The sequence below is a fragment of the Actinomycetospora sp. 2LY8.5 genome (assembly GCF_057180585.1).
In genome coordinates, this window is the sequence record NZ_JBXUHE010000026.1 from 1 (window position 1) to 56,193 (window position 56,193).

At 74.5% G+C, this 56,193-nt stretch carries 58 protein-coding genes and 1 tRNA gene (1 of these 59 only partly in view); 25 read left to right on the forward strand and 34 right to left on the reverse strand.

Annotated features, from left to right (window positions below; all coding sequences use genetic code 11):
• On the forward strand, positions 1-212 hold a 212-nt coding region (locus AC2A1K_RS23435), incomplete at its 5' end, for an integrase core domain-containing protein (RefSeq protein ID WP_483898745.1).
• A 13-nt stretch (positions 213-225) separates the two neighbouring features.
• Here the strand turns inward: AC2A1K_RS23435 and AC2A1K_RS23440 are convergent.
• Positions 226-747, reverse strand: coding sequence for a hypothetical protein (locus AC2A1K_RS23440; protein WP_483898746.1), 522 nt, complete (start codon positions 745-747; stop codon positions 226-228).
• Between the two features lie 128 nt (positions 748-875).
• Here AC2A1K_RS23440 and AC2A1K_RS23445 point away from each other — a divergent pair, with 128 nt between their 5' ends.
• Positions 876-1,649, forward strand: a complete 774-nt coding sequence (locus AC2A1K_RS23445; protein WP_483898747.1) for an SIR2 family NAD-dependent protein deacylase — start codon at positions 876-878, stop codon at positions 1,647-1,649.
• A 13-nt stretch (positions 1,650-1,662) separates the two neighbouring features.
• Here the strand turns inward: AC2A1K_RS23445 and AC2A1K_RS23450 are convergent, their stop codons facing one another.
• Together AC2A1K_RS23450 and AC2A1K_RS23455 are read right to left on the reverse strand one after the other, a co-directional pair.
• Entirely contained in the window at positions 1,663-2,853 is a 1,191-nt protein-coding gene (locus AC2A1K_RS23450) for an FAD binding domain-containing protein (RefSeq protein WP_483898748.1), read from the reverse strand.
• Between the two features lie 13 nt (positions 2,854-2,866).
• Entirely contained in the window at positions 2,867-3,394 is a 528-nt protein-coding gene (locus AC2A1K_RS23455; RefSeq protein WP_483898749.1) for a pyridoxamine 5'-phosphate oxidase family protein, read from the reverse strand.
• A gap of 100 nt (positions 3,395-3,494) precedes the next feature.
• Between AC2A1K_RS23455 and AC2A1K_RS23460 the strand changes: the two genes are divergently transcribed.
• From AC2A1K_RS23460 to AC2A1K_RS23500, 9 genes are all read left to right on the forward strand, one after another.
• Positions 3,495-5,054 (forward strand): thiamine pyrophosphate-binding protein, encoded by a 1,560-nt coding sequence (locus tag AC2A1K_RS23460; protein ID WP_483898750.1) that lies wholly within the window; start codon positions 3,495-3,497, stop codon positions 5,052-5,054.
• Positions 5,055-5,259: 205 nt separating this feature from the next.
• Positions 5,260-5,781 carry a hypothetical protein gene (locus AC2A1K_RS23465; protein WP_483898751.1) on the forward strand — a complete coding sequence of 174 codons (522 nt, stop codon included), beginning with the start codon at positions 5,260-5,262 and terminating at the stop codon, positions 5,779-5,781.
• Positions 5,782-5,895: 114 nt separating this feature from the next.
• The gene (locus tag AC2A1K_RS23470) at positions 5,896-6,036 is read left to right on the forward strand and encodes a hypothetical protein (protein ID WP_483898752.1); all 141 of its coding nucleotides are present in this window, start codon (positions 5,896-5,898) and stop codon (positions 6,034-6,036) included.
• Between the two features lie 316 nt (positions 6,037-6,352).
• Positions 6,353-7,495 (forward strand): acetyl-CoA C-acetyltransferase, encoded by a 1,143-nt coding sequence (locus tag AC2A1K_RS23475; RefSeq protein WP_483898839.1) that lies wholly within the window; start codon positions 6,353-6,355, stop codon positions 7,493-7,495.
• A 14-nt stretch (positions 7,496-7,509) separates the two neighbouring features.
• Positions 7,510-8,295 carry an SDR family oxidoreductase gene (locus AC2A1K_RS23480; protein ID WP_483898753.1) on the forward strand — a complete coding sequence of 262 codons (786 nt, stop codon included), beginning with the start codon at positions 7,510-7,512 and terminating at the stop codon, positions 8,293-8,295.
• A gap of 95 nt (positions 8,296-8,390) precedes the next feature.
• A complete protein-coding gene (locus AC2A1K_RS23485) occupies positions 8,391-9,011 on the forward strand; it encodes a maleylpyruvate isomerase family mycothiol-dependent enzyme (protein WP_483898754.1) in 621 nt (206 codons plus the stop codon).
• Positions 9,012-9,176: 165 nt separating this feature from the next.
• Entirely contained in the window at positions 9,177-10,760 is a 1,584-nt protein-coding gene (locus AC2A1K_RS23490) for an NCS1 family nucleobase:cation symporter-1 (protein WP_483898755.1), read from the forward strand.
• 10 nt (positions 10,761-10,770) lie between these two features.
• Positions 10,771-11,490, forward strand: coding sequence for a mycothiol-dependent nitroreductase Rv2466c family protein (locus AC2A1K_RS23495; protein ID WP_483898756.1), 720 nt, complete (start codon positions 10,771-10,773; stop codon positions 11,488-11,490).
• A gap of 11 nt (positions 11,491-11,501) precedes the next feature.
• Complete coding sequence (locus AC2A1K_RS23500) at positions 11,502-12,194, forward strand: aspartate/glutamate racemase family protein (protein ID WP_483898757.1); 693 nt, start codon at positions 11,502-11,504, stop codon at positions 12,192-12,194.
• 35 nt (positions 12,195-12,229) lie between these two features.
• Here AC2A1K_RS23500 and AC2A1K_RS23505 read toward each other — a convergent pair whose 3' ends face one another.
• Positions 12,230-13,291, reverse strand: coding sequence for an NYN domain-containing protein (locus AC2A1K_RS23505; RefSeq protein WP_483898758.1), 1,062 nt, complete (start codon positions 13,289-13,291; stop codon positions 12,230-12,232).
• Positions 13,292-13,402: 111 nt separating this feature from the next.
• Here AC2A1K_RS23505 and AC2A1K_RS23510 point away from each other — a divergent pair, with 111 nt between their 5' ends.
• Together AC2A1K_RS23510 and AC2A1K_RS23515 are read left to right on the forward strand one after the other, a co-directional pair.
• Entirely contained in the window at positions 13,403-14,434 is a 1,032-nt protein-coding gene (locus tag AC2A1K_RS23510) for a 2,5-dihydroxypyridine 5,6-dioxygenase NicX family protein (protein ID WP_483898759.1), read from the forward strand.
• A complete protein-coding gene (locus tag AC2A1K_RS23515; RefSeq protein WP_483898760.1) occupies positions 14,431-15,213 on the forward strand; it encodes a maleate cis-trans isomerase family protein in 783 nt (260 codons plus the stop codon). The genes AC2A1K_RS23510 and AC2A1K_RS23515 overlap by 4 nt, the downstream gene beginning before the upstream one ends.
• A 146-nt stretch (positions 15,214-15,359) precedes the next feature.
• On the opposite strand, the gene AC2A1K_RS23520 is transcribed toward AC2A1K_RS23515, so the two are convergent.
• The 12 genes from AC2A1K_RS23520 to AC2A1K_RS23575 form a co-directional block, all read right to left on the reverse strand.
• Positions 15,360-16,217, reverse strand: coding sequence for an alpha/beta fold hydrolase (locus AC2A1K_RS23520; protein WP_483898761.1), 858 nt, complete (start codon positions 16,215-16,217; stop codon positions 15,360-15,362).
• A complete protein-coding gene (locus AC2A1K_RS23525) occupies positions 16,214-16,882 on the reverse strand; it encodes an isochorismatase family protein (protein ID WP_483898762.1) in 669 nt (222 codons plus the stop codon). Before AC2A1K_RS23525 ends, AC2A1K_RS23520 begins: the two co-directional genes overlap by 4 nt.
• The gene (locus AC2A1K_RS23530; RefSeq protein WP_483898763.1) at positions 16,872-17,561 is read right to left on the reverse strand and encodes an SRPBCC family protein; all 690 of its coding nucleotides are present in this window, start codon (positions 17,559-17,561) and stop codon (positions 16,872-16,874) included. The genes AC2A1K_RS23525 and AC2A1K_RS23530 overlap by 11 nt, the downstream gene beginning before the upstream one ends.
• Positions 17,558-18,049, reverse strand: coding sequence for a (2Fe-2S)-binding protein (locus AC2A1K_RS23535; RefSeq protein WP_483898764.1), 492 nt, complete (start codon positions 18,047-18,049; stop codon positions 17,558-17,560). Before AC2A1K_RS23535 ends, AC2A1K_RS23530 begins: the two co-directional genes overlap by 4 nt.
• Positions 18,046-20,427 (reverse strand): xanthine dehydrogenase family protein molybdopterin-binding subunit, encoded by a 2,382-nt coding sequence (locus AC2A1K_RS23540; protein ID WP_483898840.1) that lies wholly within the window; start codon positions 20,425-20,427, stop codon positions 18,046-18,048. The genes AC2A1K_RS23535 and AC2A1K_RS23540 overlap by 4 nt, the downstream gene beginning before the upstream one ends.
• Before the next feature lie 26 nt (positions 20,428-20,453).
• The gene (locus tag AC2A1K_RS23545) at positions 20,454-21,320 is read right to left on the reverse strand and encodes an FAD binding domain-containing protein (RefSeq protein WP_483898765.1); all 867 of its coding nucleotides are present in this window, start codon (positions 21,318-21,320) and stop codon (positions 20,454-20,456) included.
• 112 nt (positions 21,321-21,432) lie between these two features.
• Positions 21,433-22,833, reverse strand: coding sequence for an MFS transporter (locus AC2A1K_RS23550; protein ID WP_483898766.1), 1,401 nt, complete (start codon positions 22,831-22,833; stop codon positions 21,433-21,435).
• 47 nt (positions 22,834-22,880) lie between these two features.
• Positions 22,881-24,149: an FAD-dependent monooxygenase gene (locus AC2A1K_RS23555; protein ID WP_483898767.1), complete on the reverse strand. Its 1,269-nt coding sequence runs from the start codon at positions 24,147-24,149 to the stop codon at positions 22,881-22,883.
• Positions 24,150-24,343: 194 nt separating this feature from the next.
• Positions 24,344-24,796 (reverse strand): MarR family winged helix-turn-helix transcriptional regulator, encoded by a 453-nt coding sequence (locus AC2A1K_RS23560; RefSeq protein WP_483898841.1) that lies wholly within the window; start codon positions 24,794-24,796, stop codon positions 24,344-24,346.
• Between the two features lie 182 nt (positions 24,797-24,978).
• Positions 24,979-25,350, reverse strand: coding sequence for a VOC family protein (locus AC2A1K_RS23565; protein ID WP_483898768.1), 372 nt, complete (start codon positions 25,348-25,350; stop codon positions 24,979-24,981).
• Between the two features lie 167 nt (positions 25,351-25,517).
• Positions 25,518-26,111 carry a TIGR03086 family metal-binding protein gene (locus AC2A1K_RS23570; protein WP_483898769.1) on the reverse strand — a complete coding sequence of 198 codons (594 nt, stop codon included), beginning with the start codon at positions 26,109-26,111 and terminating at the stop codon, positions 25,518-25,520.
• A 15-nt stretch (positions 26,112-26,126) separates the two neighbouring features.
• Positions 26,127-26,798 (reverse strand): DNA-3-methyladenine glycosylase family protein, encoded by a 672-nt coding sequence (locus AC2A1K_RS23575; protein WP_483898770.1) that lies wholly within the window; start codon positions 26,796-26,798, stop codon positions 26,127-26,129.
• A 62-nt stretch (positions 26,799-26,860) separates the two neighbouring features.
• Here AC2A1K_RS23575 and AC2A1K_RS23580 point away from each other — a divergent pair, with 62 nt between their 5' ends.
• Positions 26,861-28,465 (forward strand): helix-turn-helix transcriptional regulator, encoded by a 1,605-nt coding sequence (locus AC2A1K_RS23580; RefSeq protein WP_483898771.1) that lies wholly within the window; start codon positions 26,861-26,863, stop codon positions 28,463-28,465.
• A 39-nt stretch (positions 28,466-28,504) separates the two neighbouring features.
• Here AC2A1K_RS23580 and AC2A1K_RS23585 read toward each other — a convergent pair whose 3' ends face one another.
• The gene (locus AC2A1K_RS23585) at positions 28,505-29,713 is read right to left on the reverse strand and encodes a L,D-transpeptidase (protein ID WP_483898772.1); all 1,209 of its coding nucleotides are present in this window, start codon (positions 29,711-29,713) and stop codon (positions 28,505-28,507) included.
• 223 nt (positions 29,714-29,936) lie between these two features.
• Between AC2A1K_RS23585 and AC2A1K_RS23590 the strand changes: the two genes are divergently transcribed.
• Positions 29,937-30,641, forward strand: a complete 705-nt coding sequence (locus AC2A1K_RS23590; protein WP_483898773.1) for a response regulator transcription factor — start codon at positions 29,937-29,939, stop codon at positions 30,639-30,641.
• A gap of 58 nt (positions 30,642-30,699) precedes the next feature.
• Here the strand turns inward: AC2A1K_RS23590 and AC2A1K_RS23595 are convergent, their stop codons facing one another.
• Positions 30,700-31,887: an LLM class flavin-dependent oxidoreductase gene (locus tag AC2A1K_RS23595; protein WP_483898774.1), complete on the reverse strand. Its 1,188-nt coding sequence runs from the start codon at positions 31,885-31,887 to the stop codon at positions 30,700-30,702.
• Between the two features lie 113 nt (positions 31,888-32,000).
• Positions 32,001-33,569 (reverse strand): HAMP domain-containing sensor histidine kinase, encoded by a 1,569-nt coding sequence (locus tag AC2A1K_RS23600; protein WP_483898775.1) that lies wholly within the window; start codon positions 33,567-33,569, stop codon positions 32,001-32,003.
• A gap of 85 nt (positions 33,570-33,654) precedes the next feature.
• Here AC2A1K_RS23600 and AC2A1K_RS23605 point away from each other — a divergent pair, with 85 nt between their 5' ends.
• Positions 33,655-35,325, forward strand: a complete 1,671-nt coding sequence (locus AC2A1K_RS23605; protein ID WP_483898776.1) for a S1C family serine protease — start codon at positions 33,655-33,657, stop codon at positions 35,323-35,325.
• A gap of 6 nt (positions 35,326-35,331) precedes the next feature.
• On the opposite strand, the gene AC2A1K_RS23610 is transcribed toward AC2A1K_RS23605, so the two are convergent.
• From AC2A1K_RS23610 to AC2A1K_RS23620, 3 genes are read right to left on the reverse strand one after another with little or no spacing between them, the layout of a single operon-like run.
• Positions 35,332-36,021 (reverse strand): class I SAM-dependent methyltransferase, encoded by a 690-nt coding sequence (locus tag AC2A1K_RS23610; protein WP_483898777.1) that lies wholly within the window; start codon positions 36,019-36,021, stop codon positions 35,332-35,334.
• Positions 36,018-36,812, reverse strand: coding sequence for a TIGR04282 family arsenosugar biosynthesis glycosyltransferase (locus AC2A1K_RS23615; RefSeq protein ID WP_483898778.1), 795 nt, complete (start codon positions 36,810-36,812; stop codon positions 36,018-36,020). The genes AC2A1K_RS23610 and AC2A1K_RS23615 overlap by 4 nt, the downstream gene beginning before the upstream one ends.
• Positions 36,813-36,859: 47 nt before the next feature.
• Entirely contained in the window at positions 36,860-37,564 is a 705-nt protein-coding gene (locus AC2A1K_RS23620; RefSeq protein WP_483898779.1) for a glycosyltransferase family 2 protein, read from the reverse strand.
• A 173-nt stretch (positions 37,565-37,737) separates the two neighbouring features.
• Between AC2A1K_RS23620 and AC2A1K_RS23625 the strand changes: the two genes are divergently transcribed.
• Positions 37,738-39,117, forward strand: coding sequence for a hypothetical protein (locus AC2A1K_RS23625; protein WP_483898780.1), 1,380 nt, complete (start codon positions 37,738-37,740; stop codon positions 39,115-39,117).
• A gap of 76 nt (positions 39,118-39,193) precedes the next feature.
• Here AC2A1K_RS23625 and AC2A1K_RS23630 read toward each other — a convergent pair whose 3' ends face one another.
• Complete coding sequence (locus AC2A1K_RS23630) at positions 39,194-40,252, reverse strand: NAD-dependent epimerase/dehydratase family protein (RefSeq protein ID WP_483898781.1); 1,059 nt, start codon at positions 40,250-40,252, stop codon at positions 39,194-39,196.
• A 97-nt stretch (positions 40,253-40,349) separates the two neighbouring features.
• On the opposite strand from AC2A1K_RS23630, the gene AC2A1K_RS23635 reads away from it, so the two are divergent.
• On the forward strand, positions 40,350-40,868 hold the full coding sequence (locus AC2A1K_RS23635; protein WP_337705244.1) for a MogA/MoaB family molybdenum cofactor biosynthesis protein: 519 nt from the start codon (positions 40,350-40,352) through the stop codon (positions 40,866-40,868).
• Between the two features lie 56 nt (positions 40,869-40,924).
• Positions 40,925-41,053: a hypothetical protein gene (locus AC2A1K_RS23640; protein ID WP_483898782.1), complete on the forward strand. Its 129-nt coding sequence runs from the start codon at positions 40,925-40,927 to the stop codon at positions 41,051-41,053.
• 45 nt (positions 41,054-41,098) lie between these two features.
• Here the strand turns inward: AC2A1K_RS23640 and AC2A1K_RS23645 are convergent, their stop codons facing one another.
• Positions 41,099-41,818 (reverse strand): SAF domain-containing protein, encoded by a 720-nt coding sequence (locus AC2A1K_RS23645; protein ID WP_483898783.1) that lies wholly within the window; start codon positions 41,816-41,818, stop codon positions 41,099-41,101.
• 202 nt (positions 41,819-42,020) lie between these two features.
• Between AC2A1K_RS23645 and AC2A1K_RS23650 the strand changes: the two genes are divergently transcribed.
• Positions 42,021-42,932, forward strand: coding sequence for a DMT family transporter (locus tag AC2A1K_RS23650; protein WP_483898784.1), 912 nt, complete (start codon positions 42,021-42,023; stop codon positions 42,930-42,932).
• Positions 42,933-43,170: 238 nt separating this feature from the next.
• Here AC2A1K_RS23650 and AC2A1K_RS23655 read toward each other — a convergent pair whose 3' ends face one another.
• The 3 genes from AC2A1K_RS23655 to AC2A1K_RS23665 form a co-directional block, all read right to left on the reverse strand.
• Positions 43,171-43,542 carry an FmdB family zinc ribbon protein gene (locus AC2A1K_RS23655; RefSeq protein WP_483898785.1) on the reverse strand — a complete coding sequence of 124 codons (372 nt, stop codon included), beginning with the start codon at positions 43,540-43,542 and terminating at the stop codon, positions 43,171-43,173.
• A gap of 161 nt (positions 43,543-43,703) precedes the next feature.
• Entirely contained in the window at positions 43,704-44,309 is a 606-nt protein-coding gene (locus AC2A1K_RS23660) for a 5-formyltetrahydrofolate cyclo-ligase (RefSeq protein ID WP_483898786.1), read from the reverse strand.
• Positions 44,306-45,664: a UTP--glucose-1-phosphate uridylyltransferase gene (locus tag AC2A1K_RS23665; RefSeq protein ID WP_483898787.1), complete on the reverse strand. Its 1,359-nt coding sequence runs from the start codon at positions 45,662-45,664 to the stop codon at positions 44,306-44,308. The genes AC2A1K_RS23660 and AC2A1K_RS23665 overlap by 4 nt, the downstream gene beginning before the upstream one ends.
• 124 nt (positions 45,665-45,788) lie before the next feature.
• On the opposite strand from AC2A1K_RS23665, the gene glp reads away from it, so the two are divergent.
• The 4 genes from glp (at position 45,789) to AC2A1K_RS23685 (ending at position 49,253) form a co-directional block, all read left to right on the forward strand.
• Positions 45,789-47,042, forward strand: coding sequence for a molybdotransferase-like divisome protein Glp (glp, locus tag AC2A1K_RS23670; RefSeq protein WP_483898788.1), 1,254 nt, complete (start codon positions 45,789-45,791; stop codon positions 47,040-47,042).
• Positions 47,043-47,055: 13 nt separating this feature from the next.
• Positions 47,056-47,727, forward strand: a complete 672-nt coding sequence (locus AC2A1K_RS23675) for a GNAT family N-acetyltransferase (protein WP_483898789.1) — start codon at positions 47,056-47,058, stop codon at positions 47,725-47,727.
• Positions 47,728-47,966: 239 nt separating this feature from the next.
• Positions 47,967-49,130, forward strand: a complete 1,164-nt coding sequence (gene sepX, locus AC2A1K_RS23680) for a divisome protein SepX/GlpR (protein WP_483898790.1) — start codon at positions 47,967-47,969, stop codon at positions 49,128-49,130.
• Between the two features lie 50 nt (positions 49,131-49,180).
• Positions 49,181-49,253, forward strand: a tRNA-Ala gene (locus AC2A1K_RS23685).
• Between the two features lie 23 nt (positions 49,254-49,276).
• Here AC2A1K_RS23685 and AC2A1K_RS23690 read toward each other — a convergent pair.
• Positions 49,277-49,426 carry a hypothetical protein gene (locus tag AC2A1K_RS23690; RefSeq protein WP_483898791.1) on the reverse strand — a complete coding sequence of 50 codons (150 nt, stop codon included), beginning with the start codon at positions 49,424-49,426 and terminating at the stop codon, positions 49,277-49,279.
• A gap of 145 nt (positions 49,427-49,571) precedes the next feature.
• On the reverse strand, positions 49,572-51,137 hold the full coding sequence (locus tag AC2A1K_RS23695; protein WP_483898792.1) for a dolichyl-phosphate-mannose--protein mannosyltransferase: 1,566 nt from the start codon (positions 51,135-51,137) through the stop codon (positions 49,572-49,574).
• Positions 51,138-51,162: 25 nt separating this feature from the next.
• Between AC2A1K_RS23695 and rsmI the strand changes: the two genes are divergently transcribed.
• Positions 51,163-51,972 (forward strand): 16S rRNA (cytidine(1402)-2'-O)-methyltransferase, encoded by an 810-nt coding sequence (rsmI, locus tag AC2A1K_RS23700; RefSeq protein WP_483898793.1) that lies wholly within the window; start codon positions 51,163-51,165, stop codon positions 51,970-51,972.
• Here the strand turns inward: rsmI and AC2A1K_RS23705 are convergent.
• The 5 genes from AC2A1K_RS23705 to AC2A1K_RS23725 form a co-directional block, all read right to left on the reverse strand.
• A complete protein-coding gene (locus AC2A1K_RS23705; RefSeq protein ID WP_483898794.1) occupies positions 51,961-52,896 on the reverse strand; it encodes an NADP-dependent oxidoreductase in 936 nt (311 codons plus the stop codon). The two genes, rsmI and AC2A1K_RS23705, sit on opposite strands and share 12 nt — an antisense overlap.
• A 102-nt stretch (positions 52,897-52,998) precedes the next feature.
• A complete protein-coding gene (locus AC2A1K_RS23710; RefSeq protein WP_483898795.1) occupies positions 52,999-53,910 on the reverse strand; it encodes a DUF559 domain-containing protein in 912 nt (303 codons plus the stop codon).
• Positions 53,911-54,026: 116 nt separating this feature from the next.
• Complete coding sequence (locus tag AC2A1K_RS23715) at positions 54,027-54,494, reverse strand: flavodoxin family protein (protein WP_483898796.1); 468 nt, start codon at positions 54,492-54,494, stop codon at positions 54,027-54,029.
• Positions 54,491-55,324, reverse strand: a complete 834-nt coding sequence (locus AC2A1K_RS23720) for a purine-nucleoside phosphorylase (protein WP_483898797.1) — start codon at positions 55,322-55,324, stop codon at positions 54,491-54,493. Before AC2A1K_RS23720 ends, AC2A1K_RS23715 begins: the two co-directional genes overlap by 4 nt.
• Positions 55,321-56,193, reverse strand: the 3' end of a protein-coding gene (locus AC2A1K_RS23725; protein WP_483898798.1) for a protein kinase domain-containing protein. The gene runs 2,028 nt beyond the window's last position; the window shows 873 of its 2,901 coding nt (coding positions 2,029-2,901); its start codon lies beyond the right edge, outside the window; the stop codon is at positions 55,321-55,323. Before AC2A1K_RS23725 ends, AC2A1K_RS23720 begins: the two co-directional genes overlap by 4 nt.

Below are 56,193 nucleotides of genomic sequence, written 5' to 3' on the forward strand. Positions count from 1 at the left end.
AGAAGTTCATCAAGCCACGCTGCCCCTGGACCAACGGCAAGGTCGAACGGTTCAACCGCACCCTGGCCCGCGAGTGGGCCTACCGACGGCCCTACCCCAGCAACCAGGATCGCACCCTGGCCCTCGACGACTGGATCGAGTACTACAACACCCGACGCCCCCACACCGCCTGCCGCGGCCGAGCCCCGATCACCCGCCTGTCACCAACGTGACGGCCGAGTACACCTAGAACAGCTCGTGGACGCTCTCGGACTCGGCCGGGATGCGCGACGACGGCACGTCGACCCGCCGCGCGTCCTGCGACGCCTCGAGCAGCGCCCGGTGGAAGCGGTCGATCTCCGGACCGCCGTCGGTCTCCACCACGCGCGAGCCGCGTTCGGTGGCGCCGACCGGCGTGCCGACGAGCTCGAGGCCGGGCTCGGCACCGTCGATGCGGGCGACCTCGAGCTGTCCGAGCCGGTGGAACGTGACCTGCGCGTCGGCGTCGGGCGCGTCGGGGTCGCGGTCGGTCACCACGAGCACGTCCGGCGTGAGCAGCAGCTCGGTGGCGCGGCGGCGCTGCCGGCCCCGGCCGAACCAGCCGGTCGTGCCCGTGACCAGCTCGGTGCGCACGGCGTGCGTCACCTCGGGCAGCGGGTCGCGGTAGAGCTCGCGCGTCGTGGCCTGCTCCTTGATGAGCGAGATGACGGCGGTCGGCAGGCTGTGCACACCGATGACTCGGGCCGACGACTGACGGTGGGTCCCCACGACACCCTCCCCCTGCACGCCGGAGCCGGGGGTCCGTCACCCGGAGGTGCTCACGACGTCGCATGGGTGAGTTCGGGAGGAATGAAGTGCGTGTTACAGCCGACGCCCGGACGGGGGACAGGGGAGGCATGAGCCACGACCACGGCGACGACCTGGCACGGGCCGCCGGCCTCCTCGCCCGTGCGGCGCGCGTGACCGTGCTGACCGGAGCAGGCGTCTCGACCGATTCGGGTATTCCGGACTTCCGCGGCCCGCAGGGCGTGTGGACCCGTGACCCGGCAGCCGAGCGCCTCTCCTCGATCCAGGCCTACATCGAGGACCCGGAGGTGCGTCGCGAGGCGTGGCGCCAGCGCGCGGTGCACCCCGTCTGGGAGGCCCGTCCCGCTGCGGCGCACACGGCGCTGGTCGACCTCGAGCGCTCGGGACGGCTCGTCGCCCTGCTCACCCAGAACATCGACGAGCTGCACCAGGCGGCCGGCTCGTCGCCCGACGTCGTCGTCGAGCTGCACGGCACGATGCACCACACGCAGTGCCTGAGCTGCGGGGTCCGCGCGCCGATGGGCGAGGCGCTCGACCGCGTCGCTGCCGGCGAGGACGACCCGCCGTGCCCGCACTGCGGCGGCATCCTCACATCGGCGACGATCTCGTTCGGCCAGAACCTCGACACCGGCGTCATCCGGCGCGCCCAGCAGGCGGCCGCCGACACCGACGTCCTCCTCGCCGCCGGCACCTCGCTCGGCGTCCACCCGGCGGCCGGCGTCGTCGACCTCGCCGCGGCGGCCGGGGCCGCGGTCATCATCGTCAACGCCGAGCCGACCCCGTACGACGACATCGCGACGGTGGTGCTGCGCGGCGGAGTGGGCGAGATCCTCCCGCGGCTCGTCGTCGGGCTCAGCGCCTGACTCAGCGCCTGACTCAGCGCCCGGGTCCGTGCAGGCCGAAGATCAGGTCGGGGTCCGCGGGGTCCCAGGAGTTGTCCTGCTGCGAGCGGCGCCCGATGTCGCGGCAGCGCTCCAGGAGCGCCCGCCCGACCGCGAGCTGCCCGTCCTCCCACGCCGCGAGCGCTGCACCGACGTCGTCCTCGTCCATACCGTGGTCGCGCAGCGCGTCCGCCAGCGCCCACGCGTCGTCGGCGGCCTTGGCGGTGCCGGCCGCGGCGTGCGGGCGGACGGCGAACGCGGCGTCACCGAGCACCGCGATCCGTCCCGAGGTCATCGCGGGCACCTCGATGTCGTAGACGGCCTGCGCGAACGGCTGCTCGGCGCGCGTGACGACCTCGGCGATCGGCGGCGCGAGCTCGCGCCGCGCGACACCCCGGAACTCGTCGACCGCCTCCTCGGCGAGCATCCCCGGCGGCACCGACACCCGGCGCTCCTGCCCGTCGCGCCCGGCCAGCAGCCGATCCAGCGGCTCGCCGTCGGCGACGTTGCGGTACCAGACGAAGTTGGCCAGCCGCTCGCCCGGCACGGTCGTCCCGCCGGGCCCGGGGATCGGGTAGACGAGGACATGGCTGGCGGTGATCACCTGGTAGGTGATCGCGTCGCGGAGCTCGGCGAACGTCGCGTCGGTGAGCTCCCGCTCGGGCACGGTGCCGCGGTAGGCGACGTACCCGGCGTAGCGCGAGGTCGCGTCGGGGAAGAGCCGGTCGCGGGTGATCGAGTTGATGCCGTCGGCGGCGACGAGCAGGTCGACGTCCACCGTGGCGCCGTCGGCGAACGTCACACGCACGCCGCTGTCGTCGCCGGTGAACGCGGTCATCTCGCGGCCGAGGTGGTACCGGTCGGGCTCGAGCAGCGCCAGCAGCTCGCGGTAGATCGCGTTCCACGACGAGAAGCGGTAGCCGTGGTCGATCCGGTGGCGGCACGAGCCGTCCGGCCACAGGTAGCGGATCGCGGCCGTGCGTGAGCAGAACCCGTCCGGCTCGACGCCGCTGCGCTCGCGGAAGTAGCGCACGGTGGCGTCGAGCACCGCGATCCCCGCTCCGCGGGCGTCGAGCTCGGAGCGGGAGCGCTCGTAGACGTGCACCTCGGCGCCGAGGTCGCGCAGCAGCAGGGCGGCGGTGAGGCCGCCGATCGAGCCGCCGACGACGGCCACGCGCAGCGTCACGGTGGCAGGACGGTCACTGAGGCGGCACGCCGAACGTCGCGATCTTGTCGACGGAGAGCTCGAAGAGGATGCGGCTCTCGTTCACCGAGGCGTCGCGCAGCCCGTACTCGCCGTCGTCGCCGGTGTACTTGAGCCAGATGCGGTTGAGCTGGTCGGTGACCCGCTTGCCCTCGACGGGGTCGTCCTCGGCGATCTCGCGGCGCACGGTCGTCTTGATCGAGAGCCAGTGGTACGGGTCGTCGGGGTTCATCAGGAGGAACGTCGCGTGCGGGTTGACGCGCAGCCAGTCGACCTTCTTGCGGTGGTGCGCGAGGTTGAGCAGCACGAGCTCGCCCTCGTAGTCGAACCACACCGGCGTGAGGTTGGGCAGCCCGTCGCTGCCGAGCACGGCCACCGTCGCGGTGACGGGACGGTCGAGCAGCTGGCGGTAGGTCGGGTCGAGCTCGCCGAGGTGCCCGACGTCGTGCCGGTCGCCGACGGTGAACTGCCCGGGCTGCACGCCCTGCGAGACGTCCTTGATGTTGGCGACCTTGATGCTCACTCGGGGTCCTCCCGCAACGGTGGGGGCGCGATCCTCCAGGCCGAGCGTAGGTTGCGGTGATCGGGGGCACAACGATCCGTCGAGCGTGGTCAGGAGTTCCGTGACGGCACGATCACTGGCGGTCGATCTCGCCCGGGCCTGGCGGGCAGCGGGCACGTCGGTGCTCTTCGGCGTGCCCGGCGGAGGGGCGAACCTCGACACCGTCGGGGCGGCCGAGCAGGAGGGCCTGCGCTTCGTCCTCGCCCACGACGAGACCGCCGCGGCGATCATGGCCGGGGCGCACGGCCTGCTCACCGGCACCGCGGGAGCCGCGGTGGTGACCCGCGGGCCGGGCGTCACGGCCGCCGCGACGGGGCTTGCGCAGGCCACCCTCGACCGGTCGCCGCTGGTGCTGGTCAGCGACGTCGTGCCGCAGCGGGCGGCGGCGCGAGTCGCCCACCAGCGCCTCGACCAGGAGGCGACCACCCGGCCGCTGGCCAAGTGGTCGGGCACGCTCGGGATGCGGGAGCCCGGCACCGTGGCCGAAGCCGCGATCGCCCTCGCGCGCCGGGGACCGGCCGGCGGCGTGCACCTCCAGCTCGACCCGACCTCCGACGGCGGACCGCCGCCGGAGCCCGGCCCCCGCCCGTGCCTCGACGAGGACGCCCTGGACCGGGCGTTCGCGCTCGTCCGCCGGGCCCGGCGCCCGGTGGTGCTGGTCGGACTCGCCGGCGTCGACGCGCCGGGTCTCTCGCGTCTCGCCGAGAGCGGCGTGCCCGTGCTGTGCACCTACCAGGCCAAGGGTGCGGTCCCCGACGACGCGGGCGCCGGGCTGTTCACCGGCGGTGTCCTCGAGCGGCCGCTGCTGGAGGCCGCCGACGTCGTGCTCGCCGTCGGCGTCGACCCCGTCGAACCGATCCCGTCCGCGTGGACCGAGGACGCACCGGTGGTGATGCTGCACCCCGACCCCGTCGACGGGCAGTGGTTCGGCGCGCCGGAGATCGTCGTCGGGCCGCTCGGACGGACCGTGCCGGCCGTGCTCGAGGTCCTGGACCACCGCTGGGAGCCCGGGATCGCCGCCGAACACCGCCGCCGCGCCCTCGCCGCCCTCGAGCCCGCCGAGCCGGGCTTCACACCCCACGACGTCGTCCGCGCCGTGGCGCAGCGGGCGACCCCGGCGACGACGCTGACCGTCGACGCCGGCGCCCACATGCTCGTGGCGATGCCGCTGTGGCGGGCGTCCGCCCCGCGTCGCGTGCTGATCTCGAACGGGCTCGCCACGATGGGGTTCGCCCTGCCGGCCGCGATCGGCGCCGCGCTCGCCCGCCCCGGCGAGCCGGTGGTGTGCTTCGTGGGCGACGGCGGGCTCGGCATGACCCTCGCCGAGCTCGAGACGGTGGTGCGCCTGGACCTCGACGTCACCGTCGTCGTGTTCGACGACGCCGCCCTGAGCCTGATCGAGATCAAGCAGACCGCCGGCCAGGGCGCGGCGGGAGCGGTGCGCTACGGCGCGATCGACTTCGCCGCGGTGGCCCGGGCCGTGGGGATGCCGGCCGACACCGTCACCTCACGCGGCGAGCTGGACGGCGTCCTGGCCCGCGCGGGGCGTGGTCCGCGTCTCGTCGACGCGCGGATCGACCCCGGGTGCTACGCCGCCGTCCTCGCGGCGACACGGGGCTGACCGCTCGGCGCCCTACGTCCTTCAGCACCCGCGGGATCGGCACCGGCGGCACCACGATGTCGCCGCGGGACGACGAGCAGCCCGATCGCGGGCATGGTCATCGGGCCCGGGTGACCGGACACGCGCGGATCCTAGCGGTCCGGACGTCGGCGGAACGATCCGTCCACGCTGTGCGCGCGGACGGTCACAGGCGCACGATCGACCCATGACCACTGTCGACCTCGCCCAGGTGCCGCAGCGTCTCGCGACCGGCGCGTTCATCCTCAACTCCGGCCTCCAGAAGTGGGCCGGCGACGAGGAGACCGCCGCCGGGATTCACGGCTTCGCGTCGGGCACCTACCCCTTCCTCAAGGACGTCGACCCGCCCACCTTCCTCAAGGGCCTCGCCGTCGGGGAGATCGCCGTGGGCGGCGTGCTGCTCGCGCCGTTCGTCCCCGGCCGCGTCGCGGGCGTCGCGCTGACCGCGTTCTCCGCGGGCCTGCTCGGGCTCTACCTGCGCACGCCCGGCATGCACGACGGGAAGCTGCGGCCCACGCAGCAGGGCACGCCCATCGCCAAGGACATCTGGATGCTGGGCATCGGTACCGCGCTGGTGCTGGGCAACGGGCAGCGGCGCGCGGAGCGCAAGGCCGAGAAGCGCGCCGAGAAGGCCGTGCGGAAGGCCGAGAAGCGCGCCGCGCAGGCGGAGGCGAAGGTCGCGAAGGAGCAGAAGGCCTTGCAGGCCTGATCCACCGCACGAGACTGGGCGTGGTCGAGCAGCTCGAGGACCTGCGGCGGCGGACCCGCGCGCCACCTCGCCGACGGCTACGACGGCCGCTGGCTCAACGCCGCCGAGCTCAAGGTGCAGGACAGCAGCATCCTCGCGCCGGGAGCGGTCGACGCCCGGGCCCGGTGCCTGGCCGGCGCCGAGCCGTTCACCGTGCACGTCGATCTGTTCGAGAGCTATCTTGCCAAGATCTCCGAGAAGGACGCTGACCGGTGACCGACGCCCCACCCCGTCGTCCCGAGCCCGCGCAGTGCACCGAGGCGCTGGAGTCGCTGCGGTGGAGCGCGGGCTGATCGACCCCGCGGTGATGGACAAGGTCATCAAGACCTACGAGCAGGACGTACTAGCCGAGCACGAGCCACGGCGTCGGCGGCCTGCTCACCCCGCCCGACATCGCCCGCGCCCGTCGCCTCGTCCGCGCGGTCCGCGCGGCCGGTTGAGGATCCCGCTGGTGTCAGCGGCGTGGTGTCGCAGACACTGAGTGTCCGTAGGGCCACGCGCTCGATCGCTGCTGAGGAGAAACCACGTGCCCTTGACCGAGGCGTACATCGTCGACGCCGTCCGCACGCCGGTGGGGACGCGCAAGGGCGCGCTGGCCGACGTGCACCCCGCCGATCTCGGCGCCCACGCGCTCACCGCGCTCGTCGAGCGCACCGGCATCGACCCGGGTGCGGTCGAGGACGTGCTCATGGGCTGCGTGAGCCAGCTCGGCCCGCAGGCCGGGGTCGTCGGGCGCACGGCGTGGCTCTCGGCGGGCTTCCCCGAGCACGTCCCCGGGGTGACGATCAACCGCGCGTGCGGCTCCTCGCAGCAGGCCCTGCACTTCGCCGCCCAGGCCGTGCTCTCGGGCACGCAGGACGTGGTCATCGCCGCCGGCGTCGAGAACATGGCGATCGTCCCCATCGACGCCAACGCCGCGGTCCTCGAGCGCATGGGCACGCGCCGGGAGGGCCCGGGCTGGATCGAGCGCTACGGCGAGCAGGAGATCAGCCAGTTCCGCGGCGCCCAGCTCATCGCCGAGAAGTGGGATCTCCGCCGCCCCCAGCTCGAGGAGTTCGCCGTCGAGAGCCACCGCCGCGCGGCGCGGGCGGCCGACGAGGGCAGGTTCACCGACCAGATCGCCCCGCTGAACGGCCTCGACCGCGACGAGGGCGTCCGGCCCGACGCGAACGTCGCGAAAATGGCGACGCTCCCGCCGCTGCGCGAGGGCTACGAGCTCACCGCGGCCGTCTCCAGCCAGGTCTCGGTGGGTGCCGCCGCGCTGCTCGTCGTCTCCGAGGACGCCCTGCGCACCCACGACCTCACGCCGATCGCCAAGGTGACCACGCTGTCGGTGGTGGGGGAGGACCCCGTCTTCATGCTCACCGGCCCGATCCCCGCGACCCGCGACGTCCTGCGCCGCGCGAAGCTGACGATCGACGACATCGACCTCTTCGAGTGCAACGAGGCCTTCGCCCCCGTCGTGCTGGCCTGGGCCCGGGAGACCGGCGCGTCGCTGGAGCGCACCAACGTCAACGGCGGCGCCATCGCCACCGGCCACCCCCTGGGCGCCACCGGCGCGATCCTCGCGACCAAGCTCGTCCACGAGCTGCGCCGCACCGGCGGCACCCGCGGCCTGCAGACGATGTGCGAGGGCGGCGGCCAGTCCAACGCGACGATCATCGAGCGGGTCTGACAGGGTCCGCGCCCATGGACCTGCGTGATCGCGTCGCCGTCGTCACCGGCGCCGGCGGTGGCATCGGGGGCGCGCTCGTGGCCGCCCTGGCCGACGCCGGCGCCCGGGTGGCCGCCGTCGACCTCGACGCCCCGACCGTCGAGGGCGCGGCGATGGCGCGCGTCCTCGACGTCACCGACGCCGACGCCACCGCGGCCCTGCTCGCCGAAGTCGAGCGCGAGCTCGGGCCCGTCGACGTCTACCTGGCCAACGCGGGCGTCGCCGCGGGCACCGACCCGGTGGACACCCCCGACGAGCTGTGGGAGACGGTCCTCGGCGTCAACGTCCGCGCGCACATCACGGCCGCGAAGCTGCTGCTGCCCGGCTGGCTGGAGCGCGGCGAGGGCTACTTCGTCGCCACGGCGTCGGCGGCGGGGCTGCTCACGCAGATCGGGTCGGCGCCCTACGCGGTGAGCAAGCACGCGGCGGTCGCGTTCGCCGAGTGGCTCTCGGTGACCTACGGGTCGCGCGGCATCCGCGTCAGCACCCTGTGCCCGATGGGGGTCGCGACGCCGATGCTCGAGACGGCGGGCGGCGGCGAGACCGACGGGGGCCTGAGCTCGCTGGCCGCGAACACCGTGCGCGCCGCCGGCGAGGTACTCACCCCCGAGACGGTCGCCGCCGCCGTCGTCGAGGGGATCGGCCGCGAGGAGTTCCTGATCCTGCCGCACCCCGAGGTGCTGACGTTCTTCCGCCGCAAGGGCGAGGACTACGAGCGCTGGCTCGCCGGGATGCGCCGGCTGCAGGCCTCACTGGGCTGAACAGCGGAGCCGCGGCGAGGCGAGCTGGGAGTGAACTCGGATTCCACCAGCGTGGCGGTTCCATCACCGACGGTGACCGCGGACGATCGGATGGCATGACCGACAGTCGGGCGCTGGCCCAGGCCGAGCGCGCCGACCTCGCCGCGCTCCTCACCACCCTCACCCCCGAGCAGTGGGAGGCCCCCTCGCTCTGCACGAAGTGGCGCGTCCGCGACGTGGTCGCCCACGTCATCGGCTTCGACGTGCAGGGCATGACCGGGTACGTGCGGACGCTCGTGCTCGCCGGCGGCTCGCCGAACCGGGCCAACCAGCGCGCGGTCGCCCTCCGCGATCTCGACCCCTGGTGGCTCCTGGACCTCGTGAAGCGCTACCGGACCCCGGAGGGCATGACCGCCCGTTTCGGCTACCGCATCGCGCTCACCGACGGGGCGATCCACCACCAGGACATCCGCCGCCCGCTCGGCCTGCCGCGCGCGATCGAGCCCGAGCGTCTGCGGGCGATCCTCGACTTCGCGATGGTCTCCACGCCGATCCACGCGGCCGCCCGCACGCGCGGTCTGCGCCTGCAGGCCACCGACATCGACTGGCACCACGGGACGGGCCCGGAGGTCAGCGGCCCCGGGGAGTCCCTGCTCATGGCCGCCGCGGGGCGCGCCGACGCCCTCGAGGAGCTCGAGGGTCCGGGACGCGACACGCTCGCCCGGCGCGTCGGTTGAGCGGGCCGCCGCCGGGCGCGACGAGCTGGACGGCCCCGGCCGGTCGGTGCTCGCGGAGCGTGTCCACGCGTAACGTCCTCGTGAAGAGAGGCCGCCGCACCTCCCGCCGGGCGGCCTCGGGTTCCTAGCGTCCGAACCGACGCACCCACCCGGACGGGGGCACCCATGACCGACTCCCTCCCGCGCGGCGACGGCACGGCCGAGCAGCTCCCGGCGGCGCCGCCGGTCCGCCCGGGCTTCAGCGCCGGGCACGACGACCTCGTCGAGGCCGCCGGTCACCCGGTGGGCGGCGGCGTCGGCCGGGAGGGGTACGACGAACGCCTGACGAACGAGGACCTGGCGCCGCTGCGTGAGCAGCACTGGGGTTCGTACAACTTCTTCGCGTTCTGGATGTCCGACGTGCACTCCGTCGGCGGCTACATCACCGCCGGCAGCCTGTTCGCGCTCGGGCTCGCGGCATGGCAGGTGTTCGTCGCGCTGATCGTCGGCATCGGGATCGTCTACGTGCTCTGCAACCTCGTCGCCCGCCCGAGCCAGGCCACGGGCACGCCGTACCCGGTCATCTGCCGGACGTCGTTCGGCGTGCTCGGCGCGAACATCCCGGCGATCATCCGCGGGCTCATCGCCGTCGCCTGGTACGGCATCCAGACCTACCTCGCGTCGGCGTCGCTCGTGGTCGTGGCGCTCAAGCTCTGGCCGGGCCTCGCGCCCTACGCCGACGACGCCACCGGCTTCACCGGCCTGTCGGCACTCGGGTGGGTCGCGTTCGGACTGATGTGGGTGCTGCAGGCCCTCGTGTTCTGGAAGGGCATGGAGGCGATCCGCAGGTTCATCGACTTCTGCGGCCCCGCCGTCTACGTCGTCATGTTCCTGCTCGCCGGCTATCTCGTCGTCGAGGCCGGGCCGTCGAACATCGACCTGAACCTCTCGGAGGATCTGGTCACCGGCTGGGCTGTGCTCCCGGTGATGCTCACGGCGATCGCGCTGATCGTCTCCTACTTCTCCGGCCCGATGCTCAACTACGGCGACTTCACCCGCTACGGCAAGTCGTTCGCCGCGGTCCGGAAGGGCAACTTCCTGGGCCTGCCGCTGAACTTCCTCGTGTTCGCGCTGCTCGTGGTGGTCACCGCCGCGGCGACGCAGCCGGTGTTCGGCGAGATGATCGACGACCCGGTGGAGACGGTCGCGCGCCTGGACTCGACCTTCGCCGTGGTGCTCGGCGCGCTCACATTCATGATCGCCACGATCGGCATCAACATCGTCGCGAACTTCGTCTCGCCCGCGTTCGACTTCTCCAACGTCAACCCCCGCAAGATCAGCTGGCGGACGGGCGGCATGATCGCGGCGGTCGGGTCGGTGCTGCTCACGCCGTGGAACCTCTACTCCAGCCCGGAGGTCATCCACTACACGCTCGACACCCTCGGCGCGTTCATCGGCCCGCTCTACGGTGTGCTGATCGCCGACTACTTCCTCGTCAAACGCCGGCGTCTGCACGTCGACGACATGTACACGCTGTCCCCGGCCGGCCGGTACCACTACCGCGGCGGCTACAACCCCGTGGCGATCGCCGCGACGGTGGTGGGCGCGGTCGGCGCGATGCTGCTGGTGCTGTTCGGCTCCAGCGACGCGGCGTCGTTCAGCTGGTTCGTCGGCGCGGGCCTCGCGTTCGCGCTGCACTGGGGCCTCTCGCGCCGCGCGGGCGACGTCCTGCCGGTCGAGGAGACGGCGGGGGAGACCACGCCGACCTAGGCTCCCGGCCGTGGATGTCCGCTTCTGGTTCGACCCGGTCTGCCCCTTCTGCTGGATGACGAGCAAATGGCTGCGCCTGGTGGCTCCGCAGCGCGACCTCGCCGTCGAGTGGCGCTTCATCTCGCTGTGGATGCTCAACGCGCAGGTGGACTACGACGCGCAGTTCCCGCCGGAGTACCGGGCGAGCCACACCGCCGGGCTGCGGATGCTGCGCGTCGCGGCCCGCGTCCGCGCCGAACACGGCCCGGAGGCCCTCGACCGGCTGCAGGAGGCGTTCGGCCGTCACGTCTTCGAGGTGAAGCTCCTGCCCGACACCGCCGAGGCGCGGGGAGCGCTCGGGTCGGGCGTGTTCGTCGGGGAGGTGCTGGCGGACGCCGGGCTGCCGACGTCGCTGGTCGAGTCCCTCGACGACACGACCTGGGACGCGGTCGTGCGGGCCGAGACGGACGAGGGCCTCGCCCTGACCGGGCGCGACGTCGGGACCCCGCTCATCCAGGTCGACCCGCCCGACGGGCTCGCGTTCTTCGGTCCGGTGATCAGCCGGATGCCGACCGAGGAGCAGGCCGGGGAGCTGTGGGACCACACCGTCGGGCTCGCACGGTTCCCGGGCTTCGCCGAGCTCAAGCGCAGCCTGCGCGAGCAGCCGCAGCTGCCGGCGTTCGGTGTGACCACCGACCAGGTCGGTGTCGTCGAGGACTGGCACGGCGGGAGCCGCCGCCAGCACCGCTGAGAGGGGACGTCGTGCGGCTGCAGGTGATCAACCCGAACACCACGGCGTCGATGACGGCGACGATCGCGGCCGCGGCGCGGTCGGTGGCCGCGCCGGACACCGAGGTCGCGGCGGTGACGTCGCCGCACGGTCCCACCGCGATCGAGAGCCACCACGACGAGGCCCTGGCGGTGCCGGGCCTGCTCGCGGCGCTCGACCCCGGCGCGGACGCGCACGTGATCGCCTGCTTCGGCGACCCGGGCCTGGACGCCGCCCGCGAGGTGGCCCGCGGCCCGGTGGTCGGCATCGCGGAGGCGGCCATGCGCACGGCGCTCTACCTCGGACGGTCGTTCTCGGTGGTCACGACGCTCGCCCGCACCGCCGGGCGGGCCGAGGAGCTCGCGCACCGGTACGGCACGGCGCACGCGTGCCGGCGGGTGCGGGCCTGCGAGGTGGCGGTGCTCGCGCTCGAGGACCCGGCGTCAGGGGCCCGCGAGAAGATCCTGCGCGAGTGCCGGGCCGCGGTCGCGCAGGACGAGGCGGACGTGGTGGTGCTGGGGTGCGCGGGCATGGCCGACCTCTGCGCGTCCCTGACCGCCGAGGTCGGTGTGCCGGTGCTCGACGGCGTCGCCGCGGCCACCCGCGCCGCCGAGTCGCTCGTCGCTCTCGGCGTCACCACCTCCCGGCGCAGCGAGTACGCCCCGCACCACCGGGCGAGGACGTGAGCGGACGGGTCGACGGTGGGATCACGCCGCGCTGGTCACGGCACGCGGAGCTGGTAGTCGCCGCGGCGCTCGTCCCATTCCATCGTCACGAGGTCGCGGGCGCGGGCCGCGCGGGCGAAGGACAGGAAGTTGGAGAACCCGTAGCGCTTCTCGGAGAACCCCGGCTCGCGCTTGCGGATCTGGTCCTTCAGCCCCGAGAGCTGGGGCGGGCCGCCGGCGGCCTGCAGGTCGCGGACGGTGGTCGCGAACAGCGCGAACGCCTCGTCCTCCGCCGACGCGCCCTCGGGGAACGCCACTTCGGGGTCGCCCGCCGCGGTCCCGGGGGCGAGGGCGAGGACGCCGCGGCTCTCGAGGTGGCGCAGCAGCTCGCCGAAGCCGCGGAAGCCCTGATCACCTTCGTCGAACGTCGGGTCCTTGCGCAGGATCGCGCGCTTGAGGGTCGAGGCGCGCACGGGGCCGTCGGTGGCGCGGGCGAGGCCGGCGAGCGTGCTGGTGACGACGGCGGCGAGGTCGGGGTCGGCCTCGTCGCCCGGTGCCTCCTCGGGCTCGGGCTCGACGGGCACGGGGTCCGGTGGCGGCGTGCGGCGGCGTGCCGGTCGGCTCGTCACCGCCCGCCCCTCGACACCGGGGAGGCGGTCGTAGAAGAGGAACTCGTCGCAGGCCGCCGGCAGGAGCTTCGACGTCGACGACTGCACGCCGATGCCGATGACGCGCTTGTCCATCTCGCGCAGCTTGTGCATCAGCGGCGTGAAGTCGGAGTCGCCGGTCCCGATCGCGAACGTCGTGACGAACCCGCGCTCGTACGCGAGCTCGATCGCGTCGACGGCCATCTTGATGTCGGCCGCGTTCTTGCGGGAGCCGCCGATGCGCTGCGGGATCTCGATCAGCTCGACCTGCGCGCGGGCGAGCAGGCGGCGGTCCTCGTCGAACGCCGACCAGTCGCCGTAGGCACGCCGGGTCACCACCCGGCCCCGCTCGGCCAGCGCGTCGGCGACCGGGCCGAAGTCGAACGGGGTGACGCCGAGCCCGTCGCGCGCACCGATCGCGAGGTTCTCGTAGTCGAGGAACAGGGCGATGCGTTCGTCCTCGGGAGCCACCGGGGCACCGTAGACCCTAGGCCGCGCGGCCCATCGGCGGTGACGATTGCGTTGCAGACCTTGCGTGCTCGGATAGTACGTGCTCGGATTTACACCGGAGGTGGTCGACCGATGGACCAGAACCTGTTCAACGACATCTGCCTGCAGCAGCTCACGCTCTGCGGGGTGCACGAGGGCGAGACCGTCGCCGTGCTGACCCGGGGTGCGGACCGCGGGGAGTACGCCGACGCGTTCCTGTGGGCCGCGCAGCAGCTCGGTGCGGCGACCTTCCACCTGCGGCTCCCGTCGCCGGCCAGCGCGTCGGGCGCGTGGGCGGTGGGCGACTCGGGGCTGGGGGACATCCCGCTCGCGGTGGAGGCCCTCAAGTCGGTCGACATGCTCGTCGACTGCACGTTCCTGCTGTTCTCGCCCGAGCAGTTCGCGATCCAGGACGCCGGTACCCGCATCCTCACCGCCGTCGAGCCGCCCGAGCTGCTCGCGCGTCTGATGCCGACCACCGAGCTGCGCGAGCGCGTCGAGTACGGCGCCGACCTGCTGGCCAAGGCCCAGTCGATGCGCATCACCAGCCCCGGGGGCACCGACGTCACCTACCGGCTCGGGGTCTACCCGACGCTGTCGGAGTACGGCTACACCGACACCCCCGGGCGCTGGGACCACTGGCCGGCCGCGTTCGTGTTCACCGGCGGCGCCGACGACGGCGTCGACGGGCAGATCGTGCTCTCGCCGGGTGACGTGCTGCTGCCGTTCAACACCTACGTGCAGACGCCGGTGACGCTGACGATCGAGCAGGGCTTCATCCGCGACATCCGTGGGGGTCTCGACGCGGAGCTGCTCGCGTCGTACATCAAGAGCTTCGACGACCCCCGCGGCTACGGGATGTCGCACGTCGGCTGGGGTCTCGACGAGCGCGCCCACTGGCACGGCCTGACCCAGTTCCCGGGCGGCATGGGCATGGAGCTGCGCAGCTTCTACGGCAACGTCATGTTCTCGATCGGCCCGAACAACGAGCTCGGCGGCCCGAACGACACGCCGTGCCACTTCGACATCCCGATGCGCGGCAACTCGCTCTACCTCGACGACGAGCTGATCGTCGACAATGGGGCGCTCACCGTCCCCGAGATGAAGCCGGTGTCGACGAGGTGACCGATCACCACATCGGGATGATCGTCCCGAGTTCCAACCTCACGATGGAGACCGAGCTCCCGCGCATGCTGGCCGCGCGGGAGCAGGTGCTCCCGGACGAACGGTTCGTCTTCCACGCCGCGCGGGCGCGCATGCAGCACGTGACGCCCGAGCAGCTGCAGGCCATGAACGCCCAGGCCACGCGCGCGGCGACCGAGCTCGCCGACGCCCGCCCGGACGTCGTGGCCACGGCGTGCCTGGTGGCGATCATGGCTCAGGGCCCCGGCTTCCACTGCACCGCCGAGGACGACATCACCGGCGCCCTGCGGGCCGAGGGCTCCTCGGCGCCGGTCGTCTCGTCGGCGGGGGCGCTGCTGTCGGGGATCGCGGCGCTGGGCGCTCGCCGGGTCGCCCTCGTGACGCCCTACATGAAGCCGCTGACGCAGGCCGTCGTCGACTACGTCACCGACGCCGGCATCGACGTCGTCGACGCCCTGTCGCTCGAGGTCCCCGACAACCTCGCGGTCGCCCGGCTCGACCCCGCCGACCTGCGGCAGCACTACAAGGAGCTCGACCTCACCGGCGCCGACGCCCTCGTGCTCTCGGCGTGCGTGCAGATGCCCTCGCTGCCGTCGATCGAGGCCGTGCAGGACGAGGTCGGCATCCCGGTGCTCTCCGCGGCCACGGCGACGACGTTCCGCATCCTGTCGTCGCTGGGCCTCGAGACCCGGGTGCCGGGTGCGGGTGCGCTCCTCTCGGGCACCGTCGCCGACCCGGGCGACGTCGCGCGCGCGGCCTGACCTCTCACGACGGCGCCCGCCCCGGACCAGGTCCGGGGCGGGCGCCGCCGTGTGCGTGGCGTGTATCGACGCGCGAGGGGCACGTTGTGCGTGACCGAGAGACCGTGGGCTCGCCCTGCCGAACGGCTGCTCGCGTCCGTGAAGTGTCAGAGCAGCGAGCGCAGGGCCTCGCGGGTCGCGGCGAGGGCGGCCGTGGGCTCGTCCCAGAACACCATGTGCCCGGTGCCCGGGACCTCGACGACGGACGCCTCCGGGTTGGCCTTCGCCGCCTCCTCCGCGCCCGCGGCGGTGACGACCGGGCTGTCGCCGCCGTGGATCAGCACGGTCGGGGCGGGCACCGAGGGCCAGGTGGCGAAGAAGTCCTCGGACTCGAAGCCCGCGTGGGTCGCGACGATCGCGTCCCGCGAGATCGAGCTCATCCAGTGCGCGCGCAGCTCCTGCTCGCGGCGGGGCCAGCGCGGCCACGACTGCGCGACCTCGTCGGCGTCGGTGCCCCGGCGGGCCTGGTCGAGCTGGCCGAGGAACGCCTCGAGGGTCGTCGGGTAGGGGCCGCGTCCGGGGCCGCTCATCGGGGGGTCGACGAGCACGGTGCCACGCAGGTCGAGGCGAGTGGCGGCGACGGCGGTGATCCGCGCGCCCATCGAGTGCCCGAGCACGATCGGCCGCTCGAGGACCAGCTGCTCGATCACCGCGGCGACGTCGGCGGCGTAGGTGTCGAGGTCGTAGGCGTCGGGGTCGGGAGCGCTGTCCGAGAACCCGCGCCCGCGCACGTCGAGCACCAGGGGGCGCACGAGGTCGGTGAGCTCGCGGGCGACGAAGTCCATGGCGATCGCCGGGCTCGTGATCCCCGGGACGATCAGCAGCGGCACCCCGTCGACGGGGCCGTGGTCGAGCACGTGCAGGCGCAGGTCGCCGGAGCGCACCCAGCGGCTCACCGCCGCGGTCTCGGCGAGGTCGGCGAGCGCAGGCTGCGTGAGGACGCGCTGTGCTGGGGATTCGGTCACCGATCGGCCTTCCGGAAGGGGTCGTCGAGGTAGGAGACGGCGTCGTCGAGGGTGACGACGTCGGCGTACTTGGCCTGCAGGTCGAACAGGGCGGCGTCGTGGGGGCCCTGCGCGCGGTCGCCGCAGGCCTCGGCGACGACGAGCGTGTCGAAGCCGGACTGCACCGCGTCGACGGCGGTGGCGCGCACGCAGCCGGACGTCGTGGCGCCGCAGACCACGGCGGTGTCGACGTGCAGGCCGGTGAGCAGTGCGGCCAGCGACGAGCCGTGGAACGCCGAGGCGCCCTTCTTGACGATCACGTGGTCGTCGGGGGACAGGCCGAGGCGCGCGTCGAGGGCGACGGCCTCGCTGCCCTCGCGCAGCGCACGGACGCCGGGCGCCTTGCGCAGCCACGCCACCGCGTCGCCGTCGGCCTCGGCGGGGGTGAACGCGACGACCGTGGCGATCACCGGGACGTCGCGGCGGTGCGCAGTCTCGATGAGCCGGGCGGCCGCGGCGACCTCGGCGGTCAGGTCGGCGCCGAGGTCGAAGCCGGGCTCGGTGAAGCCGCGGGTGAGGTCGACGACGACCAGCGCCGGGCGCGGGCCCCGGGGGACCGTGGCGCCGAAGCCGGCGCGGTCGTACACGGCGTCGGTGTCGGCCCCGTGCAGGCTGTCAGCGGTCACGTCGCAGCTCCTCGATCAGCATCTTCTGGCCTTTCAGGCGTCCGAGCAGGTAGCCCTGCACGACGCCGAACACCGCGGCGCCGGCGAGCGCGGCCCACCGGCCGGCGTGGGGTGGCAGGAGCATCGCGAGGCCGTCGAGCGCCTGGTCCTCGCTCGGCGTGTCGCGCGGCGAGGATGTGGTGATTCTGGCGTCAGACGCCAGCGATGCCGCATCGCTCGCACCGGAGGCGCCTGACCCGCCCGCGAGCTCGCCGGCGAGGTTGCGGGCGAACTGGTCGAGCAGGCGGCTCGAGACCGTCGTGATCGCGCCCTTCCCGAACTGCGCGATCTTGCCGCGGATGAGCAGGTCGGTGTGCAGGTCGAGGGTCGAGCCGCCGTCGGCCTCGGCCACCGAGAGCACGACGTCGGCCTCGGCGTCGCCCGCGCCGTGGGCGTCCGAAGCCCGCGCCGACAGGCGCAGGGTGCGCTGGTCGGGCACGACCTCGGTGAACCGCAGCGTGCCCGCGTACGCGGCGCTGATCGGGCCGACCTTGACCTTCACGCGACCGCGGTACGCCTCGCCCTCGCGGCCCTCGAGCGTCGCGCCGGGCAGGCAGCCCGCCACGCGCTCGACGTCGCCCAGCAGCGCGAACACCGCGTCCGGCGCGGCCGGCACGGTGAGGTGGTTGTCCAGGATCACGACGGGACCTCCTGACGACGCCGCGAGCACGCCGTCGCGTGCACCGCGTCGACGATGGTCTGGTAGCCGGTGCAGCGGCACAGGTTCGCCGAGAGCGCCTCGCGGATCTCCTCGCGACCGGCGTCCGGCGACTCGGCGAGCACACCCTCGGCCAGCATGAGGAACCCGGGCGTGCAGAACCCGCACTGCAGGCCGTGGTGATCGGAGAACGACTGCTGCAGGTCCGACAGCCGGCCCTCGGAGTCGAGCGACTCCACGGTGTGGACCTCGGCGCCCTCGGCCTGCACCGCGAACATCAGGCAGGCGCGGACCGGGGCGTCGTCGACGAGCACGGTGCACGCGCCGCACACCCCGTGCTCGCAGCCGACGTGGGTGCCGGTCAGGCGCAGGTCGTGGCGCAGGACGTCGGCGAGCGTGCGGCGGGGCTCGACGACGACCTCCTCCTCGCGCCCGTTGACCGTCAGCGACAGCAGATGCGGATCGTTCACAGCCCGCCCTCCAGAGCGCTCAGCACCGTCCGGGGATGGATCGGCGTGACGTCGAGCTCGACGCCGGTGTGGCGCAGCGCGTCGTTGACGGCGTTGAGCACCGCGGCGGGCGCGCCGATCGTGCCGCCCTCGCCGGCGCCCTTCGCCCCGTTCTCGGTGAACGCGCACGGCGTCTCGAGGTGCGAGATCGACACGTCGGGGATCTCGGCCGCGGTGGGCACGAGGTAGTCGATGAACGACGCCGCCGACGGCTCCCCGTGCTCGTCGTAGGTGACCTCCTCGAACAGCGCGCCCGCGATGCCCTGCGCGATCCCGCCGCGGCACTGCCCGTCGACGACCTTCGGGTGGATCACCACCCCGCAGTCCTCGACGCACACGTAGCGCAGGATGCGGATGGCCCCGGTGCCCCGGTCGGCCTCGACGACCACGGCGTGCGTGGCGTTCGAGAACGTCCCGTCGCCGGGGACGTCGAAGCTCGCGGTGGCGGTCAGGGTCGGCTCGACGTCCTTGGGCAGCAGGTGACTGCGCAGGTAGGCGACGTCGGCGATCTCCTCGTAGGTCAGTCGCCGCGACGGGTCGTCGAGCGCGACGACGCCGCCGTCGCCGTCGAGCGCGACGTTCTCGGGGCGGGTCTCCAGCAGGTGCGCGGCGATGCGGCACAGCAGCTCGCCGAGCCGCTCGGAGGCCAGCGCGACCGCGGAGCCGCCGATCGTCACCGACCGCGACGCGAACGTGCCCCACCCGTAGGCGATGCGCTCGGTGTCGCCCTGGCGCAGCTTGACCCGGGCGGCGTCGATGCCGAGACGGTCGGCGACGATCTGCGCGAACGTCGTCTCGTGCGACTGGCCGTGGTTCATCGTCCCGCTGGTGACGACCACCGCGCCGGTGGTGTCCATCCGGATCTCGGAGAGGTCGAAGCCGGGGACCACGGTCATCTTGCGCTTGGCGAACGCCTCGGACCCGTACCCGGTGCGCTCGGAGAAGCAGCAGAAGCCGATGCCGACGGTCCTGTCGCCGACGCTCCGCACGTCGTACCAGCCCTCGTCCCGGATCGTCGCCTCGGCGAGGTCGAGCGACTCGCGGTAGGTGCCCGGGTCGTAGGTGACGGCGTTGACGCCGGTGTACGGGAACTCGGTGATGACGTTGCGCCGACGCACCTCGACCGGGTCCAGGTCCAGGGCGCGCGCCGCCTTCTCCATGACCCGCTCGATCGCCATCACGTACTGCGGGCGGCTCACCCCGCGATACGGCGCGGTCGGGGCCTTGTTGCTGGTCAGCGCCCGCCCGCGCACGCGGTAGGCGGGCACCCGGTAGACGCTGGGCATCTCCGCGGACGCCATCAGCGGCTCGATGCCCGCGGTGAAGGGGTAGCAGGAGTACGCGCCCATGTCGCAGACGACGTCGACGTCGAGCGCGGTGATGTGCCCGTCGGCGTCGAACGCCGCGCGCGTGCGGTAGGTCTGCTCGCGGGCCAGGAAGCCGGCGGTCAGGGCCTCCCGCCGGTCCTCGATCCACTTCACGGGGCGGTGCAGCCGCTGCGCCACGGCCGCGACGGCGACCTCCTCGCGCCCGACCACGCACTTCTGGCCGAAGCCGCCGCCCATGTCCGGGACGGTCACGCGCACCGTGCGCTCGGGCACGGCGAGGCACCGCGCGACGAGCGTGCGGACCTGGTGGGGGACCTGCGTGCACGTCTGCACGAGCAGCTGGTCGTCGCGGGCGTCCCACGACGCGACGACCCCGCGCGTCTCCAGCGGCAGCGCGTTCTGCCGCCCGCTGTGCGTCGTCACCTCGACGGTCAGGTCGGCGCCGGAGAACGCCTCGTCCACGCCCGGCGTGTCGAACATCGACACGTCGAGCAGCACGTTCCCGGCCGCCTCGTCGTGGACCAGCGGTGCGCCCGGCGCGAAACCGCTCTCCTCGTCGACCACCGCGTCGAGCGCGGTGTGCTCCACGACCGCGGCCTCGATGCCGTCCTCGACCGCGTACGGGTCGCGCGCGATCACGATCGCCAGCGGCTCGCCGACGAACCGGATCCTGTCCTTGGCGAGGATCGGCATCGCCGTCGGCGTGAACTCCTCGGCGGGCCGGTCGAGCAGGGCGACGATGTCGCCGAGCGCCAGGTCCCGCGCGTCGTACGCGGCGACGACGCCCTCCACCGCCCGGGTGGCGGTCAGGTCGATCCCGGTGACGTGGGCGTGCGCGACGGTCGCGCGCACGAAGCCCGCGTGCAACATCCCGGGCAGGGCGATGTCGTCGACGAAACGGCCGCGGCCGGTGAGCAGGCGCGGGTCCTCGTGGCGGGGGATCGAGGCGCCGACCCAGCGGCCCCTCTTCCCGTCGAACGTGGGCCCCTCGCACCGCGGCTCGGAGTTCATGGTCCCGGTCGGCAGGTCCGTGGCCGTCATGGCGCGGCCTCCCGACAGGCATCGGCCACGAGCGTGCGCGTCAGCCGCCGGCGGTAGGCCGCGGTGGTGGTCGCGTCGTCCGGGGGGTCGACGGCCGCGGCGGCCGCGTCGGCGACGGCGGCCCAGAGCGCGTCGTCCGGCGTGCCACCGTGGGCGAGCACCGCCTCGGCCTCCGGCACCCGCACCGGGGCCGGCGCGACGCCGCCCAGGACGACCCGCCCGCCGGTGACGGCGTCCCCGGCGAGGTCGAGCGCCACGGCCGCGTCGACGATCGCGAAGTCGCCGTGGCGCCGGGCGAACTCGCACAGCGCGGCGTGCGGCGCGGGCCGGGTGAAGCGGACCTCGACGACGACCTCGTCGGGGTCGACGGCGGTGGCGTAGAAGCCGTGGAAGAGGTCGTCGGCGGGGATCTCGCGGCGCCCCGACGGGCCCTCGGCGACGACGACGGCGTCGAGGAGCAGCGCGAGCAGGCACCACTCGGCCGTCGCGTCCCCGTGCACGAGGCTGCCGGCGACCGTGCCGCGACTGCGGATCGGCAGGTGACCGACCCAGCGCATGGCGCGCGAGAGGACGGTCCAGGCGGGGGAGAGGCCGGCCGTCTCCACCGCGTGGTGGGTGACCAGCGCGCCGAGGGTCAGGGTGTCGTCCCGCTCGGTGATGGCCGTCATCGACGGCATCCGGCGCAGCGGGCCGAGGTCGACGAGCGCCGACGGGCGGGCGAGCCGGAAGTTCATCATCGGCATGAGGCTCTGCCCGCCCGCGATGACCTTGGGGTCACCGCCCGCCGCGGCGAGGTCGGTGAGCAGCGCGACGGCGTCGGCGACGTCGTGCGCGCGGTGGTAGGTGAACGCGGCGGGCTTCATGGCCCCGCGCCTCCTCTCGGGTGCGGAACGAGGATCCGGCGAAGGGCACCCTCGGCTCAACTAGCCGACCGAAGGTGCCCTTCGCTCAGTTCAGGCGTTGGTCAGACGGCGGTCACGCGCGCGTGCGCTCCGAGTCGGTCGCGGCCGGCCCGTCGGGCACGTCGGTGGTGATGCGGTCGAGCTCGCGGCCCGCGGTCTCCGGCGCGCCGACCCACATGAAGATCACGGCACCGACGACCAGCACACCGAGCAGGGTGAACGTCAGCGGCAGGCCCAGCACCGGCCAGAGCACGCTGCCGAACAGCAGCGGGGCGAAGCCGGTGATCGCGCGGCTCGACGACGACGCCCAGCCGAAGCCCGAGGCGCGCAGCTCGGTCGGGTAGAGCTCGGAGACGTAGGCGTACATGACCGGGATGACGATCAGCGCGAAGAGGCCGAAGGCTCCGATGGCGACGATCGCGGCGGTCGGCGCGCCGAGCAGCAGCGAGAACAGGACCAGCGTCGCGGCGGCGACCGGTCCGGAGATCGCGATGACCCGCTTGCGGCCGTAGCGGTCGACGACGAGCACGGAGATGGCGACACCGACGATGCCGAGCGCGTTCATCAGCGTGGTCGAGGCGAACGCGGCGATCTCGCCGAAGCCCTGGGCCCGCAGGATCGAGGGCATCCAGCTCAGGGCGGCGTAGTAGACGAGCATGACGGCGATGAACAGCGACCACGCGACGGCGGTGATGCGCGGGTTGAACGCCCAGACGCGGCGCAGCTGGTCGACGGCGGCGGCCGCGGCGCCACCGCGCTTGTCCTCGGCGACGGGGGCAGGGATGGAGTAGGGCTCCGGGGTGGCGCCGGTCCGGGCCACCATGTCGTCGATGACCGCCCGGGCCTCGGCCTCGCGACCCTTGCGGGAGAGGTAGAGCGGCGACTCCGGCACCCCGCGGCGGACCCAGAACAGCAGGAGCGCCGGCAGGATCATCAGCACGAGCATCCAGCGCCAGTTGCCCTCCACGGGCACGAGCAGCGTCGCCGAGACGCCGGCGAGCGTGGCACCGATCGGCCACCACCCGTCCATCGCGGCGAGCACGCGGCCGCGCTGCTTCTTCGGCGAGAACTCGCTGACGATCGCGTAGTCGACCGGGATACAGCCACCGAGGCCGACACCGGCGAGGAAGCGCAGCAGCAGGAAGATCTCGATGTTGGGCGAGAGCGCGCCGAGCACCGAGAAGAGCGCGAAGATCAACAGAGTGATGCTGAAGGCCTTCTTGCGCCCGATGCGGTCCGCGACCGTGCCCCAGGCGACGGCGCCGACGGCCATGCCGATGAGGTTCGCGGTGGCGACCAGGCCGCGCTGGGCGGGCGAGAGCCCGAACTCGGTGCCGATCAGCGGGGTGAGGAAGCCGTTGAGGGCGACGTCCCAGGCGTCGAACATGTAGCCGAGGCCGCCGATGAGGAAGATCTTTCCTTGGACGCCCCAGCGCCAGGGGAGGTCCTGGACGATCTGGTCTCCGGTGCGCATGCGTTCGCTCCCGTCGCGGGTGGTGTGGGGGTGTGTCGGTCCGCGCGTCAGCGGGCGAACTGGTAGTGGATGGACTCGGTGTCGTGGTCGCGCAGCGGGCTGCCGTTCCACAGCCAGTCGTACGAGACGTCGGACTCGCCGTCGAACCGACGTAGCTTGTCGTCGCGCTCGCGCTGCTCGGGGCCGTCGGGCAGGTGGTAGAACGCCATGTTCTGCAGCGAGGCGTCCTGCACCATCCCGGCGTGCTTGGCGCGGCGGTCCACGTAGCGCACGAGCGCGCCGTCGATGTCGTCGCGGGTCACCCGGCCGAGCTCCTCGGCGAGCACCGCGGCGTCCTCCATCGACTGCGACGCGCCCTGGGCCTGGTAGGGGAGCATCGCGTGGCAGGCGTCGCCGAGCAGCGCGACCCGGCCGTCGACCCACACCGGGTCGCGGCGGCGCCGGTACATCGCCCACAGCGAGACGTCCTCGGGCTTGGCCTTCGAGAGCATCGCGGGCACCCGGTCGTCCCAGTCGGCGAAGTCCGCGGCGAGCTGCTCCGGGGTGGCCGGGCCGCTCCAGTCGGCGGCGATCGTGTCGGTGCACGGCACGATCGCGACGACGTTGAGGTACTGGCCGCTGCGGATGACGTAGTGCACGAGGTGCTTGTCGGGGCCGTACCAGATCGTCGAGTGATAGCGGTCCATGAGGAAGCGCGTCGCGGGGTCCGCGGCGACGAGCTCGCCGGGGATCAGCGCGCGGTAGGCCATCTCGCCCGAGAAGACGAGCGAGTCGTCGAAGCCCGCGAGGTCGCGGACCGCGGAGCGGATGCCATCGGCCCCGATCAGCACGTCGCCGGCGAAGCGGCGGCCGTCCTCGGCGACCGCGACCGGGCGCGTCGGGTCGGTGCGGTCGAGCTCGGTGACCTTGGCGCCGGTGTGGAGCGCGACGACCGGGCCGGGACCCTCGGGGTCGGCGCAGGCGTCCAGCAGGACCCGGTGCAGGTCGGCGCGGTGGTAGTGCCAGTACGGGGCGCCGTACTGGTCGATCACCCGCTGCCCCAGGGGCAGCTGGGCGATGATGCTGCCGTCGGCCCAGCGGCGACGGACCTGGTCCTCGGGCTGGGTGCGGATCGCCTCGAGCTGCGGGCGCAGCCCGAGCCCGATGAGGACGCGGCTGGCGTTCGGCGCGGTCTGGATACCGGCGCCGATCTCGCCCAGCTCCGGCGCGGCCTCGACGACGGTGACGCGCGTGCCGCGCTGGCGCAGCGAGAGCGCCGCGCAGAGGCCGCCCAGACCTCCCCCGACGATGGTGACCTCGAACGACTGGCTCGCCATCTGGCCGCCCTCCCGGTGTGGTGCTCGCGTTCGGCTGCGTTCAATCCGAGCACGTACTATCCGAGGACGCAATAGCCGGACGTGTCCCGAGACACGGACGTAACAGATCGCAGGCGGCGGCATCCTCCGTTCAGGCTACGAAGGAGGGCTCGTCGCCCCGTGGTGGTTGCCCCGCGTGCGATCAGGGGGCCGTGTCAGAGCTCGGGGCGCTCGGCGACCTGCTCCCACTGCTGTCCGAGATCGTTGAAGAGCGCCGCGAGGTGCGGGCGCTGCTCCTCCGGGCAGCCGGCGAGCAGGGCCTCATCGAGCGCGCGGGCGCGGCGGTTGGTCTCGGCGAGCGCCTCGACGCCCGCGTCGGTCAGCGTCAGGACCTTCGCGCGCGCGTCGTGGGGCGCCTCGTGGCGGGCGATGAGGCCGCGGCGCTCCATGCGCCGGCAGACGTCGGCCATCGTCGAGGTGTCCAGCGCGACCGCGCTGGCCAGCGCCGTCTGGTCGGCGTCCGGGTAGGCCCGCACGGCCGAGAGCACGGCGAACTGCGGGCCGGTGAGCACCGAGTCGACGTGACGGTTCCACGCGGAGAGGTAGGCCTGGTAGAGCCGCCGGGCGCCGTAGCCCGGCGCGGCCACGAGGTCGGCGGGCGGGTCCAGACGGGCACGGCGCCTGGCGTCCTTGCCCGTGCTGGTCGCGCCCGCCGGTGCCGTCGACCCAGCCGACCCAGCCCTCGTCGCCACTGTCCGCCCCCGTCCGTCGCGCCCCAGGTGGCCCTCGGGCCACTCCCCGCTCCTCGGATAATACGTACTCGGAACGATTGACGGGGGTGGATGCCGTCTCAGCCGGGCAGGGCCGCGAGTCCGACGACGTTGCCCTCGGGGTCGGCCAGGTGCCCGACCACGAGGCCCGACGGGGCCGTGGCGGGGCCGAACACCCGGTGCCCGCCGAGCTCCTCGGCCCGCGCGAGCGCGGCCTCGACGTCGTCGACGGCGACGTAGAAGCGCGTTCCCGGGGTGTGGTCCGGACCGCCGGCGACGCCGCCGGGGATACCGCCCTCGGGGGCGGTGACGTGGTACGTGCCGGGGTCGGAGATGCCCGCGGCGACGGTGCTGGGCTCGTCGAACTCCCAGGCGAAGAGCTCGCCGAACCAGCGACGGAGCGCCGCGGGGTCTCGGCCGGTGATCTCGAAGTGGACGACGGGGCGGGCCATGGTGGGCGTCCTTCCGGTGTGGTGCCTTTCGTGGTGGGACGCGCCCCGGGCGCCCGACTCATCGCTCAGGCGTCCACCTCTTCGAGGGCCAGGCCCGTGCCGCACGGGCCGAGGAGGCCGACGTCGAGACCGAGCGGCAGGATCGGCAACGCCGCACCACCCGGATCTCATCGGACGAGACGTCCGTGCGGGTCGCGGCCGAGCCAGCCGACCAGCCGCTCGTACGGCCCGGCGCCGTCGCCGACCGCGACCGGCGGGCCGAACGGGATGTCCCCGCCGCGCGGCTCGGCGGGCAGCACCCGGCGGGCGGTGTCCTCGACGGCCAGGGCGAGCTCGTCGTCGAGACCCTCGGTGCGCCCGGTCGCCGCGCCGAGGTCCCACGCGTGCACGGTGAGCTCCTGGACGTACCCGAAGCCGACGATACGGCCGGGCATGGTGCCCCAGGGCACGGTGAGCACGCGGTCGAGGACCGTCTCGTCGTGCACCCACACGCGGTCGACGTCGGCGCGGGCGGCGACGATCTCGGCGGCGTGGGCGCCCGGCGCGACCTCGGGCAGCGACGCGATGTCGGCGAAGTGGCCGCCGGCGCCGACGTGGGCGATGCGGCGGTGGACGCCGACGAGGTGGTCGAGCAGGGCGCGGACGCCCCAGTCGGTGCACGGGGTGGGGCGGTCGAGGGCGTCGGCGGGGGTGGCCGCGACGAGCTCGCCGATCTGGTCGAGCGCGCGGGTGAGCAGGGCGCGGGGGTCGGGAGCGGTCATGGTGATCTCCTGTTCTCAGTCGTGGTCTTCCGGGCGCGCCACGCGCAGGAGCAGCGCGACCCAGGTGCGGTAGGGGCGGAGCTCGTCGATGAGCTCGTCGATGAGCTCGTCGAGCGCGTCGTCGAGACGGCGTCCGTGCACGCGGGCGAGTGCCGTGCGGCAGCGGGGCTCGCCGGCGGGCCACTCGTCGACCAGGCCGCAGGCGCGCAGCCAGACGAGGGAGGCGGAGAACGCGCCGATGCCGCGCAGGCGCTGGAGCGCGGCCCGGGCGCCGTCGGGTCCGAGCGCGCGCAGCCGGTCGACCTCGAGCTCCCCGGCCAGCGCGGCCTCGGCGACACCGTGCAGGCGGCGCACCTTCTCCTCGGCGAGCCCCGGGAGCGCGGTCATCGCGAGCAGGGCCTCGGGGCGCGGGAACGCGTCGACCTCGCCGCCGCCGACCGTGAGCCGCTCGCCGTGCGCCGCCGAGAGCCTGCGGACGATCGCGCCCGCCTGGCGCTCGCCGATCCGGGCCGAGACCACGCCCCACGCGGCGGCCTCGTAGGCGCCGCCGAACAGGGTCGGGCGCAGCCCTGGGTGGGCGGCCATGAGCCGACCGATCGCGGGGACCCGGCGGCCGACGAAGGCGCGGGTCTGCTCGAGGTCGAACGGACCGAGGGGATCCAGCACGTGGGTGGTGGGTGCGGTCATGGGAGCAGCATGCGACCCCATACACGACACCTGTTGTCGTGATTCTGGGGCATTCTCGACACGTGCGCTCGGACCGCCTGCTCGCGACGCTGCTGCTCCTGCAGACCCACGGCCGCCTGCCCGCCCCCGAGATCGCCCGGCGTCTGGAGGTGTCGACGCGGACCGTGCAACGCGACGTGGAGGCACTCTCGTCGGCCGGCGTGCCCGTGTACTGCGAGCGCGGGCGGCGCGGCGGCGTCGCGCTCCTCGAGGGCTACCGCACCGACGTCACCGGGATGACCGACGACGAGCTGCGCGCGCTCGTGGCGCTCGGGGCGTCCACGGACGGCCCCAACGACGGCACCGCGCTCGGGACGGCGCTGGCGTCGGCGTCGCGCAAGCTGCTGGCGGCCGTGCCCGAGGCGCGCCGCGACGGCGTCGACCGGGCGCGGCGGCGCCTACTCGTCGAGCACCAGGGCTGGCGGCGCGCGCCCGAGGACCTGCCCGCCCTGCCCGCGCTCGACGCCGCGCTGGTCGCCGACGCGCGGGTTCGCATCCGCTACGCCACCGGCGACGCGGCGGAGGCGACGTGGCGCACCGTCGACCCGTACGGGCTGGTCAGCAAGGCCGGTACCTGGTACCTCGTGGCCGCCCACCGCGGCCGGCCGAAGATGTATCGGGTCAGCCGGGTCCGCGACGTCGCCGCCACCGGGACGCCCGCCCGCCGTCCCGACGAGCGGGGCCTCGCCGAGGTGTGGGCCGAGCTGCGCGACCGGCTGCAGGCGCCGACCGACGAGGTCGACGTGCGGGTGCGCGTCGACCCGGCGTGGGCCCCGACGCTGCGCCGCGTCGCGCTCGCCGTGCAGGCGGGACCCTGGAGAACCGTCGAGCGTTCCGAGGGCGTCGAGGACGACGGCCGTGAGGTGATGACCGCACCGTTCCGCTCGCTCGTCGCCGCGCGCGCCGGGCTGCTGGGCTACGGCGAGGCGGTCGAGGTGATCGAGCCTGCCGAGCTCCGCGAGGAGATGGCCGACGCGGCCGCCCGCGTGGTGGCGCTCTACGCGGTCGCCCCGGATCGTGTCACAGCGGCCTCGCCCCGATTAGGGTCACGCGCCATGACGAGCGTGCTGGTGACCGGTGGCGGCTATCGACTCGACGAGGTGGCGGATGCCATCCGGGCGACCGGTGCGGAGACCACGGTGGTCGACTCGCTCGACCGCCTCGGCGAGGCGGTGGCCGGGCGGTCCTTCGACGCCTACGTGCAGCTCCCCGTGGCCATGACCCCGCGCAGCGGCAGTCTGGTCTCGCGGGTCGAGCAGTTCCTCTCGGAGGGGCTGCTCAGCCGCTTCCGCGCCGCCGAGACCGTGCTGCCCGCGCTGCACGACACGTCGACGGTCGTGCTCGTCGGCGGGCAGACGAACATCGACGTCGACGCGCCCGACGACCAGGAGGCGCGCACCGCCCTGATGCGCGTGCTCGCCCACGCCCTGCGCGCGGAGCGGGCGCCGGGCCACCTGCGGGTGCGCACGGCCGGCCCCGAGTGGAGCGGCGCCGACATCGCCGCGAGCCTCGACGGCGGCTCGCCGTCGGCGACCCCGTCCGAGCAGGCCGCCGACCGTCAGGCGATCGGCAAGGCCTACGCCGACTGGCGCGCCGAGGTGCTCGGGCTGGTCCGCGTCGAGTTCTAGCTGCTCGCGCCGAGTGGGTGCGCGCCACGGCGCGGGTCGTCACGCCAGGGCCGAGCCCCGGCGGTACTCCTCCCACGGGATCGTCCAGTCGGCGATGTCGCCGTCGCGCGTGGTCAGCGGGCGGCTGGAGCCGACGATCTCCACCGGGTCGCCCATCTGCACCCAGTCGTAGAAGAAGCGGCCGTTGGCGGGCGAGAGGTTCACGCAGCCGTGCGAGACGTTGCGGCGGCCCTGGGCGCTGACCGAGTCCGGGTTGACGTGCACGAACTCGCCGTTGTTGGAGATGCGCACGGCCAGCGGCAGGTTCTGGTCGTAGAAGCCGGGCTGCCCCTCGCCGGGCCCGCCCCACGTGTCGGAGCGCATGCGCTTGACCTCGTGCTTCTCGAACGCGACGTGGACGCCGTACTGCGTCGGGTAGATGTCGCGGCCGTACGACGCCGGCAGGCTCCGCAGCTCCTGGCCGTCCTGGTAGAGCACGAGCGTGTGGGCGTTGACGTCGCCGCGGGCCCGCTGGTCGCGGCCGACGGTGAAGGAGAAGGCGCGGTCCTCCTCGCCGAAGACGCCCTGGCCGCTGTCGACGCCGAACAGGCGCGCGTTCACCGACACCTGTGTGCCCGGCTTCCAGTACTCCTTCGGGCGCCAGTTGAGCTGCTCGTCGGACATCCAGCGGAACGAGCCCTCGGTGGGGATCGAGGTCTGCACCGACACCCGGCGCTCGACGGCGGCGCGGTCGGTGACGGGCGCCTCGAAGGTGATCGAGATCGGCATGGCGATGCCGACGGTCTGCCCGTTTGTGGGGCGGATGCTCGCGATCTCGAGGGTGTCCTCGGGCGCGACCGTGCGGAAGGTCTGGTCCAGCGGGGCGCCGGGGTGGCCCGCCTCGTCGACGCCCGCGGCCTGCACCCGGTACTCGGTGCCGTAGGCGAGCTGCGGGCTCGTCCAGCGCGTGCCCGACAGGTCGGGGGTGCCGGCGAGCGCGGCGCCACCGGTCGGGGTGACCGTGACCGAGGTCAGGCGCCCGCCGGCGGCGGACACGACCAGCGGGTCGGCCGGGGCGACGTCGACCGCGCCCGGCGCGACCGAGGCGGCGAGGGCGAGCGGCGGCACGGGTGGGGGCGGCGGAGCGGTGGCGCCACCCGCACACCCACCGAGCAGGGCGACGATCGCGAGCAGCACGACGAGAGGGACGGCCGTCCTCCGGTCGAGCCCTCGACCCCGTGCCGGGCGACTGCGCTCCGTCCTCGACACACCCATCTCCTCATCCCGATCCGGGAGATCCTGGCCTGGACATCCTCCCTGAGCGAGACGCCCCGGGACCCGGCGCGGTTGCGTGTCGCTCATGTCGATCCGACAACGGACAACTCGGGCCGGAGTGTCGCCACCGTGTGTCGCGATCACGCTGGGCCGGACGGGTGGGGTTGGTGAGCGGCGGTCTCAGCACCGTCTCAGGCCGTCCGGCCACACTGAGAGCATGCGGATCCTCGTCGCGGACGACGACCGGGCGGTGCGCGACTCGTTGCGCCGCTCGCTGGCGTTCAACGGCTACCAGGTCGAACTCGCCGCGGACGGGCAGCAGGCGCTCGACGCCCTGGCCGACGAGACCGGGCCGCGGCCCGACGCCCTCGTCCTCGACGTGATGATGCCGAGGGTCGACGGGCTCGAGGTGTGTCGCCGGCTGCGCAACGCGGGCGACGACATCCCCGTGCTCGTGCTCACCGCCCGCGAGGCGGTCTCCGACCGCGTCGCCGGCCTCGACGCGGGTGCCGACGACTACCTCGCCAAGCCCTTCGCCCTCGAGGAGCTGCTGGCGCGCCTGCGCGCGCTGCTGCGCCGGACCTCGCCGGACGAGGAGTCGGGCGCGCCCGACCCCGAGCCGCTGCGCTTCGCCGACCTCTCGCTCGACCCCGTCACCCGCGACGTCCGCCGCGGCGAGCGCCCGATCAGCCTCACGCGCACCGAGTTCTCGCTGCTCGAGCTGTTCATGGCCAACCCGCGCCGCGTGCTCACGCGCAGCCGGATCCTCGAGGACGTCTGGGGTTACGACTTCCCGACCACCGGCAACGCCCTCGAGGTCTACGTCGGCTACCTGCGCCGCAAGACCGAGGCCGAGGGCGAGGCCCGCCTCATCCACACCGTCCGCGGCGTGGGCTACGTCCTGCGCGAGACCCCGCCGTGACGAGCATGTGAGCACTTTCCGGGCCTATAGGCCCGGAAAGTGCTCACATGGGTTCGGGCTACGTCGAGGCGACCTCGGCCTCGTACTTCTTCGTCATGTGGTCGACGGCGTCGAGCTGCGTGGCCGCGAACTCGTCGCGCCGCAGGCCCGCGCGCTCCTTGGCGGCCTGGGTCGACTCGGCGTGGCTGCGCCCGCCCCAGGTCGTGCCCTGGAAGTGTGGGACCACGTTCTGGGCGATGAGCTCCCACGACCGCTTCGTCGCCTGCGGGTTCGCCCACTCGTGCCCGAGCAGCAACATCGCGCCGAAGCCGCCGGACTGGTCGGCGAGCCGCTGGACCTGGGCCTTCGCGTCATCCGGCGTCCCGATCGCCCCGACGCCGGCCTCGTTGATGAAGTCGATCATCTCCTTGAGGTCGCCGCCCTCGACCGCCATCTGCGGGAACGCCGCGGTCTTCTGGAAGTAGCGGAACCAGTTCTCGATCCCGTACTCGACCTCGCGGTAGGCCTGCTCCTTGGTCTCGGCGATGTGCATGAGACCCACGAGCCGCCACTTCTCGCGGTCCGGCGTCGGCTGCCCGTAGTGCTGGGCGCGCTCCTCGACGACGTTCCAGTGGTGGGCGAGCGCGTCGAACCCGTCCTGGGTCAGCGTCGCGCCGATCGAGAGCAGGCCCACGCCGTGCCGGCCGGCCATGCGCGGCCCGGTGGGCGACGCGACGGCCGCGACGGCGATGTCGAAGCACGGCTCGGTGTAGGGCCGCAGCTGCAGCTGGGCCTCGACGAGGTTGTGGGTCCGGGTCTGCTCGGTGACGACCTCGCCGCGCAGCAGCCGCATGATGATGTCGAGGTTGACGTCGAGCAGCTCGCGGGTGTCGGTCGGGTTCAGCCCGATCATCGCCGAGTCGCTGGGCAGCGAGCCCGGGCCGACGCCGAGCATCGAGCGCCCGCGGGTGAGATGGTCGAGCAGGACCATGCGGTCGGCCACCCACAGCGGGTTGTGGTAGCTCGCCGACGTCACTCCGGTGCCGAGCTTGATCCGCCGGGTCCGCTCCGCGGCGGCGGCGATGAAGATCTCCGGGGACGCGATGATCTCGCTGCCCGCCGAGTGGTGCTCGCCGATCCAGGCTTCGTCGATGCCCAGCGCGTCCAGGTGCTCGACCAGCTCCAGGTCGCGCTGCAGAGCCAGGGTCGGGTTCTCACCGGCGCGGTGGAACGGGGCCAGGAACGTGCCGAAGCGCAGTCTGCTCACAGGTCTTCTCCTCGCCGTCTCTGTCCGACGAGGCGACCGTAAGCCGGGTCACAGGGACACGTACAGCCCCGGTGACGCTCCGTGAAGGTCTTGTGGAACGTTCACCGTCGGTGTCATCTCCTGGGCATCCAGAACCGCAGGAGCGCGCCGCCCTCGGGCGCGCGGCGGGCGGAGACGCCGCCGTGGTGGCGGTCCGCGACCTGGGCGACGATCGAGAGCCCGAGCCCCGACCCGCTCATCGTCCGCGCGTCCAGCGAGCGGTAGAAGCGCTCGAAGACCAGGTCGAGCTCCTCGTCGGCGATGCCCGGGCCCTGGTCGGCCACCTCGAGCACCGCCGTGCCCGGACGTTCCGGGGCCACGCCCTCGCGCAGGGTCACCCGCACCCGCCCGCCCGGCGGGCTCCACTTCGCGGCGTTGTCCAGCAGGTTCAGCGTGAGGCGCTCGAGGGCGTTGGCGTCGCCGGTGACCTCGCACGACGCCAGGTCGACGTCGAACGTGACGTTCTCGGCGGTGGCGCGCCGCCGAGCCCGGTCCAGCGCGCGCTCGACGACGTCGGCGAGGTCGAGCGGCTCGGCGGCGACCTCCGGTGGGTCGTCGCGGGCGAGCTCGACGACGTCGCCGATGAGGTTCGCGAGCTCGTCCACCTGGGCGCGCAGGTCGGCCTGGAGCTCCTCGCGGTCCTGCGCCGAGAGCGTCGGCGCGCCGGGCCTCCCCGACGCGCGGTCGGAGGCCATGAGCAGCTCGAGGTTGGTGCGCAGCGAGGTCAGCGGCGTCCGCAGCTCGTGCCCGGCGTCGGCCACGAGGCGGCGTTGTCGCTCGATCGACGACGCCAGCGCGGCGAGCATCGCGTTGAAGCTCCTGGTGAGGCGGGCGAGTTCGTCGCCGCCGGTGACCGGGATGGGGCGCAGGTCGCCGGTGCGGGCGACGCGCTCGGTCGCCGAGATCAGCCGCTCGACGGGCCGCAGCCCGGCCCGGGCGATGGCGACGCCGGTGAGCGCGGCGAGCAGCACCCCCGAGGCCCCGGCGACGATGAGGACCACCGCGAGCTTCGACAGCGTCCGCCGCGTCGGCTCCAGCTCCTGGGCGAGCACGAGCGCGCGGCCCTCGCCCGCGTAGACCGCCACGACCCGGTAGATCTCGCCGTCCGCCACGCCCGTGCGCATCGAGGTCGCCGGGTCCTGGCGCGCCGCGGACACCTCGGCCGCGCCGAGCGGCGGGCTGTTGCCCCGCAGGGTGACGAACTCCCCGTCCGAGGTGACGATCGCGACACGCACCTCGCCCGCCGCGAGGGCGTCGGAGGACACACGCAGCAGGATCTGGGGATCGGCGAGGTCGCCCGACGCGGCCACCGTCGCGCGCTGGACGAGGCTCTCGTCGAGCTGGTCGTAGAGCGCGCGCTGGGCGGTGAAGAACACCGCGACCGAGATCAGCGCGACGAGCAGCCCGCCGCCGACCGAGACGAGGATGCCGACCCGCCGGCGCAGCGGGATGCCCTGCAGGAGGTGCCGGATCAGTCCGGGCGGGGGGTCCTCGTCGTCGCCGACCGGCGCGGGCCCCTCGGCCTGCGCGGCCGTGGGTGTGCCGAGCGGAGCGCCTGTGCGCCCGTCCGTGCCGACCGTCGCGGGACGGTCGTCGGGGACCGGGGAGTCCTCGGTCGGCGCGGCGGGTGCGGGACGTTCCACCCCACCAGCTTCCCCCGTCGGCGCACGGGCCGGGAGCGGGACTCCGGGCGACGCGCCCGGACGGTCGATGCGAGAGGGTTGGGACATGAGCGAGAACGACGCCGCGCCCTCCGCCCCGGACGGCTCCGGCCCCGCCGGGGCCGACACGCCCGGCGGGTCGACGTCCGCCTCGCCTGGCCCGTCGTCCAGCACGTCGTCCGCCGCGCCGTCGTCGCCCGAGAGCACCGGTCCCGGCGGCGTGCGCTGGGCCGAGGGCACCGGCCGGGAGTACGACACGGCGCGCGTCGGCACGACCGAGGGCGCGACGTCGTACAGCGCGCCCACGCAGGCCCCCACGCAGGCCCCCACCCCGTCGCCCGCCCAGGCGCCGACCCAGCCCCCCACCCAGGTCCCCTCCGGCCTCGGCCAGCCCCCGTCCTCGGCGGGTGCGACGGCCGCGTTCGGTGCCGTGCCGTCCTACCCGGTGACCGCCCCTCAGACCCGCGAGGCGCCCGTCGTGCCGGGGTTCGCGCCGCCGACGTCAGCGGGCGGTCCCACGACCGGCTGGGGCGCCGCCTCGCCCGGACCGGCGACCCCACCCGGCGGCTGGCCCCGCGACCCCGGCGCGGGGTGGGGCGGGGGACCGGGTGGCCCCGGAGGACCCGGAGGAGCCGGCGGATCCGGACCGGGCGGTCCGGCACCGCGGCGTCGCGGCACCCTCGGGCTGGTCGCGCTCGCGCTCGTCGCGGGGCTCATCGGCGGCGCGCTCTCCGCCGTGGTCGTCGGCGGGATCGGCGGCGGGTCGTCGAGCTCCTCGCAGGGCACCGCCCTCGACGAGCCCGTGCCCGAGAGCGAGGGCCCCGCCCCCGCGCCGGGGTCGGTCGAGGCGGTGGCGGCCACCGTGCTGCCCAGCGCCGTCCAGATCCGCGGACAGGCGGGCGAGGGATCCGGGATCGTGCTCTCGGCCGACGGGCTGATCATGACCAACAACCACGTGCTGCAGGCGGGCCAGGGCAGCGGGCTCGAGGCGATCTTCTCCGACGGGCGGGCCGCACCCGTCCAGGTCGTCGGCACGGCGCCCGCCGCGGACATCGCCGTGGTGCGCGCGAGCGGCGTGAACAACCTGCGTGCGGCGAGCCTCGGCAACTCCGACCAGCTGGTGCAGGGCCAGCCCGTGATGGCGGTCGGCTCGCCGCTCGGGCTGTCCGGCACGGTGACCACCGGTATCGTCAGCGCGCTGCAGCGGCCCGTGGAGGCCGGCGGGTCCGGCGCGGGGCAGAGCAGCGTCCTCGACGCGATCCAGACCGACGCCGCCATCAACCCCGGCAACTCCGGCGGCCCCCTCGTGGACTTCGAGGGTCGCGTGATCGGCGTGAACACGGCGATCGCGAGCGTCACCGGCGGCTCGGGCCAGGAGGGCGGCTCGATCGGTCTCGGGTTCGCGATCCCGATCAACCAGGCGCGCCGGCTCGCGACCGAGCTCGTCGACACCGGCCAGGCCACACAGGCCGTCATCGGGGTCAGCGTCGCGAACGCGGCGCCCCGCGGCGCGGCCATGGCGGACGTGGCTCCGGGCTCGCCGGCCGCGACCGCCGGGATCGCGGCGGGAGACGTCGTCGTGCGCGTCGACAACCGGGTCATCGAGGACGCCAGCGCGTTCGTCGCGGCGATCCAGTCGCGGGCGCCGGGTCAGACCGTGACGCTGACCGTGCAGGCGCCGGGTGGCACGCGGGAGGTGCCGGTGACACTGGGCAGCAGGGTGATCGGCGGGCGCTGAGCCTCGTCAGACGGCGCCGAGCTCGACGAACACCCGGGCGCCGTGGCCGGCCTCGCTGCGGGCGACCACCGTCAGCCCGGCCTCGGCGGCCACGTCGTCGACCGCGTGCGGGCCGAGCACCGCCCACGGGAACCACGGCGCCTCGGAGAGCGTGTCGAGCGCGGGCTCGTCGAGGCACTCGAGGTAGGCGCCGCCGCACCACAGGCCCGCGTCGTGCTCGAGCTCGAGCAGGATCGTGCCGCCGTCGGCGAGCAGGGCGCGACATCGGCTCAGGAGCGTCACCGGGTCGCCGCCGATGCCGATGTTGCCGTCGGCGAGCACGACGTGCCGCCAGCGTCCCTCGCCGGGCAGGCGTTCGAAGGCGTCGCGGTGCAGCACGGCGGCGCCGCGCTCGAGGCAGCGCTCGACGGCCTGCACCGAGACGTCGACGCCGAGGGCGGGCACGCCCCGGTCGGCCAGCGCGACGACGAGCCGGCCGGGCCCGCAGCCGAGGTCGAGCGTGGGCCCCGAGCAGCGGGCGAGCAGCCAGCCGTCGTCGGTGTCGGCGTCGTCGTGCCAGCGCTGCACGGCCAGGGGGAGCACGACGCCGTCGTGGCGGACCAGGCGGTGGCGCCGGCCCGCGAGCGCCGCGTCGAACACGGTCCCGGAATCGGCCGGGGCGGTGACCGCGGCGGGTGGCGCTGTCGTGCGGGTCATCGTGTGAGGCCTCCGGGGACGACGGGGAGAGGCAGCGCGGCGGAGCTCGACCCGCTGGGCGGGGGACGCAGCACAGCGGGGCTCGACCTCGGAACGGGGAGCACGTCCGCGACGGCGCGGGCGAAGCGGCCGGTGGGAGCGAGGTCGGCGACGGCGGCAGCGTCGTCGGGGGTGTCCACGTCGGACAGGGGCGGCAGCTCGAGCACGTGGCCGGGCGTCAGTCCTGCCCGCAGCTCGGCGAGGGTGCGGGCGCCGGTGTCGTGGCGGGACGTCGGTACGTCGGCGACGAGCGCGGCCCGGCGCGGGTCGGCCAGCGCGAGCGCCCACCAGCCTCCGTCGAGCGCGGCCCCGAGCGCGGCGTCGGCGTCGGCGGTGACGAGGTCGAGCGCGGCGGCGAGCACCGCCGGGTCGACCTGGGGGGTGTCCATCCCGATCTGCACGCTCACCGCGCCCGGGAAGGTGTCGGCGACGTCGTCGTGCGCGGCGGTGATCCGTTCGCCGAGGGTGTCGCCGCGTTGCGGGACGACGACGGCGTCGGCGAGCGCCGCCACGATCTCGTCGCGGCGCTCGCCGTCGGCCGGGTTCCCTTCGAGGGCGACGACGACCCGGGCGTCGCGCACGGCCCGCGCGGCGTCGAGGGTGTCGAGCAGGGCCGCGGCGGCGATGCCCGCGGCACCGGCCGGTGTCGTGGCCGTCGTCAGCCGGGTCTTCACCCGGCCGGCGACGGGTGCCTTCGCGAGGACGAGGACGACCCTCGTGACCGGCGCGCCGGTCGGGACAGTGGTCCGCATGGTCCGCGCGTTCGTGCGGGGTCACGTGATCGGTTCGACCCCGGCGGTCATCGGGCGGTGCCCCGCGCGCCGGGCGCGGTGGACGGTGCCGATCCGGTCCGGGTGACCGCCTTCGACATGTCGCGGACGGCGCGCACGGTGCCCTTCACCGAGCCGGACACCTTCGACCGGCCCCCCGCCCGCGGGCGGTAGGCGACGTCGACCTCGTGGACGCGCCAGCCCGCGGCGCCGGCGCGGATGAGCAGCTCGAGGGGGTAGCCGAAGGCGCGGTCGGTGATCCCGAGGTCGAGCAGCGCCCGGCGCCGCGCCACGCGGACCGGGGCGATGTCGCGCACCGCCACCCCGCGGGCGCGCATCAGGCCGGAGAGCACGCGGTTGCCGAGCCGTGCGTGCCACGGCCAGACCCCGCGGGCCTGGGGCACGCGTCGGCCCACGACGAGGTCGGCGCCGGTGTCGAGCAGTAGGTGCACCATCGCCGGCAGCTCGGCCGGGTCGAGGGAGCCGTCCGCGTCGATCACCGCGACGACGTCGGTGCGCGTCGCCTCGAGCCCGGTGTGCACCGCGGCGCCGTAGCCCGACCGGGACTCGTGCACCACGAGCGCGCCGAGCTCTGCGGCGATCTCGGGGGTGCCGTCGGTCGAGCCGTTGTCGCAGACGACGGCGTCGAAGCCCTCGGGCAGGGCGGCGAGGACGCCGGGCAGCGCTTCCGCCTCGTCGAGACAGGGGAGCACCACGTCGACCCGAGCTTCCATCGTCGTCACGCTATGAGTTCGGCTGTTTCCTCGCCGTGCGAGGGCTGCTCCCGGTGTCGGAGGGTGGCGTGCTCCGTCGTGACGTGTCCGGTCAGCCCCGTCCGGGCGGCTCACAGCGTCTCGACGGACCTCCTCACCTCGAGATCACCGCGCGTCCGTACTGTCCGGCGGCGATGACCACCGTGCTGCGGGGCCGGTCGGGACCCGCCGGCGGGCCGCCCTCGAAGTCGCGGCCCCCGCTGCGCCCGCGGGGCGACCTGCTGGCCGTCCTGGCCGCTGCGCTGCTGGTCACGGCGTCGTCGGTGGTCGGATGGCGGCTGATCGACGCCGGGGTCCCGGTGCTCGTGGGGTGGCCGCCGCTCCTGGCGGTGTGGCTCCCGCACGTCGGTCCGGGGACCGTGCCGGCGGTTCTCGTGGCCCTGCTCGTCGCTCTCGGTGGTCCCGCGGTGGCCCGGCGCCTGCGCTGGGGCCCGCTGCTCGCGGTGGCCGCCGTCGCCTCGACGGCGTGGACCTTCGCGCTGGCGACGATCGACGGATGGATGGTCGGGGTCGCCGAGCGGCTGGCGACGCCGACCGAGTACCTCGCGGAGATTCCTCGCACGGGCGACCTGTCGGTCTTCCTCGCGACCTTCGCCGACCGGATCGCCGGACTGACCCCCGACACCCTGGTCACGCACGCCTCCGGGCACCCGCCGGCCGCGACGATCTTCTACGTCCTGCTCGACCGCGCCGGCTTCCCGGGCGGCGAGTGGGCCGGCGCGGTGACCGCCGGCCTCGGAGCGACCGCGGTCGTCGCCGTCGCGCTCACCGTCGCCGCGCTGGGTGACCGCGACCTCGCCCGCGCCTACCTGCCCTTCGGCGTGCTCTTCCCCGGCGCGGTCTGGGTCGGCGTCTCGGCCGACGGCATGTTCGCCGCGATCCTCGCGTGGGGGGTGGCCCTGCTCGCGCTCGGCGCAGTGCGGCATGGCGTCGGCGGGCACGTCCTGTGCGTCCTGGGCGGGGTGGTGCTCGGCCTGTCGCTGTACCTGTCGTACGGGTTCGTGCTCGCCGGGCTGCTGCCCGTCGCGGTGGCGCTGCTGAGCCGGCGCGTGGCGCCGCTGCTGACCGGCGGGGTCGGCGCGGCGGCGGTCGTCGCCGCGTTCACCGTGGGCGGGTTCTGGTGGTACGAGGGCTACGAGCAGGTCACGGTCCGCTACTACCAGGCCGGCGAGTACGGGCTGCTGCGTCCCTACGAGTACTGGGTGTGGGGCAACCTCGCCGCCGTGGTGCTCGTGCTCGGGCCCGCGGTGATCGCCGGGATGCGCCGCGCTGCCTGGCGGCCCCGCGCCGCGCCGCTCGTCCTGGTGGCCCTCGCCGCGGCCGGGCTCGCCGCGGTCCTCGTCGCCGATCTCTCGGGGCTCTCGAAGTCCGAGGTCGAGCGGATCTGGCTCCCGTTCGCGGTATGGGTGGTCCCCCTCGCGGTCCTGCTCCCGCGCCCGTCGTGGCGCTGGTGGTTGCTGGCTCAGGCGGTGCTGGCGCTCGCGGTCAACCACCTGCTGGCGACGGTCTGGTAGCGCGCCCGTTTGTTCGCAGCGAACGCGCTGTTCGCTGCTTCTTCGCGCACGAAGTCCCCGTTGATCACGGGGACGGTCAGCCGACGGCGTCGCGCAGCGGATCGGTGGCGAAGGCGGCGATGCCGTCGGCGAAGCTCGTGCGGGCGCGGAAGCCGAGGAGGTCCGCGGCGCGGGCGGGGTCGGCGGTGATGTGGCGGACGTCGCCGGGCCGGGCGCCGCCGACGATCTCGGGTGCGGGGCCGCCCATGGTGTCGGCGAGCGTGGTGGCGAGGTCCCCGATCGTGCGGACCTCGCCGGAGCACACGTTCACCGGCACGCAGCGGCCCTCGGCGGCCGGCGTCTCGAGGGCCGCGACGTTGGCGGCCGCGACGTCGCCGACGTGCACGAAGTCCCGGCGCTGGCGCCCGTCCTCCATGACCCGCGGGGCCTCGCCGCGCTCGAGTGACGAGCGGAAGATCGACGCGACGCCGGCGTACGGGGTGTTCTGCGGCATCCGCGGGCCGTAGACGTTGTGGTAGCGCATCGCCCAGACCCGCCCGCCGGTCGCGCGCGCCCACGCCACGGCGAGGTGCTCCTGCGCGAGCTTCGTCGCCGCGTAGGTGCTGCGCGGTTCGAGCGGGGCGTCCTCGGGGACGAGCTCGCCGTCGAGATCGCGCTCGCACCGGGGGCAGGGCAGGTCGTAACGGCCGGCGTCGACGTCGCCCTGGCGGCGCATCGGCGGCGGCACGATCCCGTGCTCCGGGCACGAGTAGCGGCCCTCGCCGTAGACGACCATCGAGCTCGCCATCACCAGCGCGCGGTGCCCCGAGCGGTACATCGCCGCGAGCAGCACGGCGGTGGCGACGTCGTTGTTCTCGGCGTAGTCCGGGGCGTCGTTCGGGTCGACGCCGTGCCCGACCATGGCCGCCTGGTGGCACACCGCGTCGACCTGGGGCAGGAGCCGGTCGAGCAGCCCGGCGTCGCGGACGTCACCCCGGACGAGCTCGTAGCGGTCGAGCCACTCCGGCGCCGTGCCGGCCGCGTGGGCCTGGGGCAGCAGGGCGTCGAGCAGGATCGGGGTGTGGTCGCGCTCGGCGAGGAGGTCGGCGATCCGCGAGCCGATGAACCCGGCACCGCCCGTCAGGAGAACGCGCACCGGGGCACGCTAGCCCGCCCGCCGGTGCTCGCCGTGACGTGCCCGCGCCGCGCGTCCGCTTCGTGCCGCTCGCGGAGCCACGACTACCTTGGCGGGCATGGAGAACCAGCCGCTGCGCGGCGGCACGGAGGAGTTGCTGGGACGCGCCCTCGTCGTCGTGGTCGACGACCGCGTCAGCCGGGGCGAGAGCGCGGACTCGATCGGGCCGCTGGTCACCGAGCTGCTCGGTGAGGCCAACCTGGTGGTCGACGGCACGATCGTCGTGCCGGGCGAGTCGGTGGCCATCCGCAACGCCCTCAACACCGCGGTGATCGGCGGTGTCGACCTCGTCGTCACCGTCGGCGGCACCGGGGTGTCGCCCCGCGCCGTCACCGCCGACGCGACCGCGGGCGTGCTCGACCGCCCGATCCCGGGCATCGCCGAGGCCATCCGGGCCTCGGGCCTCGCGGCGGGCGCCGTCGACGCCGGGCTCTCGCGCGGTCTCGTCGGTGTCTCGGGCAGCACCCTCGTCGTGAACCTCGCGTCCTCGCGCGCCGCCGTCCGCGACGGCATGGCCACCCTCACCCCGATGATCTCCCACGTGATCGCCGAGCTGTCGGGCATGGAGGAGCACTGAGCGAGGAGGACCGGCGGCGGGCGGCGCGGCGGGCGGCGATCTTCGGCGACGACCCCGTGGCGTCGTCCGACGAGCGCGACCCCGGCCGCGACGCCGACCCCGACCCCGGCCTCGGCTCCGACCCCGACCAGGCCGCCCGGCGCCGCTACGAGGACGAGCGCCCGCCGCACCACGACCGGCCCTGACCGTCTGCCCCTGACCGTCTGCCCCTGACCGTCTGCCCCTGACCGTCAGCGCAGCGTGACCGTCACCTCCTCCCGCAGCGACACCGTCGCGACCCGCGCCGCGAGGTCCGAGGGCAGCGCCACGACCACGACCGGCGCCGTCCCCGCGGTGCGCTGCGAGGCCGGGAGCACCGCGAGCACCACCGCACCCGGCGCCAGCACCGCCGGCTCGTCGGCCTCCGGCGGCGCACGGGACACCCCGATCGCCCCGGATCCCGCCCCGGATCCCGCCGCGCCCGCGTCGCCCGCCGCCACCAGGTCGACACGCGTGCCCGGCGTCAGCAGCGCGGCGACGCCCGGGTCGGCGAGCCGCACCGGCACGCCCGCCGCGTCGGGGACCCCCGCCGCCGCGACCGCGGCCACCGGCCCGAGGAGGCGCACGTCGGTGAGGGGCTCGCCGGCGCGCACCCCACCGACGACCTGACGCCCGGCGACCGCCGCCGGCTCGCCGAGTGCCCCCAGCGGCATGAGGTCGGGCGGCATCGTCCGCACGGCGACGTCCGCCGGCCCCAGCGCCACGCCGGGCGCGAGGTCGCGCGCGGCGACCAGCACGGGCGTCCCGGCCGGTGCCACGCCGGGTGCCGCGAGGAACGCGACCGCGAGCACCGACAGCAGCCCGGCCGCGGCCCGGCGCAGCGCCACCACCCGCCGCCAGCCGGGCGGGGGGAGACGCAGGCGCCGCCGTCGTCGCCGGTCTCCGGAGGTCGGTCCGTCCCGTTCTCGCACGTCGTCGACGCTAGGGCGGCGTCACGTCCGGGTCCCGGAAGTCCCTCGGACGGCCGTGGACGCAATCGGACGATGGGGACGGCGTTCAGCGCAGTGCGATCGTGGGCACCCGCGGCCCGGCCCGGCGGCATGGCCGGGACGGGCGGTAGTTTGCCGCCGGGCCGAAGAGTTGCGGACGATCGAGAAGAGGGCGGGCGCAGGCATGGCCGTGGTGCTCGTGCTGCTCGCCACCATGGCCAACGCGACGGCCCTGGTCCTGCAGCGCAAGGCCGCGCAGGACAGCGCCCGGGCCCGTGGCGTCAGCGCCGGGACCCTGCGCGACATGGTCCAGCGGCCCGCGTGGCTGATCGGGACCTCGATCTTCGCGGTGGCGGTTGCCCTGCAGGCCACCGCGCTGAGCCTCGGCTCCATCGCGCTCGTGCAGCCGGTGCTCGTCATGGAGCTGCCGTTCACGCTGCTGCTCGGCTGGTGGGTGCTCGGCGGGGCGCTGCGGCGGCGCGAGTGGATCGCCGTCGCGATCATGTCGGTCGGCCTCGTCGTCCTGCTGGTCACGCTGCAGCCCAGCGGCGGCGACGCCCTCGGCGCCGGCACGGTCACGTGGGTCCTCGGCACCGTCGTGACCATGGGCCTGCTCTGGCTCACCAGCTCGATCGCGAAGCGGTCCCGGACGGTCACCCGCGCCGCCTTCTACGGGATCGCCGCGGGCATCGGGTCGGGGTTCGTCGCCGTGATCGTCAAGGCGATGTCCGAGGCGCTCCAGCACGACGGCGTCGTCGGTGTCCTCACGACCTGGCAGAGCTACCTGTTGATCCCGGTCGCGCCGGCCGCGTTCCTGGTGCTCCAGCACTCGCTGCGGGCCGGGCGCCTGCTGGCCTCGCAACCGGGGCTGATCCTCGGGAACCCGCTGTTGTCGTCGACGTGGGGCATCGCGCTGCTCGGCGAGGAGATCAACGGCGGCTTCGCGCTGCTGGGCGGGCTCGCCGGCGCGGTGCTGATGGTGATCGGGGTCTTCCTGTTGTCCCGCTCCCCGCTGCTGGCGGCGCAGGAGGGTGGCCCGCGCGACGGCTCGAGCGCGGCGAAGCACAGTCCGGGCGGGCGTCGGCGGCCGCAGTGACCCCTGTCGCCGTCCCCCGAAACCTCGCCCTTGTCGCCCGAAAGGGTGATGTCTGGGCGATTCGGCAACGTTCCCGTCTCTCGAACCGTCTTCCCTGGTGTGAGGCCCTTGACGCCGACCGCTGGGGAGCGGGTGGGCGTCAGGTAGGTCCGGGACGCCGACTCGGGGTTGGCGTCCCGGCCACCCCTCGCTGCTTCTCCCGGCCGGGTCCCGCCACGGGGCCCGGCCGGAGTGCTTCTCAGGCCGACTTCGCCGACGAGCCCGAGGTGCCGGCGGAGCTCGACGAGCCCGACGACGCGGCCGTGGACGGCGTGGACGAGCTCGAGTCCGAGGTGCTCGTGGACTCGCTCTTCGACTCGCCGGAGCCCTTCGACTCGCTCGAGCCCGACGACTCGGAGGACGCGGACACCTTCTCCGAGGAGTCCCCGGAACCGGTGCGGGCGTCGTTGCGGTAGAAGCCGCTGCCCTTGAACACGATCCCCACCGACGAGAACACCTTGCGCAGCCGTCCGCCGCACACCGGGCACTCGGTCAGCGACGGGTCGGAGAACGCCTGCACCTGCTCGAAGCGGTGGTCGCAGGCGGTGCAGGCGTAGGGATAGGTCGGCACGCGCACTCCTGATCTCGTCCGCCCCCGCGCCGGGGGCGTTGATGTCCGCGCAGAGTGTAGATGGCACTCGCGCGTCGAGAGTGCCAACGCCGACAGCGTCACTGCTGTTCCGATCCGAGACACCCGGTGCGTGTCCGGACGGGGTCTTCCCCGAGGCTCCGTCAGCGTGGCCGCCGCGCCGACAACCACGTCACCCCGTGATGTGGGCGCCAGACGGCGTGGACGGGGATGTCGTGGGGTTCGGCGGGGAGGTCGTCGGTGACGAGGCCGTCGTCACCCACCAGGGCCAGGAGGCGGGTGCCCGGGCCGGCGAGGGGGAGCGAGCGGTCGTAGTGCCCGCCGCCGCGGCCGAGGCGCACACCGCGGCGGTCGACGGCGAGCGCCGGGACGACGACGAGCCCGGCGTCCGCGAGCACCTCCGGACCCAGGCGCGGTCCGGTCGGCTCGCGCAGCCCGTGCGGACCGGGACCCAGCGAGTCGGCCCCGGAGAAGACCGCCCAGTCCAGCGGAGCGGCACCGACCGTCACGGGCAGGAGCACCCGGCGCCCGAGCGCACGGGCGGCGTCGAGCACGGGCAGGCCGCCGTCCGGGGTCGCGCCGGGCTCCCCGCCGACGGCGACGAAGAGGCAGATCGGGTCGTCGACACCCTCGAGCAGCGCCGGCAGCTCCGCGGCCAGGGCAGCCGCCGACGCCCGCCGCGACCCGTCCGAGATGCCGCGCCGCGCCGCCAGCAGCTCCCGGCGCAGGTCCGCCTTGGTGGACGTCACCCCGAGAGCGTCTCGCCGTCCTCGACGTGCCGCGGCCCGGTCACCGTCACCTCGCCCGAGACGACCACGTCCGTCCCGAACGTCACGTCCCCGGACACGGTCAGCGAGGTGGCACGCACCAGCGACGGCGCACCCCCCGCGAAGCGGCGCTCGAAGTCGTCGAGCATCCCGAACTCCGCCTTGCCGAGCTTCACGTCCGGGGTGGCGCCGGTCGGCTCCATGCGCCCGTCGGCGGTGAGCTCGTAGAGGTCCGAGCGCGCGACGAGCAGGTCGTCGGTGGTCTTGACCGGCGCGAACCGGGTGCGCGGCACCTCGAGCGCCCGGGCGTTCTCGACCGACCCGATGGCCGCGCCCATCGCCGTCTCGAGCTGCAGCACCGGCGTCGAGGACGCGTCGGTGGGGTCGACGGTCTTCCTGTTGACGATCAGCGGCAGGTACGGCGCCGCCGGGTCGGCCTCCTGCAGCGCACGCAGGTGCTCGAGGTCGAACCACAGGTTGTTGGTGTTGAAGTAGCTGAACCGCTCGATGTCGGTGAACGAGTCGTCGCCCTCGGGGACCTGGGCGGTCTCGCGCAGCACGAGCGCGCCGTGACGGGACGCCAGGTGCCCGCCCTTGCGGTCCATCGGCGTGCGCCGGGCGACCTCGAGCGCGAACGGCACCTGCTCGGCGGCCATCCACGCCGCGATCCGCACGTCGGGGATCGCGCCGAGGTTGTCGGAGTTGGACACGAAGACCCGCCGCACCCCGGCCGCGAGCAGCTGCTCCAGCGCCCCGGACGCGGCCAGCGCCGTGTAGAGGTCGCCGTGGCCGGGCGGGCACCACTCGAGCCGTGGGTCCGCGGGCCACGACACCGGCCGCCAGTCCTCGGTGCGCAGCTTGGGCTCGGAGCCCTGCAGGAAGTCCAGCGGCAGCTCGTCGTCCTCGAGCCCGGAGTGCCGACGCAGTGCGGCGAGCGAGGGCTCCCGGGTGCCCTCGGAGTTCATGAGCAACAGCGGCAGCCGGGCGCCGTGGCGCTCGCGCAGCGCGAGGGTCTGGACGGCGACGGCGTCGAGGAAGCTCGTGCCCGGCTTGATCTCCAGCAGCGACTTCGGCCCGGCGAGCCCCATGCTCGTCCCGAGTCCGCCGTTGAGCTTGATCACCGCGAGCTCGTCGAGCGCTCGGCGGGCGTCCTCGGCGGACGGCTCGGGCAGCGTGCCCAGCGTCGGCAGCGCGTCCACCGGCGCGAGCTCCTCGCCGGGCAACACCGCGCTCTCCGGCTTGGCGAGCTGCTCGAGGCGGCGGCGGAAGGCCTCGACCTCGGCGGGGTGCGCGTCCCGCGCGGTGAGGGCGGCCAGGGCGTCGTCGACGTAGGTCATGCGGCTCTTCCGGGAGGTCGGCCAGAGAAACGGGGCAGTGGGCCCGACCCACGATATCGGGCGCGTCGGAACCGACCCCGGCCCGCCGGGCGTAGGACCATGGGCCCATGAGGAGGGAATCGCGGTGAGGACGGTCGAGGCCCAGCTGCGCCGCGTGCTCGACGCCGCGGTCCGCCCGGCCCCCATCCGGGTCGACATCTCCGCCGCCCAGGGGCTGCTCTGCGCCGAGGAGGTCGTGGCCGACCGGGCCCTGCCCGGCTTCGACCAGGCCGCCGTCGACGGGTTCGCGGTGCGCAGCGTCGACGTGCTGGCCGCGGCCGACGAGCCGGTCGAGCTGCCCGTCGTCGGCGAGGTCGCGGTCGGCTCGCGCCAGGCGCACCGTCTGCAGCCCGGCCAGGCCGTGCGCGTGGCCACCGGGGCGCCGCTGCCGACGCTGGCCGACGCCGTCGCCCCGCACGACCACACCGACGCCGCCGACGATCCCGCGAGCCGGGCCACCGGGCACCGCGCGCGCCTGACGGTCAAGACGCCCGTGCCGTCCGCGGCCTGGGTGCGCCGGGTCGGCGAGGACGTGGCGCCGGGGGACGTCGCCGTCCGGCGCGGCGCCTCGGTGGGCCCGGCGCAGGTCGGGCTGCTGGCCGCCGTGGGCCGCACCAAGGTCCTCGTGCACCCGCGCCCGCGCGTGTCGGTGCTGGCCGTCGGCGACGAGCTGGTCGACCTCGACCGCACGCCCGGCACCGGCCAGGTCGTCGACGTCAACTCCTACGCCCTGGCCGCCGCGGCCTCCGACGCCGGCGCCGAGGTCGTGCGCCTGGGTATCGCGTCCCCCGAGCCGGCGGCGCTGCGCGAGGCGGTCGCGTCGGCACTGGGCCGCTCGGAGATCGTCGTCATCGCCGGCGGCGTCGGCGGGCGGCTGGGGGAGGACGTGCAGGACACCCTCGCCCAGCTCGGGCCCGTCGACATCTCCCGGGTCGCGATGCACCCCGGGTCCGTGCAGGGCTTCGGACGCCTCGGCGCGGAGGAGATCCCGACGTTCCTGCTGCCCGCGAACCCCGTCTCGGCGCTCGTCGCCTTCGAGGTGCTGGTCCGCCCGCTCATCCGCCTGACGTTGGGCAAGCAGGACCTGCACCGCCGCGAGGTCACGGCCGCGCTGCTCTCGCCGGTCAGCTCGCCGCCCGGGCGGCGCGGCTACGTCCGCGGACGCCTGCTGCGCGACCGGGCCACCGGCGAGTACCTGGCCCAGCCGCTGGGCAGTTCGGGTTCGCACCTGCTCTCGTCGCTGGCCGAGGCGAACGCGCTGATCGTCGTCGACGAGGAGACGACCGAGATCGGCATGGACGCCCCCGTCCGCGTGTCGTTCCTCGCGCCTCGTAGCTGAATGGGCAGCTGACGTGGGCCGAGCCCCGTGGGGCGGCGCCCGACCGACCGGTCGCCACCCCGGCTGGCCGGCCCGCACCCGCGCGCTGCGGGTCCCGGCGGGCGTCGTGGAGCTGCGGCCGGTCCGCCTGCGCGACGGCGTCGCGTGGTCGCGGACACGTCTGCGCGACGAGGAGCACCTCGCGCCCTGGGAGCCGACGCTGCCGGGGCCGTGGTCCGAGCGCAACGCGCTCGTCGAGTGGCCGACGCGCTGGAGCGCGCTGCGGTCGATGGGCCGGTCGGGCCAGGCGCTGCCGTTCACGCTGCTCGTGGACGGGGAGTTCGCCGGCCAGGTCGTGATCGGCAACGTCGTCCGCGAGCCCCTGCTGTCGGCCTACGTCGGGTACTGGGTCGGCGCGCACGTCGCGGGCGGCGGCGCGGCGACCGCGGCCGTCGCGCTCGCCGTGGACCACTGCTTCGCGCGCGTCGGCCTGCACCGCATCGAGGCGACGGTGCGGCCCGAGAACGTGCGCAGCCTGCGTGTGCTCGCCAAGCTCGGGTTCCGCGAGGAGGGCCTGCTGCGCCGCTACCTGGAGGTCGACGGCGACTGGCGCGACCACCTCGTACTGGCCGTCACCGAGGAGGACGTGCTGCCCGACGGCCTGGTCGCGCGGCTCGTCAGGGCCGGTCATGCCGAGCGCGCCTGATGCCTGCACCCACGGCATATAACCCACACGGCCCAGAGGTCGAACCTGGCGCGCCATCCGGTCGAGTGGTAAGAGAGCCGAATCCTCCAGCGTGAGCTTCCCCTACTGGAGGGATCTCGTCACCGCTCGCACACGACACGCCGTCTCGGCTGCGTGGCGCGCGGGACTCGTGTGACTAGCGTGGCGCCTGCGACGAGTCGGATCCGGCCGTCGCGGTCGTTCGGGGTGGGAGGTCTGCGGTGCCGAGCTCGGTCGTCTTCGCGGCCCTGGTCCTGGCGTGGCTGGTGGTGCTCGTCCCCGTGGTCGCCCGCCGCCGCCAGATGGTCCCGCGCCCCGCCGAGGCCGATCTGAGCGCCCGGGTGCTGCCGAGGACGGCCGGCGCACCCCTGATCGAGGAGGTCACCGTGGCGACAGCGCAGACGGACGGACGCGCCCGCGGCGAGCGTGCGGCCCCGACGAACGGGGCCGGCGGCACGGCCCTCGCCGAGCGCGCCGACGAGAGCCAGGAGGCGCTCGACGCCGAGCTCGACCTCGACGCCGACCGGGACGACCTCGACGACTACGGCGACGACTACGGCGACGCCGACGAGGACGCCGACGAGGACGCCGACGAGGACGCCGACGAGGACGACCGTGCCATCGCCGACGAGCCGACCCGTGACGTCGGGCGCGAGCGCGTCCTGCGGCGTCCGGCACACGAGGATCGCGAGGACCTCGAGGACGAAGAGGACCGCTGGGACGACCGCTGGGAGGACCGCTGGGACGACCGCTGGGACGACGAGGATCTCGACGATCCGGAGGTCGAGCCGGCCCGCGAGCTGCGGCCCTACCGGCCGGGTCGGGGTGGGTTCGACCCCGACGCGGCGGAGGCCGCCGCGCACGCGCGCTACGCGTTCCGCCAGCGCATCGCCCTCGGCCTGATCGCGGTCGCGATCCTCTCCGCGCTCGCGGCGCTCGTCGTCTCGAGCGCGATGTGGTGGCTGCACGCCGCCGCGGACGTCCTGCTGATCGGCTACCTGGTCTTCCTGCGCCGGCAGACGCGCATCGAGGAGGAGGTGCGCGCCCGCCGCGCCGCGCGGCTGTCCGGGGAGCGGCGGGCACTCGAGGCCCGCCGCGAGCGCCAGGCGGAGCACGAGGCGCGCATGGCGTCCTACCGCGACCCCGAATGGATCGACGGCGAGTACGACACCCACGTCGACGAGGACGTCCTCGACGAGGACGAGGACGACCACGACCGGGACGACCACGACCGGGACGAGGCGCCGCGCTGGGCGGCCCCACGCACGCCCCCGCCGCCGGTGCCCGACGACATGGAGCTGGTCGACGACACCGACGACGACCCCGCGTTCCACGACCTCGACGGCGAGCGGACCTACGGTTACCGCCGGGCGGCGGGGGCCTGACCCGCTGTCCGGCACTGATCCGCGGCGTTGCTAGAGTTGGCGTCGCACCAGGGGCTGTGGCGCAGTTGGTAGCGCGACTCGTTCGCATCGAGTAGGTCAGGGGTTCGATTCCCCTCAGCTCCACCCTTTCTCTCCCCGACCGGCTCTCACCAGTCCGCCCGCCGGGCGATCTCCTCGAGTTCCGCCGGGTCGGCCACGGCGTCGCCCGGGTCCTCGGGCCAGGTCTCGATCTGCGTCTCGGCCCAGTCGGCCCAGTCGGCCCAGCGGGCGACGGTCGCGTACGGGACCCGGCGCACGGCGGCCCTCCGCGAGACCCTCGCGGCCCACGAGGGCCCGGACGGCGTGACGCTCGGCTCCGCGGCGTGGCTGGTCACGGCGCGCCGCACTTCGCGGGCTACGTCGTGTGGTGCGGGTGGCTGATCGCCGTCTCGATCGTGCTCGTCAGCGCCAGGACGGCAGCCAGAGTTCCGCGTTCCAGCGGTCGGCGGTGATCCACGTGCCCACGAGGATCGGCCACAGCCACGCGAAGTTGGCGACGACGAGACCGGTGTAGACGCCGACGACGAGCGTGCCCGTGCGCCGGCGTTCGAGGCCCTGTTCTCGCCGTCCCAGGAACTCCCCGAGCGCGAGAACCACCGCCAGCACCAGGAACGGCACCACCGGCGTCATGTAGAAGAAGTACATCTGCCGGTCGAGGTTGGTGAACCACGGCAGGAAGCCGGCACCGTAGCCGACGAGCACCGCGACGTGGCGCCAGTCGAACGCCGTCACGACGCGCCAGATCGACCAGCCGAGCACCGGCAGCGACACCCACCACAAGGCCGGCGTCCCGATGAGCATCACCGCGGACACGCACGACGGTCCGCCGCAGCCGAGCTCGGCGGTGCCGGACTCGTAGTAGTAGAGCATCGGGCGCAGGCCCATCGGCCACGTCCAGGGCTTCGACTCCCAGGGGTGCGGCGACCCGCGGGGGGTGTCGAGCGTGGCGTGGAACTCGAGCACCTTGGTGCTGTAGTACACGAGGCCGCGCAGCCAGTCGGGCAGGAAGCCGAACGGCCCGCCGAGCGGCAGCTGCTGGCCGACGGCGTGGCGGTCGGTGCCGGTCTCGCTCGCGATCCACGGCAGCCAGCTCGCGACGTAGCACAGGACCGGGACGGCGAGGAACGCCCAGATCGCGGGCGCGACGTCGCGGACGAGGGTCCCGACGAACGGGCGGGCGACGCCGGCCGCGCGCCGGGCCGCCGCGTCGAAGCCGACCAGCAGCAGGCCGAAGAAGACGATGTAGTACAGCCCCGACCACTTCGCGGCGAGCGACAGCCCCAGGCACACGCCGGCCGCGAGACGCCACCAGCGCACGCCGAGCCGAGGCCCGTACACGGTCTCGGCGACACGGCCTTCGGCGACGACGACCGCCAGGCGCGCCCGGACGTCGTCGCGGTCGACGAGCAGCGCCGCGAACGCGAGCAGCACGAACACGGCCGGGAAGATGTCGATCATTCCGACGCGGGCGGAGACGTGGCTGACGCCGTCGGCGATGAGCAGCACGCCCGCGAGGGCGCCGAGCAGCGTCGACCGCGTCATCCGCCGCGCGACACGGATGATCACGAGAATGCAGATCGTGCCGGCGAGCGCCGAGGCCGCCCGCCAGCCCACCGGGTCGTAACCGAAGATCCACTGGCCGACCGCCATGAGCTGCTTGGACAGCGGCGGGTGGACGACGAGCTCGTACCCGGGGTTGTCCTCGTACCCGCCGTTGCGCAGGACCTGCCAGGCCTGGGGCACGTAGTGCTTCTCGTCGAAGATCGGCGTGCCCTGGTCGGTGGGCCAGCCGAGGTCCCAGAAGCGGACGATCCCGCCGATCACCGTGAGGACGAGCGCCACGACCCAGCCGCGGACCCGGTCGGTGGGCATCGGGCGCCCGAGCAGCTGGGCGACGGCCGGGGCGTCCTGCGGCGCCGGCCGCGCGAGCCCGCCGGGGGACGCGGGGCGCGCGATGGTGGCCGTCACGGGCACCGATCGTATGGTCTCGGGCGTGCCAGAGGTGCCAACTGGGGGTCTTGACGGGGTGCTCCTGCTGGGTGGTGTCCCGCTCGGCAACCCGGCGGACGCCTCGACGCGGCTGCGCGACGCCCTGGCCACCGCCGACGTCGTCGCCACGGAGGACACTCGTCGGCTCCGGCGCCTGGCGGCCGACCTCGGCGTCGAGGTGGGCGGGCGCGTCGTGGTGTTCCGCGAGGACAACGAGGTCAGGCGCACCCCGGGTCTCGTCGAGGACGTGCGCGGCGGCGCCACCGTGCTGCTCGTCACCGACGGCGGGATGCCGAGCGTGTCCGACCCCGGCTACCGGGTCGTCGCGGCGTGTCTGGCGGAGGACCTGGCGGTGCGCTGCCTACCGGGGCCCTCGGCGGTGCTCATGGCGCTGGCGGTCTCCGGGCTGCCGACCGACCGCTTCTGTTTCGAGGGGTTCGCGCCGCGCAAGGACGGCGAGCGGCGGGCGTGGTTCGCGGAGCTGGCCCGCGAGACGAGGACGACGGTCTTCTTCGAGTCGCCGCGGCGGCTGAGGTCCCTGCTGGAGGCCGCGGTCGCCCAGCTCGGCGGCGAGCGCCGCGGTGCGGTCTGCCGCGAGCTGACCAAGACGCACGAGGAGGTCGTGCGGGGCTCGTTGAGCGACCTGCTCGCCTGGGCCTCCGCGCGGGAGCCCCTGGGCGAGATCACGGTCGTGCTGGGTCCGGCGCTCGTCGCCGACGGGCGCCGTCTCAAGGAGGCGGCGCGCGAGGTCGGCGAGGCGCACGGGGTCTCGACCAACGACCTCTACGCCGCGGCCGTGAAGCTACGGAAGTAGCACCAGCTTCCCGGACACGCGGCCGTGCTGGTTGTCGTCCTGCGCCGTGCCCGCGTCGGCGAGGGGATAGGTGACGACGGTCGTCGTGCGGAAGCGGCCGTCGGCGAGGCGGTCGGTGGCGTCGGCGAGCCAGCGGCGCTCGTCGGAGGGGTCGCCACCGGAGCTGAAGGTGACGCCGAGCTCCTGGGCGCCGCCGTAGTCGGCGATGGTGATGACCTTGTCCGGGGAGCCGGTGAGCTCGACGAGGTCGCGCAGCGCGCCCTTGCCGGCCGTCTCGAGGGCCGCGTCGACGCCCTGCGGGGCGAGGGCGCGGACGCGGTCGACGAGCCCGTCGCCGTAGACCACGGGCGTGGCGCCGAGTGCGCGGACGTCGTCCTGGTGCTTCTCGCCCGCGGTGCCGATCACGGTGGCGCCGCGCGCGACGGCGAGCTGGACGGCGTAGACGCCGACGGCCCCGGACGCCCCGTCGACCACCAGCGTCGTCCCGGTGTGGTCACCCTCGCCGAGGCCGAGGAGGTCGAGCACCCGGTAGGTGGTGGTGGCGCCCACCGGCACCGACGCCGCCTGCTCGAACGACAGCGCCGCGGGCTTGCGGACCAGGCGCACGGTGTCGGCCACGATCTTCTCGGCGTAGGCGCCGTTCGCGCCCGTGCCGAGTACCTCGTCGCCGACCGCGAAGTCGGTCACGCCCGCGCCGACCGCGTCGACGACGCCGGCGACGTCGTATCCCGGCACCGTCGGCTCCGGCGGCGCGTCGGTGCCCGCCATGGCGCCGGTGCGCAGCTTCCAGTCCAGGGGGTTCACCGCCGCGGCGCGGACGGCGAGGCGCACCTGGCCCTCGCCCGGGACCGGGTCCTCACGCTCGACGACCTCGAGGACCTCGGGCCCTCCGAAGCGGCGGTACTGCACGGCTCGCGATGTCATGCCCCGCGCAACGCTCTCCGGTGCCCGGACATGCCCGCCGGTCGGGCAAGATCTCGGTTCGTGGAGCGAACGCTCCGCTCAGCGGAACTCCCGCTCCTCGAATCAGGATCTTGCGCGGAGGGTCTCGAGGAGCCGGGTCAGGAAGACCGCCGCGTGCCCGCGCAGCTCGTACCAGTGGGTCCGCAGGACGACCCAGCCGGCGGCCGCGAGCGCCGACTGGCGGGGGCCGTCGCGCCGGAAGGCGCGCAGATCGCGGTGGTACGCCCAGCCGTCCACCTCGACGATCACCTTCTCCTGCTCGAACACCACGTCCCCGACGGCGCGCCCGTAGCCCGGCAGGACGATCTCGGTGTTGGCCGACCAGCCGACGACGCCCGCCGCGCGCATCTCCGCGTGCAGCGTCCGCTCCGCCCACGAGGCGGCGCCGCCGGCCGCGAGGGCGATGAGCTCGCCGCCGATCGTGGTCCCGCGGCGTCCTGCGGTACGGGTGTGCGTCTCGCGGAGCTTCTCGACGGTCACCATCTCCTTCTGCAGCGCCCGGTCGGCCACCTCCGCCCCGGCGTCGAGTCCGAGGACCGCGGCGGCGTCGAGCACCGTGAGGGCACGGGCCGTCACGGCGACCCCGGACACCCGGACCCGGTCGACGGGAGCGATCGCGCGCCGGACGATGTCGACGTCCCCGCGGGGACGCGGGCGCCGGTTCGGGGGCACGGCCGCCCGAGTGCGGTCGGGCGCGATGTCGAGCAGGCCCCACCACCACGCGGCCGAGTCCCCGACGATCGTCGCGTCCGGCCCCAGCGACAGCAGGGTCGCGACGGCACACGAACGCGGCGTCTTCGCGTGCTCGGCGACCTGGTAGGTCCGCGGCCCGGCCGGGAACCATGCCTTCTGGGCGACCTTGCGGGCCACGGCCTGCCGCGTGTAGCCGGCCGCCACCGCCTGCTCGAGGCTGAGCACCCCGTGCTGGCGGCGGATGAGCCGGCGGAATTCGATGCGCTGTGTGTCGGTGGTCATGCCGGGTTCGACGCAGCGGCCGGCGCCACGGATCCACGCCCCGGATCACCAAGATCTCAGTTTCTGGCGCGAACGCTCCGCTGAGCGGAACATTCGCTCCGAGGACTCGGATCTTGCTAGTCGGCGGCCGCCTCCACGGCCCGCAGCGCCACCGTGGCGCCCAGCTCCCACGCCGCCTCGCGCTCGGCGGAGGTGAGCTCGCCGGTCGACGTGACGACCTCCGCCGCCTGCTCCCACCCCAGCGCGCCCGCGATCGTGAGGACGTCCCGAACCGCGCCCGCGGTGTCGGATCCGCCGTGCACGTAGAGCCCGAAGGGACGCCCGGTCGTCTGGTCGAGGCACGGGTAGTACACCTGGTCGAAGAAATGCTTGAGCGCCCCGGACATCGTGCCGATGTTCGCCGGCGTCCCGAGCACGATGCCGTCGCAGGCCAGGGCGTCGGCGGCGCCCGCGGTGAGCGCCGGGCGGCTGATCACCTCGACGTCGGCCTCGATCTCGTCGGTGCCCGCGCCCTCGAGCACCGTGCCGAGCAGCTCGTGCAGCGTCGGCGACGGGGTGTGGTGCACCACCAGCAGGCGGGTCACGGCGCCGGCGTCTCCTCCAGCGCGGCCGCGACGAGCCGGTGCAGCAGCTCGCCGGTGCGCGCCGCGGCGGCGTGGACGGAGTCGATGACCGCGCGGTGGTCGATCGCGTCGTCGGTGGTGCCCGCGGCGGGGTTGCTGACGAGCGCGACGCCCGCGACTCGTGCGCCCGCCGCCCGCGCGGCGATCGTCTCGAGCACCGTCGACATGCCCACGAGGTCGGCGCCGAGCGTGCGCAGCATCCGGATCTCGGCAGGCGTCTCGAAGTGCGGGCCGCGCAGCCCGGCGTAGACGCCCTCGGGCAGGTCGGGGTCGATCCGGCGGGCGAGCGCGCGCAGGCCCGGGTCGTAGGCGTCGGTGAGGTCGACGAACACGGGCCCGACCAGCGGAGACGTCGCGGTCAAGTTGACGTGGTCGGCGACCAGCACCGCCTGCCCGACCGCGTACGACGGGTCGATGCCCCCGGCGGCGTTGGTCAGCACGACCGTGTGGGCCCCCGCGGCGCAGGCGGTACGCACGGGGTGCACGACCTGCGCGGGCCCGTGCCCCTCGTAGAGGTGCGTGCGCCCGAGCATCACGAGGACTCGGTGCCCGGCGACGTCCACCGAGCGCGCCACGCCGGCGTGGTCGGGGGCGCCGGGCGGGGCGAAGCCGGGCAGGTCGGTGAACGGGATCTCGGCGACGGGCTCCCCGAACGCGTCCGCCGCGGGCCGCCAGCCCGAGCCCAGGACGACGGCGACGTCGTGGGTCAGCGCGCCCGTGCGCTTCGCCAGCTCGGCGGCCGCCTCCTCGGGCGACGGCGGGAGCGGTTCCGGCGGGTCGGTGACCGTCACCGCGGGGCCGCCTCGGGCGGCGGGACGGCGAAGCTGTCGGCGACCGCGCGGAACTGCTCGGGCGCGCCCACCGGATCGGCGCTCGGCGCGGTCAGCCGGACCACCCAGAGATCGTTGCCCGACGGCACCAGCCGCGCCCATGTCGTGCGGTCGTCCGGTCCCGACGTCGTGCGGTAGACGACCTGCTGCGGCGGCTCGGCGCCCGGAGCGGCGGCGCCGACGTTCTCCACCGGCCCGACCGTGCTGCCGTCGACGCCCAGGCTGGCCGGCCGGGCGAGGAGCGCGACGTAGTCGGCGGCCCTCTGCGACGGGTAGAAGCCGGTGACGCGGTCGACCCGCAGCTCGCGGTGGGCGTCCGGCGACACGAAGCGCACGGTGATGTCCCCGCCGGCCTGCTCGAGCCGGAACTGCTGCCAGCCCGCCGGAACGAGCGCGCTGAAGCCCAGCCCGGTACCGCTGTAGCGCTCGTCGGTGTCGGCGTGCGCGATGAGGACCGTGCCCGCCACCTCCGGTCCCGACGGTGTCAGCACCGTCGTCGTGGCGCCCTGGCCGGCCAGCGAGCGCGTCAGGGCGTAGGCGCCGACCGCCCCGATCGCCGCCATGAGCACCAGCAGCACCACCACCGCGGCCACCGCCCACGGCGAGCGCCGAGGCGTCGGTGGCTTCGGGGTCGGGGTGAAGGGCAGGGGACCGGGGTCCGGCGCCAGCTGCCCCGGGCCCGGGGTGTTCATCCCCGACGTCTGCGGCCGCGGCGGCGCGGGACGCCACCCGGGGGCGGGGGCGCCGCTCGGCGGGGTCCAGCGCGCGGCCGGCGCGGGCCCGGTCCGCGGCGGCAGCGGCGGACGCCGCACGGTGCGCGTGACGTCCTC

Bases quoted from the DNA above. Each gene is read 5' to 3' on its own strand.
- AC2A1K_RS23445 (WP_483898747.1), top strand. From the start codon at position 876: ATGAGCCACGACCACGGCGACGACCTGGCACGGGCCGCCGGCCTCCTC.
- AC2A1K_RS23465 (WP_483898751.1), top strand. From the start codon at position 5,260: ATGACCACTGTCGACCTCGCCCAGGTGCCGCAGCGTCTCGCGACCGGC.
- AC2A1K_RS23480 (WP_483898753.1), top strand. From the start codon at position 7,510: ATGGACCTGCGTGATCGCGTCGCCGTCGTCACCGGCGCCGGCGGTGGC.
- AC2A1K_RS23485 (WP_483898754.1), top strand. From the start codon at position 8,391: ATGACCGACAGTCGGGCGCTGGCCCAGGCCGAGCGCGCCGACCTCGCC.
- AC2A1K_RS23490 (WP_483898755.1), top strand. From the start codon at position 9,177: ATGACCGACTCCCTCCCGCGCGGCGACGGCACGGCCGAGCAGCTCCCG.
- AC2A1K_RS23510 (WP_483898759.1), top strand. From the start codon at position 13,403: ATGGACCAGAACCTGTTCAACGACATCTGCCTGCAGCAGCTCACGCTC.
- AC2A1K_RS23540 (WP_483898840.1), bottom strand. From the start codon at position 20,427: ATGAACTCCGAGCCGCGGTGCGAGGGGCCCACGTTCGACGGGAAGAGG.
- AC2A1K_RS23545 (WP_483898765.1), bottom strand. From the start codon at position 21,320: ATGAAGCCCGCCGCGTTCACCTACCACCGCGCGCACGACGTCGCCGAC.
- AC2A1K_RS23550 (WP_483898766.1), bottom strand. From the start codon at position 22,833: ATGCGCACCGGAGACCAGATCGTCCAGGACCTCCCCTGGCGCTGGGGC.
- AC2A1K_RS23555 (WP_483898767.1), bottom strand. From the start codon at position 24,149: ATGGCGAGCCAGTCGTTCGAGGTCACCATCGTCGGGGGAGGTCTGGGC.
- AC2A1K_RS23565 (WP_483898768.1), bottom strand. From the start codon at position 25,350: ATGGCCCGCCCCGTCGTCCACTTCGAGATCACCGGCCGAGACCCCGCG.
- AC2A1K_RS23570 (WP_483898769.1), bottom strand. From the start codon at position 26,111: ATGACCGCTCCCGACCCCCGCGCCCTGCTCACCCGCGCGCTCGACCAG.
- AC2A1K_RS23575 (WP_483898770.1), bottom strand. From the start codon at position 26,798: ATGACCGCACCCACCACCCACGTGCTGGATCCCCTCGGTCCGTTCGAC.
- AC2A1K_RS23590 (WP_483898773.1), top strand. From the start codon at position 29,937: ATGCGGATCCTCGTCGCGGACGACGACCGGGCGGTGCGCGACTCGTTG.
- AC2A1K_RS23605 (WP_483898776.1), top strand. From the start codon at position 33,655: ATGAGCGAGAACGACGCCGCGCCCTCCGCCCCGGACGGCTCCGGCCCC.
- AC2A1K_RS23610 (WP_483898777.1), bottom strand. From the start codon at position 36,021: ATGACCCGCACGACAGCGCCACCCGCCGCGGTCACCGCCCCGGCCGAT.
- AC2A1K_RS23615 (WP_483898778.1), bottom strand. From the start codon at position 36,812: ATGCGGACCACTGTCCCGACCGGCGCGCCGGTCACGAGGGTCGTCCTC.
- AC2A1K_RS23620 (WP_483898779.1), bottom strand. From the start codon at position 37,564: ATGGAAGCTCGGGTCGACGTGGTGCTCCCCTGTCTCGACGAGGCGGAA.
- AC2A1K_RS23625 (WP_483898780.1), top strand. From the start codon at position 37,738: ATGACCACCGTGCTGCGGGGCCGGTCGGGACCCGCCGGCGGGCCGCCC.
- AC2A1K_RS23635 (WP_337705244.1), top strand. From the start codon at position 40,350: ATGGAGAACCAGCCGCTGCGCGGCGGCACGGAGGAGTTGCTGGGACGC.
- AC2A1K_RS23650 (WP_483898784.1), top strand. From the start codon at position 42,021: ATGGCCGTGGTGCTCGTGCTGCTCGCCACCATGGCCAACGCGACGGCC.
- AC2A1K_RS23665 (WP_483898787.1), bottom strand. From the start codon at position 45,664: ATGACCTACGTCGACGACGCCCTGGCCGCCCTCACCGCGCGGGACGCG.
- AC2A1K_RS23705 (WP_483898794.1), bottom strand. From the start codon at position 52,896: ATGACATCGCGAGCCGTGCAGTACCGCCGCTTCGGAGGGCCCGAGGTC.
- AC2A1K_RS23710 (WP_483898795.1), bottom strand. From the start codon at position 53,910: ATGACCACCGACACACAGCGCATCGAATTCCGCCGGCTCATCCGCCGC.